The sequence below is a fragment of the Pseudomonas sp. PDM30 genome (assembly GCF_019218985.1).
Classification (GTDB): domain Bacteria; phylum Pseudomonadota; class Gammaproteobacteria; order Pseudomonadales; family Pseudomonadaceae; genus Aquipseudomonas; species Aquipseudomonas jessenii.
Map to the genome: position 1 here is coordinate 1 of NZ_JAHUWM010000019.1, position 55,212 is coordinate 55,212.

Annotated in this window: 61 protein-coding genes and 4 tRNA genes (1 of these 65 only partly in view); 56 read left to right on the plus strand and 9 right to left on the minus strand. The window is 57.4% G+C overall.

Going from position 1 to position 55,212, the window contains the following annotated elements:
* Positions 1–203 precede the first annotated feature (203 nt).
* From birA to bfr, 49 genes are all read left to right on the plus strand, one after another.
* Positions 204–1,163, plus strand: a complete 960-nt coding sequence (gene birA / locus KW840_RS27780) for a bifunctional biotin--[acetyl-CoA-carboxylase] ligase/biotin operon repressor BirA (RefSeq protein WP_057713096.1) — start codon at positions 204–206, stop codon at positions 1,161–1,163.
* Positions 1,153–1,902 carry a pantothenate kinase gene (locus KW840_RS27785; RefSeq protein ID WP_218498434.1) on the plus strand — a complete coding sequence of 250 codons (750 nt, stop codon included), beginning with the start codon at positions 1,153–1,155 and terminating at the stop codon, positions 1,900–1,902. Before birA ends, KW840_RS27785 begins: the two co-directional genes overlap by 11 nt.
* Before the next feature lie 7 nt (positions 1,903–1,909).
* Entirely contained in the window at positions 1,910–2,350 is a 441-nt protein-coding gene (locus KW840_RS27790) for a hypothetical protein (protein ID WP_218498435.1), read from the plus strand.
* 143 nt (positions 2,351–2,493) lie between these two features.
* Positions 2,494–2,578 (plus strand) — tRNA-Tyr (locus tag KW840_RS27795).
* A gap of 24 nt (positions 2,579–2,602) precedes the next feature.
* A tRNA-Gly gene (locus KW840_RS27800) sits at positions 2,603–2,676 on the plus strand.
* 26 nt (positions 2,677–2,702) lie between these two features.
* Positions 2,703–2,778, plus strand: a tRNA-Thr gene (locus tag KW840_RS27805).
* 174 nt (positions 2,779–2,952) lie between these two features.
* A tRNA-Trp gene (locus KW840_RS27810) sits at positions 2,953–3,028 on the plus strand.
* 45 nt (positions 3,029–3,073) lie between these two features.
* The gene (secE, locus tag KW840_RS27815; RefSeq protein WP_007984402.1) at positions 3,074–3,442 is read left to right on the plus strand and encodes a preprotein translocase subunit SecE; all 369 of its coding nucleotides are present in this window, start codon (positions 3,074–3,076) and stop codon (positions 3,440–3,442) included.
* Between the two features lie 9 nt (positions 3,443–3,451).
* The gene (nusG, locus tag KW840_RS27820) at positions 3,452–3,985 is read left to right on the plus strand and encodes a transcription termination/antitermination protein NusG (RefSeq protein WP_007984405.1); all 534 of its coding nucleotides are present in this window, start codon (positions 3,452–3,454) and stop codon (positions 3,983–3,985) included.
* A gap of 117 nt (positions 3,986–4,102) precedes the next feature.
* Entirely contained in the window at positions 4,103–4,534 is a 432-nt protein-coding gene (gene rplK, locus KW840_RS27825; RefSeq protein WP_007933726.1) for a 50S ribosomal protein L11, read from the plus strand.
* Positions 4,534–5,229 carry a 50S ribosomal protein L1 gene (gene rplA, locus KW840_RS27830; protein WP_003186095.1) on the plus strand — a complete coding sequence of 232 codons (696 nt, stop codon included), beginning with the start codon at positions 4,534–4,536 and terminating at the stop codon, positions 5,227–5,229. Before rplK ends, rplA begins: the two co-directional genes overlap by 1 nt.
* 198 nt (positions 5,230–5,427) lie before the next feature.
* A complete protein-coding gene (gene rplJ, locus KW840_RS27835) occupies positions 5,428–5,928 on the plus strand; it encodes a 50S ribosomal protein L10 (RefSeq protein WP_007970413.1) in 501 nt (166 codons plus the stop codon).
* A gap of 75 nt (positions 5,929–6,003) precedes the next feature.
* The gene (rplL, locus tag KW840_RS27840; protein ID WP_007970414.1) at positions 6,004–6,369 is read left to right on the plus strand and encodes a 50S ribosomal protein L7/L12; all 366 of its coding nucleotides are present in this window, start codon (positions 6,004–6,006) and stop codon (positions 6,367–6,369) included.
* 220 nt (positions 6,370–6,589) lie between these two features.
* Entirely contained in the window at positions 6,590–10,663 is a 4,074-nt protein-coding gene (rpoB, locus tag KW840_RS27845; RefSeq protein WP_007984407.1) for a DNA-directed RNA polymerase subunit beta, read from the plus strand.
* A 64-nt stretch (positions 10,664–10,727) separates the two neighbouring features.
* The gene (rpoC, locus tag KW840_RS27850) at positions 10,728–14,927 is read left to right on the plus strand and encodes a DNA-directed RNA polymerase subunit beta' (RefSeq protein ID WP_008053876.1); all 4,200 of its coding nucleotides are present in this window, start codon (positions 10,728–10,730) and stop codon (positions 14,925–14,927) included.
* Between the two features lie 216 nt (positions 14,928–15,143).
* Positions 15,144–15,515 carry a 30S ribosomal protein S12 gene (gene rpsL / locus KW840_RS27855; protein WP_003186084.1) on the plus strand — a complete coding sequence of 124 codons (372 nt, stop codon included), beginning with the start codon at positions 15,144–15,146 and terminating at the stop codon, positions 15,513–15,515.
* Positions 15,516–15,623: 108 nt separating this feature from the next.
* Positions 15,624–16,097 carry a 30S ribosomal protein S7 gene (gene rpsG, locus KW840_RS27860; RefSeq protein ID WP_007994653.1) on the plus strand — a complete coding sequence of 158 codons (474 nt, stop codon included), beginning with the start codon at positions 15,624–15,626 and terminating at the stop codon, positions 16,095–16,097.
* 30 nt (positions 16,098–16,127) lie between these two features.
* Positions 16,128–18,233: an elongation factor G gene (fusA, locus tag KW840_RS27865; RefSeq protein ID WP_057713099.1), complete on the plus strand. Its 2,106-nt coding sequence runs from the start codon at positions 16,128–16,130 to the stop codon at positions 18,231–18,233.
* 30 nt (positions 18,234–18,263) lie between these two features.
* On the plus strand, positions 18,264–19,457 hold the full coding sequence (gene tuf, locus KW840_RS27870) for an elongation factor Tu (protein ID WP_008053875.1): 1,194 nt from the start codon (positions 18,264–18,266) through the stop codon (positions 19,455–19,457).
* A gap of 157 nt (positions 19,458–19,614) precedes the next feature.
* Positions 19,615–19,926 carry a 30S ribosomal protein S10 gene (rpsJ, locus tag KW840_RS27875; RefSeq protein WP_003186070.1) on the plus strand — a complete coding sequence of 104 codons (312 nt, stop codon included), beginning with the start codon at positions 19,615–19,617 and terminating at the stop codon, positions 19,924–19,926.
* An 80-nt stretch (positions 19,927–20,006) separates the two neighbouring features.
* A complete protein-coding gene (rplC, locus tag KW840_RS27880; protein WP_007955641.1) occupies positions 20,007–20,642 on the plus strand; it encodes a 50S ribosomal protein L3 in 636 nt (211 codons plus the stop codon).
* 12 nt (positions 20,643–20,654) lie between these two features.
* Complete coding sequence (rplD, locus tag KW840_RS27885) at positions 20,655–21,257, plus strand: 50S ribosomal protein L4 (protein WP_003228735.1); 603 nt, start codon at positions 20,655–20,657, stop codon at positions 21,255–21,257.
* A complete protein-coding gene (gene rplW, locus KW840_RS27890; RefSeq protein ID WP_002555488.1) occupies positions 21,254–21,553 on the plus strand; it encodes a 50S ribosomal protein L23 in 300 nt (99 codons plus the stop codon). The genes rplD and rplW overlap by 4 nt, the downstream gene beginning before the upstream one ends.
* A 14-nt stretch (positions 21,554–21,567) precedes the next feature.
* Positions 21,568–22,392: a 50S ribosomal protein L2 gene (gene rplB / locus KW840_RS27895; RefSeq protein ID WP_008018194.1), complete on the plus strand. Its 825-nt coding sequence runs from the start codon at positions 21,568–21,570 to the stop codon at positions 22,390–22,392.
* Between the two features lie 16 nt (positions 22,393–22,408).
* Positions 22,409–22,684 carry a 30S ribosomal protein S19 gene (gene rpsS, locus KW840_RS27900; RefSeq protein ID WP_002555486.1) on the plus strand — a complete coding sequence of 92 codons (276 nt, stop codon included), beginning with the start codon at positions 22,409–22,411 and terminating at the stop codon, positions 22,682–22,684.
* An 11-nt stretch (positions 22,685–22,695) separates the two neighbouring features.
* Positions 22,696–23,028, plus strand: coding sequence for a 50S ribosomal protein L22 (gene rplV / locus KW840_RS27905; RefSeq protein ID WP_003103908.1), 333 nt, complete (start codon positions 22,696–22,698; stop codon positions 23,026–23,028).
* A 13-nt stretch (positions 23,029–23,041) separates the two neighbouring features.
* Complete coding sequence (rpsC, locus tag KW840_RS27910) at positions 23,042–23,728, plus strand: 30S ribosomal protein S3 (protein ID WP_007970424.1); 687 nt, start codon at positions 23,042–23,044, stop codon at positions 23,726–23,728.
* 12 nt (positions 23,729–23,740) lie between these two features.
* The gene (gene rplP / locus KW840_RS27915; protein WP_003228729.1) at positions 23,741–24,154 is read left to right on the plus strand and encodes a 50S ribosomal protein L16; all 414 of its coding nucleotides are present in this window, start codon (positions 23,741–23,743) and stop codon (positions 24,152–24,154) included.
* The gene (gene rpmC / locus KW840_RS27920; protein WP_002555481.1) at positions 24,154–24,345 is read left to right on the plus strand and encodes a 50S ribosomal protein L29; all 192 of its coding nucleotides are present in this window, start codon (positions 24,154–24,156) and stop codon (positions 24,343–24,345) included. The genes rplP and rpmC overlap by 1 nt, the downstream gene beginning before the upstream one ends.
* A gap of 2 nt (positions 24,346–24,347) precedes the next feature.
* Complete coding sequence (gene rpsQ, locus KW840_RS27925) at positions 24,348–24,614, plus strand: 30S ribosomal protein S17 (RefSeq protein WP_003176419.1); 267 nt, start codon at positions 24,348–24,350, stop codon at positions 24,612–24,614.
* Positions 24,615–24,637: 23 nt separating this feature from the next.
* Positions 24,638–25,006: a 50S ribosomal protein L14 gene (gene rplN, locus KW840_RS27930; RefSeq protein ID WP_002555479.1), complete on the plus strand. Its 369-nt coding sequence runs from the start codon at positions 24,638–24,640 to the stop codon at positions 25,004–25,006.
* Between the two features lie 11 nt (positions 25,007–25,017).
* Positions 25,018–25,332: a 50S ribosomal protein L24 gene (gene rplX, locus KW840_RS27935; RefSeq protein WP_003176416.1), complete on the plus strand. Its 315-nt coding sequence runs from the start codon at positions 25,018–25,020 to the stop codon at positions 25,330–25,332.
* A gap of 22 nt (positions 25,333–25,354) precedes the next feature.
* Positions 25,355–25,894: a 50S ribosomal protein L5 gene (rplE, locus tag KW840_RS27940; RefSeq protein WP_003210069.1), complete on the plus strand. Its 540-nt coding sequence runs from the start codon at positions 25,355–25,357 to the stop codon at positions 25,892–25,894.
* Positions 25,895–25,907: 13 nt separating this feature from the next.
* Positions 25,908–26,213, plus strand: a complete 306-nt coding sequence (gene rpsN / locus KW840_RS27945; RefSeq protein WP_003176414.1) for a 30S ribosomal protein S14 — start codon at positions 25,908–25,910, stop codon at positions 26,211–26,213.
* A 209-nt stretch (positions 26,214–26,422) separates the two neighbouring features.
* Entirely contained in the window at positions 26,423–26,815 is a 393-nt protein-coding gene (gene rpsH, locus KW840_RS27950) for a 30S ribosomal protein S8 (RefSeq protein ID WP_003186040.1), read from the plus strand.
* A gap of 12 nt (positions 26,816–26,827) precedes the next feature.
* Complete coding sequence (rplF, locus tag KW840_RS27955) at positions 26,828–27,361, plus strand: 50S ribosomal protein L6 (RefSeq protein WP_003176412.1); 534 nt, start codon at positions 26,828–26,830, stop codon at positions 27,359–27,361.
* A gap of 10 nt (positions 27,362–27,371) precedes the next feature.
* Positions 27,372–27,722 (plus strand): 50S ribosomal protein L18, encoded by a 351-nt coding sequence (gene rplR / locus KW840_RS27960; protein WP_003186037.1) that lies wholly within the window; start codon positions 27,372–27,374, stop codon positions 27,720–27,722.
* A gap of 3 nt (positions 27,723–27,725) precedes the next feature.
* Complete coding sequence (gene rpsE, locus KW840_RS27965; protein WP_003186035.1) at positions 27,726–28,226, plus strand: 30S ribosomal protein S5; 501 nt, start codon at positions 27,726–27,728, stop codon at positions 28,224–28,226.
* Between the two features lie 2 nt (positions 28,227–28,228).
* The gene (rpmD, locus tag KW840_RS27970) at positions 28,229–28,405 is read left to right on the plus strand and encodes a 50S ribosomal protein L30 (protein WP_003176408.1); all 177 of its coding nucleotides are present in this window, start codon (positions 28,229–28,231) and stop codon (positions 28,403–28,405) included.
* 3 nt (positions 28,406–28,408) lie between these two features.
* Positions 28,409–28,846: a 50S ribosomal protein L15 gene (rplO, locus tag KW840_RS27975; protein WP_003228720.1), complete on the plus strand. Its 438-nt coding sequence runs from the start codon at positions 28,409–28,411 to the stop codon at positions 28,844–28,846.
* Positions 28,847–30,175: a preprotein translocase subunit SecY gene (gene secY / locus KW840_RS27980; RefSeq protein WP_003210064.1), complete on the plus strand. Its 1,329-nt coding sequence runs from the start codon at positions 28,847–28,849 to the stop codon at positions 30,173–30,175. It begins immediately after the preceding gene.
* Between the two features lie 24 nt (positions 30,176–30,199).
* Positions 30,200–30,316 carry a 50S ribosomal protein L36 gene (rpmJ, locus tag KW840_RS27985; protein WP_002555468.1) on the plus strand — a complete coding sequence of 39 codons (117 nt, stop codon included), beginning with the start codon at positions 30,200–30,202 and terminating at the stop codon, positions 30,314–30,316.
* 130 nt (positions 30,317–30,446) lie between these two features.
* Positions 30,447–30,803: a 30S ribosomal protein S13 gene (gene rpsM, locus KW840_RS27990; protein ID WP_009045849.1), complete on the plus strand. Its 357-nt coding sequence runs from the start codon at positions 30,447–30,449 to the stop codon at positions 30,801–30,803.
* A 30-nt stretch (positions 30,804–30,833) separates the two neighbouring features.
* Entirely contained in the window at positions 30,834–31,223 is a 390-nt protein-coding gene (gene rpsK / locus KW840_RS27995) for a 30S ribosomal protein S11 (protein WP_002555466.1), read from the plus strand.
* A gap of 18 nt (positions 31,224–31,241) precedes the next feature.
* Positions 31,242–31,862 (plus strand): 30S ribosomal protein S4, encoded by a 621-nt coding sequence (rpsD, locus tag KW840_RS28000; protein ID WP_003176404.1) that lies wholly within the window; start codon positions 31,242–31,244, stop codon positions 31,860–31,862.
* 22 nt (positions 31,863–31,884) lie between these two features.
* Entirely contained in the window at positions 31,885–32,886 is a 1,002-nt protein-coding gene (gene rpoA / locus KW840_RS28005; protein ID WP_007970428.1) for a DNA-directed RNA polymerase subunit alpha, read from the plus strand.
* 42 nt (positions 32,887–32,928) lie between these two features.
* Complete coding sequence (rplQ, locus tag KW840_RS28010; protein ID WP_007970429.1) at positions 32,929–33,315, plus strand: 50S ribosomal protein L17; 387 nt, start codon at positions 32,929–32,931, stop codon at positions 33,313–33,315.
* 237 nt (positions 33,316–33,552) lie between these two features.
* A complete protein-coding gene (locus KW840_RS28015) occupies positions 33,553–35,007 on the plus strand; it encodes a catalase (RefSeq protein WP_102672157.1) in 1,455 nt (484 codons plus the stop codon).
* 148 nt (positions 35,008–35,155) lie between these two features.
* The gene (bfr, locus tag KW840_RS28020; protein ID WP_008053867.1) at positions 35,156–35,620 is read left to right on the plus strand and encodes a bacterioferritin; all 465 of its coding nucleotides are present in this window, start codon (positions 35,156–35,158) and stop codon (positions 35,618–35,620) included.
* A gap of 65 nt (positions 35,621–35,685) precedes the next feature.
* Here the strand turns inward: bfr and uvrA are convergent, their stop codons facing one another.
* Complete coding sequence (gene uvrA / locus KW840_RS28025) at positions 35,686–38,520, minus strand: excinuclease ABC subunit UvrA (RefSeq protein WP_057713101.1); 2,835 nt, start codon at positions 38,518–38,520, stop codon at positions 35,686–35,688.
* Between the two features lie 191 nt (positions 38,521–38,711).
* On the opposite strand from uvrA, the gene KW840_RS28030 reads away from it, so the two are divergent.
* The 3 genes from KW840_RS28030 (at position 38,712) to KW840_RS28040 (ending at position 41,671) form a co-directional block, all read left to right on the plus strand.
* Positions 38,712–40,109 (plus strand): MFS transporter, encoded by a 1,398-nt coding sequence (locus KW840_RS28030; RefSeq protein WP_090451697.1) that lies wholly within the window; start codon positions 38,712–38,714, stop codon positions 40,107–40,109.
* Between the two features lie 9 nt (positions 40,110–40,118).
* Positions 40,119–40,637: a single-stranded DNA-binding protein gene (locus KW840_RS28035; protein WP_007984430.1), complete on the plus strand. Its 519-nt coding sequence runs from the start codon at positions 40,119–40,121 to the stop codon at positions 40,635–40,637.
* Between the two features lie 161 nt (positions 40,638–40,798).
* The gene (locus KW840_RS28040; RefSeq protein WP_218498436.1) at positions 40,799–41,671 is read left to right on the plus strand and encodes an AraC family transcriptional regulator; all 873 of its coding nucleotides are present in this window, start codon (positions 40,799–40,801) and stop codon (positions 41,669–41,671) included.
* A 30-nt stretch (positions 41,672–41,701) separates the two neighbouring features.
* Here KW840_RS28040 and KW840_RS28045 read toward each other — a convergent pair whose 3' ends face one another.
* Both KW840_RS28045 and KW840_RS28050 read right to left on the minus strand, forming a co-directional pair.
* Positions 41,702–42,202, minus strand: coding sequence for a YkgB family protein (locus KW840_RS28045; RefSeq protein ID WP_150814483.1), 501 nt, complete (start codon positions 42,200–42,202; stop codon positions 41,702–41,704).
* 221 nt (positions 42,203–42,423) lie between these two features.
* Positions 42,424–42,984 carry a cysteine hydrolase family protein gene (locus KW840_RS28050; RefSeq protein WP_218498437.1) on the minus strand — a complete coding sequence of 187 codons (561 nt, stop codon included), beginning with the start codon at positions 42,982–42,984 and terminating at the stop codon, positions 42,424–42,426.
* A gap of 101 nt (positions 42,985–43,085) precedes the next feature.
* Between KW840_RS28050 and KW840_RS28055 the strand changes: the two genes are divergently transcribed.
* The 3 genes from KW840_RS28055 (at position 43,086) to KW840_RS28065 (ending at position 46,236) form a co-directional block, all read left to right on the plus strand.
* Positions 43,086–44,078 carry a GlxA family transcriptional regulator gene (locus tag KW840_RS28055; protein WP_154862085.1) on the plus strand — a complete coding sequence of 331 codons (993 nt, stop codon included), beginning with the start codon at positions 43,086–43,088 and terminating at the stop codon, positions 44,076–44,078.
* A 300-nt stretch (positions 44,079–44,378) separates the two neighbouring features.
* Entirely contained in the window at positions 44,379–45,488 is a 1,110-nt protein-coding gene (locus tag KW840_RS28060) for a DUF3182 family protein (protein WP_218498438.1), read from the plus strand.
* Entirely contained in the window at positions 45,478–46,236 is a 759-nt protein-coding gene (locus KW840_RS28065) for a S9 family peptidase (RefSeq protein ID WP_057713108.1), read from the plus strand. The genes KW840_RS28060 and KW840_RS28065 overlap by 11 nt, the downstream gene beginning before the upstream one ends.
* Positions 46,237–46,375: 139 nt before the next feature.
* Here KW840_RS28065 and KW840_RS28070 read toward each other — a convergent pair whose 3' ends face one another.
* The 5 genes from KW840_RS28070 to KW840_RS28090 form a co-directional block, all read right to left on the minus strand.
* The gene (locus KW840_RS28070) at positions 46,376–47,362 is read right to left on the minus strand and encodes a lysylphosphatidylglycerol synthase domain-containing protein (RefSeq protein ID WP_218498439.1); all 987 of its coding nucleotides are present in this window, start codon (positions 47,360–47,362) and stop codon (positions 46,376–46,378) included.
* Complete coding sequence (gene clsB, locus KW840_RS28075) at positions 47,349–48,641, minus strand: cardiolipin synthase ClsB (RefSeq protein WP_218498440.1); 1,293 nt, start codon at positions 48,639–48,641, stop codon at positions 47,349–47,351. Before clsB ends, KW840_RS28070 begins: the two co-directional genes overlap by 14 nt.
* Complete coding sequence (locus KW840_RS28080; RefSeq protein ID WP_150814477.1) at positions 48,638–49,435, minus strand: endonuclease/exonuclease/phosphatase family protein; 798 nt, start codon at positions 49,433–49,435, stop codon at positions 48,638–48,640. Before KW840_RS28080 ends, clsB begins: the two co-directional genes overlap by 4 nt.
* A complete protein-coding gene (locus KW840_RS28085) occupies positions 49,432–50,034 on the minus strand; it encodes a DUF72 domain-containing protein (protein WP_218498441.1) in 603 nt (200 codons plus the stop codon). Before KW840_RS28085 ends, KW840_RS28080 begins: the two co-directional genes overlap by 4 nt.
* A 203-nt stretch (positions 50,035–50,237) precedes the next feature.
* Positions 50,238–51,449: an MFS transporter gene (locus KW840_RS28090; RefSeq protein ID WP_218498442.1), complete on the minus strand. Its 1,212-nt coding sequence runs from the start codon at positions 51,447–51,449 to the stop codon at positions 50,238–50,240.
* A gap of 354 nt (positions 51,450–51,803) precedes the next feature.
* On the opposite strand from KW840_RS28090, the gene KW840_RS28095 reads away from it, so the two are divergent.
* Entirely contained in the window at positions 51,804–53,933 is a 2,130-nt protein-coding gene (locus KW840_RS28095; protein ID WP_218498443.1) for a mechanosensitive ion channel family protein, read from the plus strand.
* 152 nt (positions 53,934–54,085) lie between these two features.
* On the opposite strand, the gene KW840_RS28100 is transcribed toward KW840_RS28095, so the two are convergent.
* Positions 54,086–55,212: the final stretch of a DEAD/DEAH box helicase gene (locus KW840_RS28100; protein WP_218498444.1), read on the minus strand. 3,181 nt of this gene lie beyond the right edge of the window; the window shows 1,127 of its 4,308 coding nt (coding positions 3,182–4,308); the start codon falls outside the window, past its right edge — the gene reads right to left on this strand; its stop codon occupies positions 54,086–54,088.

Here is a 55,212-nt window from a genome sequence, read left to right on the forward strand (position 1 = left end):
AGTGAAACGATGCATCGCCGATGGTAGTGTGGGGTTTCCCCATGTGAGAGTAGGTCATCGTCAAGATTAAATTCCGAAACCCCTATCTGCGTATGCAGGTAGGGGTTTTGTTTTTGTCCGCGGGAAAGTCACGGCTACTGGATTTCTATGCAATCGCTCGGTGCGTGGCTATCATGCGGGCCTCATTGTGAGGCGAGACCTGCATGCTGACGTTGTTAAAGCTTCTTAAAGATGGCCGATTCCATTCGGGTCAAGCATTGGGTGCTGCCCTGGGCGTCAGCCGTAGTGCTGTGTGGAAGCAGCTTCAGCATTTGGAAGCTGAGCTGGGTTTGTCTATTCATAAGGTTCGTGGACGCGGCTATCAATTGTCCGCGCCATTGGCGCTGCTCGATCCTGCCGAGATAAGCGCTCAGGCGCTTTCTTGCAACTGGCCCGTCCGGGTTTACGATTCAATCGACTCCACTAATGCCGAGGCGCTGCGCGCTATTGAGCGTGGGCAAGCGGCGCCGTTTGTGGTGCTTTCGGAGCGGCAGACAGCCGGGCGTGGGCGACGTGGTCGCAAGTGGGTTAGTCCATTCGCAGAAAACGTCTATTACAGCCTGGTGCTACGCATTGATGGTGGGATGCGTCAGTTGGAGGGCTTGAGTCTCGTCGTTGGGCTCGCTGTCTTGCAGACGTTGCGTGAACTCGGTATTGCAGCCGCTGGATTGAAATGGCCTAACGATGTCCTTGTAGGTCAGAAAAAAATCGCGGGGATACTGCTCGAGTTGGTTGGTGATCCTGCAGATGTGTGTCACGTGGTCCTGGGAGTGGGAATCAATGTGAACATGCAGTCCGCTGACGAAGTGGACCAGCAATGGACATCCCTGCGGCTCGAGTCAGGCAAATTGTTTGATCGCAACCAATTGGTCGCGGTGTTGGGGGAGATGCTGCAGCGATACCTGGCTCGTCACCAGGCGGGTGGTTTTTTGGCCATCCAGTCGGAGTGGGAGCAAAATCATCTGTGGCAGGGGCGAAGCGTGTCGTTGATTGCCGGTGTCAATCAAATTGATGGTGAGGTACTTGGTATCGATGGCCAAGGCGCCTTGCGCCTGAAGGTGGATGGTGTGGAGAAAGTCTTCAGTGGTGGTGAGTTGAGCCTGAGGTTGCGTGATGATTCTTGAGCTCGATTGTGGGAATAGTTTCATCAAGTGGCGTGTGCTTGCCGTTGATGCCGGGCAGGTGCTTGGTGAGGGAGTCGTCGATTCCAATCTCGCATTGCTGGAGGGGTTGGGGGGGCTCAAAGGGCTTACCCTCACGTTTTGCCGGCTGGTGAGCGTCAGGACCGCGGAGGAAACCGCTGCGCTTACGTCTTTGCTCAGGGATACCTTTGATGTGCCGGTTGTGTGCGCAACGCCAGCGCGCGAAATGTCAGGTGTGCGCAATGGTTATGAGGAGTTTGAGCGGCTGGGGCTGGATCGGTGGCTTGCAATGCTCGGAGGCTTTCATCTGGCTTCGGGTGCGTGCCTGGTGCTCGACTTCGGTACGGCGGTGACTGCTGACTTTATTGCGGCGGATGGAGAGCACCTGGGTGGTTTCATCTGTCCGGGGATGCCGTTGATGCGAAACCAATTGCGCACCCACACTCGCAAAATTCGTTATGGGGATCTGGCGGCCGAGCAGGCTCTGGAAAGTCTTGTCCCGGGGCGCGCGACTGTCGAGGCTGTAGAGCGTGGCTGTCTGTTGATGTTGCGCGGCTTCGTAATGACTCAGCTCGAGTTGGCGCGCAGCTATTGGGGTGAGGACTTTGTCGTATTCCTCACCGGGGGGGATGCGAGCCTGGTTACTGAGGCCGTGCCTCAGGCCAGGGTTGTTCCGGACTTGGTGTTTGTCGGATTGGCCATGGCCTGTCCCTTGTCCTGAGGTTTTTATGCGTTGGTTGTTTCTGCTGCTGCTTGTCCTCAATGGCTTCTACTACATATGGCATCAACAAGAGGCTCCTCTGCGCGCGAAGGATGTCACGCCTTTGAGTCTGTATCGCGGGTCTCAACAGGATATCCGCTTGCTGAGCGAAGCAAGTGATGTATCCAAAGACAAGGGTAAAGCTGTCTCGACAGACAATGGCTGCCTTTATCTGGGCGGCTATACGCGCCAGGAGGCCGCGCAGGCGGTTGAGCGTCGTTTGAGCGGGATGGAGGTCAAGTATCAGTCCCTGCCGAAAGCTGCGACCGAAGGGGCAGGGTATTGGGTGCGTATCGCGCCGGAAAGCCGGCGTTGGCTGGACGATTTGCAGCTGATAAACCTTTCTAAAGAATTCAATGAGTTAAAACATAAAATAATGCCGTGCGAGGGGGTTGCACCCATCGAATAGTTTGCATAGAATGGCGCCCGCTCCACAGCGAACACCGGAAACGGTTAACGGTGTGAAGCGAGGTCAACGCAGCTAAGCTCAGGTTTTTAATGAGAAAAATGCTTGACAGAAGGCTGGCATGATGTAGAATGCCGGCTCGCTTAGGAGGGGTTCCCGAGCGGCCAAAGGGATCAGACTGTAAATCTGACGTCTACGACTTCGAAGGTTCGAATCCTTCCCCCTCCACCATTTTTAGCGAGAGCTGTAAGCCTCGCGGGTATAGTTTAGTGGTAGAACCTCAGCCTTCCAAGCTGATGATGCGGGTTCGATTCCCGCTACCCGCTCCAAGTTTACAGATTTTGCACAGTGTTACGCTCTTGTAGCTCAGTTGGTAGAGCACACCCTTGGTAAGGGTGAGGTCAGCGGTTCAAATCCGCTCAAGAGCTCCATATAACAAGGCAGATATGAAAATATCTGCCTTTGTTTTAGGTGGTAGTGGTTGCGCCTGATTGTGTTTCTGAAGGTTGCCGGTGTCGAGAATGCCGGTGTTGCAATCAGGATTGCCTGGTAAGTGTTGTAAAGTCTTTTTCGGGTCGGCATAATGGTCGGCCTGATTTTGTTTTAGGTCAGTAGCTCAATTGGCAGAGCGACGGTCTCCAAAACCGTAGGTTGGGGGTTCGATTCCCTCCTGACCTGCCAGATTCACTCGGTGTGTCTGGCTTTCTTTTCACAGGATCTTCATAGATGACTCCTAAAGCTGAAGCTCAAGGCTCTCGTTTCGATCTCCTCAAGTGGCTTGTAGTAGTCGCTCTGGTGGTTGTTGGCGTTGTTGGCAATCAGTACTTTTCTGCTTCGCCGATCCTGTACCGCGTACTCGCATTGCTTGCTATTGCTGCTGTAGCTGCCTTTGTAGGCCTGCAGACGGTCAAGGGCAAGTCTTTCTTTGTGCTGGTTAAGGAAGCGCGCACCGAAATTCGTAAAGTCGTTTGGCCAACTCGCCAAGAAACCACGCAGACCACGTTGATCGTTGTGGCTGTTGTCCTGGTTATGGCGTTGCTGTTGTGGGGGCTTGATTCCCTGCTCGGCTGGCTTGTTTCCTTGATCGTCGGCTAAGGGTGTCCCGTGGCTAAGCGTTGGTATGTTGTGCATGCTTACTCCGGTTACGAGAAGCATGTAATGCGCTCGCTGATCGAGCGCGTAAAGCTGGCCGGTATGGAAGATGGCTTCGGCGAGATTCTGGTTCCCACTGAAGAAGTGGTTGAAATGCGCAATGGCCAGAAGCGCAAAAGCGAACGCAAATTCTTCCCTGGCTATGTGCTGGTGCAGATGGATATGAACGAGGGTACTTGGCACTTGGTCAAGGATACTCCTCGGGTGATGGGTTTCATCGGCGGTACTGCTGATAAGCCTGCGCCAATCACCGATAAAGAAGCAGAAGCCATTCTGCGTCGCGTTGCCGATGGTAGCGACAAGCCGAAGCCGAAGACGTTGTTCGAGCCGGGTGAGTCGGTGCGCGTCAACGACGGTCCGTTTGCGGACTTTACCGGTGTTGTTGAAGAAGTTAACTACGAAAAGAGCCGGATTCAGGTCGCAGTGCTCATTTTCGGTCGCTCTACTCCGGTGGAGCTCGAGTTCAGCCAGGTCGAAAAGGTCTAGTTGAACAAAAATCCCAACCCCGCAGCCGTAGGCTGTGGGGTTTTGTCGTCACTGGGATAAACGCGCAAGTAACCGGGGAGCCTCTCGAGGCGTTCGAACCCGTAATTGGAGTGCCTCATGGCCAAGAAGATTACCGCTTACATCAAGCTGCAAGTGAAGGCCGCTCAGGCTAACCCAAGCCCACCTGTTGGTCCTGCTCTGGGTCAGCACGGCGTGAACATCATGGAATTCTGCAAGGCTTTCAACGCCCGTACTCAGGGTCTTGAGCCAGGTCTGCCGACTCCAGTGATCATCACTGTCTACAGCGACCGTAGCTTCACTTTCGAAACCAAATCCACCCCTGCTTCGGTTCTGCTGAAGAAGGCGGCCGGTCTGACCAGCGGTTCCGCTCGTCCGAACACCGTTAAGGTTGGCACCGTGACCCGTGCTCAGCTGGAAGAAATCGCGAAAACCAAAAACGCGGATCTGACTGCAGCTGATATGGAAGCAGCCGTGCGTACCATCGCCGGTTCTGCTCGTAGCATGGGCCTTAACGTGGAGGGTGTGTAATGGCTAAGCTGACCAAGCGTCAAAAGGCTATCGCCGGCAAAATCGAAGCAGGCAAGGCCTACAACTTTGTAGACGCTGCTGCCCTGCTGGCCGAGCTGTCGACTGTCAAGTTCAGCGAGTCGTTCGACGTAGCTGTAAACCTGGGTGTTGACCCGCGTAAATCCGACCAGGTCGTTCGTAGCGCTACTGTGCTGCCACACGGCACTGGCAAGACCGTTCGCGTTGCTGTGTTCACCCAGGGTCCAGCTGCTGAAGCCGCTCTGGCTGCCGGCGCTGACCGCGTAGGCATGGACGACCTGGCTGCCGAAATGAAAGGCGGCGACCTGAACTATGACGTAGTGATCGCATCCCCGGATGCAATGCGCGTTGTAGGTCAGTTGGGGCAGATCCTCGGTCCACGTGGCCTGATGCCTAACCCTAAAGTCGGCACCGTAACCCCAGACGTAGCTACCGCGGTTAAAAACGCCAAGGCTGGTCAGGTTCGTTATCGCACCGACAAAAACGGCATCATCCACACTTCCGTTGGCAAGATTGGCTTCGACGCCGTCAAGCTGAAGGAAAACGTTGAAGCCCTGATCGCTGATCTGAAGCGTATCAAGCCAGCTTCCTCGAAAGGCATTTACGTCAAGCGCGTTACCCTGAGCACCACTATGGGCCCAGGTCTGGTCATCGACCAAAGCTCGCTCGACGCGTAAGACACAGATTGGTGCAAGCGATTGCGCCAATTGAAAAATTGGGGTCCCTGCCTGGCGGGGGCTATCCAAGACCGTAGGCGACGCAAGTCTTAAACCACAAGCCTACGCAGATGGTGCTCCCGGTTCCTTACCGAATCAGACACCAAAACGACATCCGGTTTCGACCAGATGAAACGGTAACAAGCAGGAGTTAAACCCGTGGCAATTAAACTCGAAGACAAGAAGGCCATCGTCGCTGAAGTCAACGAGGCTGCCAAAGTCGCTCTGTCCGCTGTCGTGGCTGATGCCCGTGGCGTAACAGTAGGCGCGATGACCGGACTCCGTAAAGAGGCTCGTGAAGCTGGCGTTTACGTACGTGTTGTACGTAACACCCTGCTCAAGCGCGCTGTTGCTGACACTGAATTCAGTGTCCTCAACGACGTGTTCACTGGCCCTACCCTGATTGCGTTCTCCAAAGAACATCCAGGCGCTGCTGCCCGGATCTTCAAGGAATTTGCAAAGGGTCAGGACAAGTTCGAGATCAAGGCAGCTGCGTTCGAGGGCAAGTTCCTCGCAGCTAACCAAATCGACGTACTGGCAACTCTGCCGACCCGTGACGAAGCAATTTCTCAGCTGATGAGCGTGATTCAAGGCGCTACCAGCAAGTTGGCTCGTACTCTGGCGGCAATTCGCGACCAGAAAGAAGCTGCTGCGGCCTAAGGCTCGTCAACTTCTCGCGTTTTTTGTTTTTTTCGATGGTCGCGTAGGCCGTCCCCAATATCAGGAATTAGATTCATGTCTATCTCTCAGAACGATATCCTTGAAGCAGTTGGCAACATGTCCGTAATGGAAGTTGTTGAGCTGATCAAAGCTTTCGAAGAAAAATTCGGCGTTACCGCTGCTGCTGCATCGGCTGGTCCAGCTGTTGCTGCTGCCGTTGCTGAAGAGCAAACCGAATTCAACGTCATGCTGACCGAAGCTGGCGAGAAGAAAGTTAACGTGATCAAGGCTGTACGTGAACTGACCGGTCTGGGCTTGAAAGAAGCCAAGGCTGTAGTTGACGGCGCACCTGCCATGGTTCTGGAAGCTGTTGCCAAAGACGCAGCTGACAAAGCCAAAGCAGCTCTGGAAGAAGCAGGCGCTAAAGTCGAGCTGAAGTAAGCATCGACTTTGCTCCTCCAGCCCGAGCGTTAAGCGACAGGCTGATGGCTGGTGGCTCTTGCCACCGGCCTTTTTCCGTTATTGGCAGCCGACTGGGTCGGTGCTGATAACGTGCTGTAACCACCCGATGCGGTGGCGCAAACCATGGGGTTTGCACGATTTTCTGGCTGCTCCCGTCGGGAGGGGCCAAACAAGCAGGTGACCAAGCTGGGGAACGCTGATGGCTTACTCATATACTGAGAAAAAACGTATCCGCAAGGACTTTAGCAAGTTGCCGGACGTCATGGATGTGCCGTACCTCCTGGCCATCCAGCTGGATTCGTATCGTGAATTCTTGCAAGCGGGAGCGACTAAAGATCAGTTCCGCGACGTGGGCCTGCATGCGGCCTTCAAATCCGTTTTCCCGATCATCAGCTACTCCGGCAATGCTGCGCTGGAGTACGTCGGTTATCGCCTGGGCGAACCGGCATTTGATGTCAAAGAATGCGTATTGCGCGGTGTAACTTACGCCGTACCTTTGCGGGTAAAAGTGCGCCTGATCATTTTCGACAAAGAGTCGTCGAACAAAGCGATCAAGGACATCAAAGAGCAAGAAGTCTACATGGGTGAAATCCCCCTGATGACTGAGAACGGTACCTTCGTAATCAACGGTACCGAGCGTGTAATCGTTTCCCAGCTGCACCGTTCCCCGGGCGTGTTCTTCGACCACGACCGTGGCAAGACGCACAGCTCCGGTAAACTGCTGTACTCCGCGCGCATCATCCCTTACCGCGGTTCGTGGCTGGACTTCGAGTTCGACCCGAAAGACTGCGTATTCGTGCGTATCGACCGTCGTCGCAAGCTGCCTGCCTCGGTACTGCTGCGCGCGCTGGGCTATACCACTGAAGAAGTGCTGGACGCGTTCTATACCACCAACGTATTCCACGTGAAGGGCGAGACCCTGAGCCTGGAGCTGGTGCCTCAGCGCCTGCGCGGTGAAATCGCTGTCCTCGATATTCAGGATGACAAAGGCAAGGTTATTGTCGAGCAGGGTCGTCGTATCACCGCTCGCCACATCAACCAGCTGGAAAAAGCCGGGATCAAAGAGCTGGATGTGCCTCTGGACTACGTCCTGGGTCGTACAACCGCCAAGGTCATCGTGCACCCGGCAACCGGCGAAATCCTGGCAGAGTGCAACACCGAGCTGAACACCGAGATCCTGGCCAAAATCGCCAAGGCTCAGGTTGTTCGCATCGAAACTCTGTACACCAACGATATCGACTGCGGTCCGTTCGTCTCCGACACCCTGAAGATCGACTCCACCAGCAACCAACTGGAAGCGCTGGTCGAGATCTATCGCATGATGCGTCCTGGCGAGCCGCCAACCAAGGACGCTGCCGAGACCCTGTTCAACAACCTGTTCTTCAGCCCTGAGCGCTATGACCTGTCTGCGGTCGGCCGGATGAAGTTCAACCGTCGTATCGGTCGTACCGAGATCGAAGGTTCGGGCGTGCTGTGCAAGGAAGACATCGTCGCGGTACTGAAGACCCTGGTCGACATCCGTAACGGTAAAGGCATCGTCGATGACATCGACCACCTGGGTAACCGTCGTGTTCGCTGCGTAGGCGAAATGGCCGAGAACCAGTTCCGCGTTGGCCTGGTACGTGTTGAGCGTGCGGTCAAAGAGCGTCTGTCGATGGCTGAAAGCGAAGGCCTGATGCCGCAAGACCTGATCAACGCCAAGCCAGTGGCTGCGGCGGTGAAGGAGTTCTTCGGTTCCAGCCAGCTGTCCCAGTTCATGGACCAGAACAACCCGCTGTCCGAGATCACCCACAAGCGTCGTGTTTCTGCACTCGGCCCTGGCGGTCTGACTCGTGAGCGTGCCGGCTTTGAAGTGCGTGACGTACACCCGACTCACTACGGTCGTGTATGCCCGATTGAAACGCCGGAAGGTCCGAACATCGGTCTGATCAACTCCCTGGCCGCTTATGCGCGCACCAACCAGTACGGCTTCCTCGAGAGCCCGTACCGTGTGGTGAAAGACGCTCTGGTCACCGACGAGATCGTGTTCCTGTCCGCCATCGAAGAAGCCGATCACGTGATCGCTCAGGCCTCGGCCACGATGAACGACAAGAAAGTCCTGATCGATGAGCTGGTAGCTGTTCGTCACTTGAACGAATTCACCGTCAAGGCGCCGGAAGACGTCACCTTGATGGACGTATCGCCGAAGCAGGTAGTTTCGGTTGCTGCGTCGCTGATTCCGTTCCTCGAGCACGACGACGCCAACCGTGCGTTGATGGGTTCGAACATGCAGCGTCAAGCTGTACCAACCCTGCGCGCTGACAAGCCGCTGGTAGGTACCGGCATGGAGCGTAACGTAGCCCGTGACTCCGGCGTTTGCGTCGTGGCTCGTCGTGGCGGCGTGATCGACTCCGTCGACGCCAGCCGTATCGTGGTTCGTGTTGCCGATGACGAAGTTGAAACCGGTGAAGCCGGTGTCGACATCTACAACCTGACCAAGTACACCCGCTCCAACCAGAACACCTGCATCAACCAGCGTCCGCTGGTGCGTAAGGGTGATCGGGTTCAGCGTAGCGACATCATGGCCGACGGCCCGTCCACCGACATGGGTGAACTGGCACTGGGTCAGAACATGCGCATCGCGTTCATGGCATGGAACGGCTTCAACTTCGAAGACTCCATCTGCCTGTCCGAGCGTGTTGTTCAGGAAGACCGTTTCACCACGATCCACATCCAGGAACTGACCTGTGTGGCCCGTGACACCAAGCTTGGTCCAGAGGAAATCACTGCCGACATCCCGAACGTGGGTGAAGCGGCTCTGAACAAGCTGGACGAAGCCGGTATCGTTTACGTAGGTGCTGAAGTTGGCGCAGGCGACATCCTGGTCGGTAAGGTCACTCCGAAAGGCGAGACCCAGCTGACTCCGGAAGAAAAACTGCTGCGTGCGATCTTCGGTGAAAAAGCCAGCGACGTTAAAGACACTTCCCTGCGTGTACCTACCGGTACCAAAGGTACTGTCATCGACGTACAGGTCTTCACCCGCGACGGCGTTGAGCGTGATGCTCGTGCCCTGTCGATCGAGAAGTCCCAGCTGGACGAGATCCGCAAGGACCTGAACGAAGAGTTCCGCATCGTTGAAGGTGCTACTTTCGAACGTCTGCGCTCCGCTCTGGTCGGCCACAAAGCCGAAGGCGGCGCCGGTCTGAAGAAAGGCCAGGACATCACCGACGAAGTTCTCGACGGTCTTGAGCACGGCCAGTGGTTCAAACTGCGCATGGCTGAAGATGCTCTGAACGAGCAGCTCGAGAAGGCCCAGGCCTACATCGTTGATCGTCGCCGTCTGCTGGACGACAAGTTCGAAGACAAGAAGCGCAAACTGCAGCAGGGCGATGACCTGGCTCCAGGCGTGCTGAAAATCGTCAAGGTTTACCTGGCAATCCGTCGTCGCATCCAGCCGGGCGACAAGATGGCCGGTCGTCACGGTAACAAGGGTGTGGTCTCCGTGATCATGCCGGTTGAAGACATGCCGCACGATGCCAATGGCACCCCGGTCGACGTCGTCCTCAACCCGTTGGGCGTACCTTCGCGTATGAACGTCGGTCAGATCCTTGAAACCCACCTGGGCCTCGCGGCCAAAGGTCTGGGCGAGAAGATCAACCGCATGGTTGAAGAGCAGCGCAAGGTCGCCGAGCTTCGCAAGTTCCTGCACGAGATCTATAACGAGATCGGCGGTCGTCAGGAAAGCCTTGATGACTTCTCGGACCAGGAAATCCTGGATCTGGCTCAAAACCTGCGTGGCGGCGTTCCAATGGCCACTCCAGTGTTCGACGGTGCCAAGGAAAGCGAAATCAAGGCCATGCTGAAACTGGCGGACCTGCCAGAAAGCGGCCAGATGCAGCTGACCGACGGCCGTACCGGCAACAAGTTCGAGCGCCCGGTTACCGTTGGCTACATGTACATGCTGAAGCTGAACCACTTGGTAGACGACAAGATGCACGCTCGTTCTACCGGTTCGTACAGCCTGGTTACCCAGCAGCCGCTGGGTGGTAAGGCGCAGTTCGGTGGTCAGCGTTTCGGGGAGATGGAGGTCTGGGCACTGGAAGCATACGGTGCCGCTTACACTCTGCAAGAAATGCTCACAGTGAAGTCGGACGATGTGAACGGCCGTACCAAGATGTACAAGAACATCGTGGATGGCGATCACCGTATGGAGCCGGGCATGCCCGAGTCCTTCAACGTGTTGATCAAGGAAATTCGTTCCCTCGGCATCGATATCGATCTGGAAACCGAATAACACGTGACGCGAATCGAGAGCGGGGCAGGATTGCCCGCTCTCTGCTCCGCCAGGAGGAAAGGCCTTGAAAGACCTACTGAATTTGCTGAAAAACCAGGGTCAAGTCGAAGAGTTCGACGCCATCCGTATCGGATTGGCATCGCCTGAGATGATCCGTTCGTGGTCGTTCGGTGAAGTTAAAAAGCCGGAAACCATCAACTACCGTACGTTCAAACCTGAGCGTGACGGCCTGTTCTGCGCCAAGATCTTTGGCCCGGTAAAGGATTACGAGTGCCTGTGCGGTAAGTACAAGCGCTTGAAGCACCGTGGTGTGATCTGCGAGAAGTGCGGCGTTGAAGTCGCGCTGGCAAAAGTTCGTCGTGAGCGCATGGCGCACATCGAACTGGCCTCGCCAGTTGCCCACATCTGGTTCCTGAAATCGCTGCCGTCCCGTATCGGCTTGCTGATGGACATGACCCTGCGTGATATCGAACGCGTTCTCTACTTCGAGAGCTATGTCGTTATCGATCCAGGCATGACCACCCTTGAAAAAGGTCAGCTGCTGAACGACGAGCAGTACTTCGAAGCGCTGGAAGAGTTCGGTGACGATTTCGATGCCCGCATGGGTGCCGAAGCTGTCCGCGAACTGCTGCACGCTATCGACCTGGAGCACGAGATTGGCCGTCTGCGTGAAGAGATTCCGCAAACCAACTCCGAAACCAAGATCAAGAAGCTGTCCAAGCGTCTGAAGTTGATGGAAGCCTTCCAGGGTTCCGGCAACCTGCCAGAGTGGATGGTGCTGACCGTTCTGCCGGTTCTGCCGCCAGATCTGCGTCCACTGGTCCCGCTGGATGGCGGTCGCTTCGCGACTTCCGACCTCAACGATCTGTATCGTCGAGTGATCAACCGTAACAACCGTTTGAAGCGCCTGCTGGATCTGTCCGCTCCGGACATCATCGTGCGCAACGAAAAGCGTATGTTGCAGGAAGCCGTCGACGCACTGCTCGACAACGGTCGTCGTGGCCGCGCTATCACCGGTTCCAACAAGCGTCCTCTGAAATCCCTGGCTGACATGATCAAGGGTAAGCAGGGTCGTTTCCGTCAGAACTTGCTCGGTAAGCGTGTTGACTACTCCGGTCGTTCGGTAATTACCGTAGGTCCGACCCTGCGTCTGCACCAGTGCGGTCTGCCGAAAAAAATGGCTCTCGAGCTGTTCAAGCCGTTCATTTTCGGCAAGCTTGAAATGCGTGGTCTCGCTACCACCATCAAGGCTGCCAAGAAGATGGTCGAGCGCGAACTGCCAGAGGTTTGGGACGTTCTCGCTGAAGTGATTCGCGAACACCCGGTTCTTCTCAACCGTGCACCGACCCTTCACCGTCTGGGTATCCAGGCGTTTGAACCGGTACTGATCGAAGGTAAGGCTATCCAGCTGCACCCTCTGGTCTGCGCCGCGTACAACGCCGACTTCGACGGCGACCAAATGGCCGTGCACGTACCGCTGACGCTGGAAGCCCAGCTCGAAGCGCGTGCGTTGATGATGTCGACCAACAACATTCTGTCGCCAGCCAACGGTGAGCCAATCATCGTTCCGTCGCAGGACGTTGTATTGGGTCTGTACTACATGACTCGTGAAGCGATCAACGCCAAGGGCGAAGGTCGTGTGTTCGCGGATCTGCAGGAAGTTGACCGTGTGTTCCGTGCCGGCGAAGCTGCACTGCACGCCAAGGTCAAGGTGCGGATCAACGAAACCGTCAACGACCGTGATGGCGGCAGCGTGACCAACACCCGTATCGTCGACACCACTGTCGGCCGTGCGCTGTTGTTCCAGGTTGTGCCAAAAGGTCTGTCGTACGACGTCGTCAACCTGCCGATGAAGAAAAAGGCGATCTCCAAGCTGATCAACCAGTGCTACCGCGTGGTTGGTCTGAAAGAGACCGTGATCTTCGCTGACCAGTTGATGTACACCGGTTTTGCCTATTCGACCATTTCCGGCGTTTCCATCGGTGTTAACGACTTCGTTATCCCGGATGAAAAAGCCCGCATCATCGGTGCAGCCACCGACGAAGTGAAAGAGATCGAAAGTCAGTACGCCTCCGGCCTGGTAACCCAGGGCGAGAAGTACAACAAAGTGATCGACCTTTGGTCCAAGGCGAACGACGAAGTTTCCAAGGCGATGATGGCCAACCTCTCGAAAGAGAAAGTCATCGACCGTCATGGCGTCGAAGTCGACCAAGAGTCTTTCAACTCGATGTACATGATGGCCGACTCGGGTGCGCGGGGTTCCGCAGCACAGATTCGTCAGCTGGCCGGTATGCGTGGTCTGATGGCCAAGCCGGACGGTTCCATCATTGAAACGCCGATTACCGCGAACTTCCGTGAAGGTTTGAGCGTACTCCAGTACTTCATCTCCACTCACGGTGCTCGTAAAGGTCTGGCGGATACCGCGTTGAAAACGGCGAACTCGGGTTATCTGACTCGTCGTCTGGTAGACGTGGCGCAGGATCTGGTTGTAACCGAGATCGATTGCGGCACCGAACACGGTCTGCTGATGACTCCGCACATTGAAGGCGGTGACGTTGTAGAGCCGCTGGGTGAGCGCGTATTGGGTCGAGTTATCGCCCGTGACGTATTCAAGCCAGGTACCGAGGACGTCATCGTTCCTGCCGGCACCCTGGTAGACGAGAAGTGGGTCGAGTTCATCGAGCTGAACAGCATCGACGAAGTGATCGTGCGTTCGCCGATCAGCTGCGAAACCCGTTTCGGTATTTGCGCCAAGTGCTACGGTCGCGATCTGGCTCGTGGTCACCAGGTGAACATCGGTGAAGCGGTCGGCGTTATCGCCGCCCAGTCCATCGGTGAGCCGGGTACCCAGCTGACGATGCGTACGTTCCACATCGGTGGTGCGGCAAGCCGGACCTCCGCAGCCGACAGCGTTCAGGTGAAGAATGGCGGTACCGTCCGTCTGCACAACCTGAAGCATGTTGAGCGAGTGGATGGTCACCTGGTTGCCGTGTCCCGTTCCGGTGAGCTGGCCATCGCTGATGACTTCGGTCGTGAGCGTGAGCGTTACAAGCTGCCGTACGGTGCCGTGATTTCGGTTAAAGAAGGTGACAAGGTCGAAGCTGGCGCCATCGTGGCCAAGTGGGATCCGCACACTCACCCGATCGTTACCGAAATGAAAGGTACCGTGACCTACGTGGGCATGGAAGAAGGCATCACGATCAAGCGTCAGACCGACGAATTGACCGGTATGACCAACATTGAAGTACTCGACGCCAAAGATCGTCCAGCTGCCGGTAAAGACATCCGTCCTGCCGTGAAGATGGTCGACGACAACGGCAAGGATCTGTTGCTGCCAGGCACTGACGTTATCGCTCAGTACTTCCTGCCAGCCAACGCCCTGGTCGGTGTAGCGGATGGTGCGAAGATCGCGATCGGTGATGTTATCGCTCGTATCCCGCAAGAGACTTCGAAAACTCGAGACATCACCGGTGGTCTGCCGCGTGTTGCCGACTTGTTCGAAGCCCGTCGTCCGAAAGAAGCGTCGATTCTGGCTGAAGTCAGCGGCACCATCGCGTTCGGTAAAGAGACCAAGGGCAAGCGCCGTCTGGTTATCACCCCGAACGACGGTAGCGATCCGTACGAAGAGCTGATTCCGAAGTGGCGTCACCTGAACGTGTTCGAAGGCGAACAGGTAAACCGCGGCGAAGTTATCTCCGATGGTCCGAGCGATCCACACGACATCCTGCGTCTGCTGGGTGTGAGTGCGCTGGCCAAGTACATCGTCAACGAGATCCAGGACGTTTACCGTCTGCAAGGCGTGAAGATCAACGACAAGCACATCGAGACCATCCTGCGTCAGATGCTGCGTAAAGTTGAGATCGCTGAATCCGGCGATTCCAGTTTCATCAAGGGCGACCAGATGGAATTGACTCACGTACTGGTAGAGAACGAGCGTCTGAGCGGCGAAGACAAGTTTGTCTCCAAGTTCACTCGTGTTCTGCTGGGTATCACCAAGGCGTCGTTGTCCACCGAATCGTTCATCTCGGCGGCTTCCTTCCAGGAAACCACTCGCGTACTGACCGAAGCGGCGGTAACCGGCAAGCGCGATTACCTGCGCGGCCTGAAAGAAAACGTGGTCGTGGGTCGTCTGATCCCGGCCGGTACCGGCCTGGCTTATCACAGCGAGCGTAAGCGCCGCCGTGATGCAGACAAGCCGTTGCGCGTCAGCGCCAGTGAAGTGGAAGCTGCACTGACCGAAGCGCTGAACTCGAGCGGTAACTGAGTTCTGCGGTAAATGAGTGTGAGGCCCTGGTCACTCCGTTCATCGAATCGAGACAAATTGTCGAGATTGGATGAGCGGGGAGGGCGGGGCCTTGCCTTGACTGGGGACAAGATCCTCTTTAGACTCTTGTACCCCTAAATTTGGCGGGAACTCGTTCCTGCCATTTTGCTTTTCTTGCAAGACAATAGCGTCGCAAGACAACAGTGGAGCTAGTAGATGGCAACTATCAACCAGCTGGTACGTCAGCCGCGTAAGCGTATCGTCGAGAAATCCGACGTGCCTGCGCTGCAGAACTGCCCGCAACGCCGTGGCGTGTGCACCCGTGTGTACACCACCACGCCGAAAAAACCTAACTCGGCACTGCGTAAAGTATGCCGTGTGCGCCTGACCAACGGTTTCGAGGTTTCCTCGTACATCGGCGGTGAAGGCCACAACCTGCAAGAGCACAGCGTGGTACTGATCCGCGGCGGTCGTGTAAAAGACTTGCCAGGTGTTCGTTACCACACCGTTCGCGGTTCGTTGGATACTTCCGGTGTTAAAGGTCGTAACCAGGGTCGTTCGAAGTACGGTACCAAGCGTCCGAAGTAATCGGCCGTTTTGCAGTTTTTCATTTTATTGAGTCGATAAGAGTAAGGTCGGGCACGCATCCATAGGAGCTGTCCCGGGCTAACCTGAAGACCGTTTGAGGGCTTATCAATGCCAAGACGTCGCGTAGCAGCCAAGCGTGAGATTCTGGACGATCCGAAATACGGAAGCCAAATCCTCGCCAAATTCATGAACCACGTAATGGAAAGCGGCAAGAAAGCCGTTGCCGAGCGTATCGTTTATGGTGCCCTGGATACCGTGAAGGCTCGTAAGGCCGGCACCGATCCCCTGGAACTCTTCGAAAAAGCACTCGACGCCATCGCTCCGCTGGTCGAAGTGAAGTCGCGCCGCGTTGGTGGTGCTACTTACCAGGTTCCGGTCGAGGTTCGTCCTTCCCGTCGTAACGCTCTGGCAATGCGCTGGTTGGTAGACTACGCCCGCAAGCGCGGCGAGAAGTCTATGGCTCTGCGTTTGGCTGGCGAACTGTTGGACGCTGCCGAAGGTAAAGGTGCTGCAGTTAAGAAGCGTGAAGACGTTCACCGTATGGCTGAAGCCAACAAGGCTTTCTCGCACTACCGCTTCTAATTTTAGCGTCACTAATTTTGCGAGGGCTTTATGGCTCGTACAACACCGATTAATCGCTACCGTAACATTGGTATCGTTGCACACGTGGATGCTGGTAAAACCACCACCACTGAGCGCGTCCTTTTTTACACTGGCAAAAGTCACAAAATGGGCGAGGTGCATGACGGCGCCGCGACCACAGACTGGATGGTGCAGGAGCAGGAGCGTGGTATTACCATTACTTCTGCTGCCATTACCGCCTTCTGGCAGGGTTCTGCCAAGCAGCACAAAGACCAGTACCGTTTCAACGTCATCGATACCCCGGGCCACGTAGACTTCACCATTGAAGTTGAACGTTCCCTGCGTGTACTCGACGGCGCGGTCGTTGTGTTCTGCGGTACTTCCGGCGTTGAGCCTCAGTCCGAAACCGTATGGCGTCAAGCCAACAAGTACGGTGTTCCACGTATCGTTTACGTGAACAAGATGGACCGTGCCGGTGCGAACTTCCTGCGCGTGATCGCTCAGATCAAGCAGCGTCTGGGTCACACTCCGGTGCCTATCCAGCTGGCTATCGGTTCCGAAGACAACTTCCAGGGTCAGATCGATCTGATGACCATGGAAGCCGTTTACTGGAACGATGCCGACAAGGGTATGACCCCGCGTCGTGAAGCCATCCCTGCTGAATTGCAGGAACTGGCTGAAGAGTGGCGCAACAACATGGTTGAGGCTGCGGCCGAAGCCAGCGAAGAACTGATGAACAAGTACCTTGAAGGTGAAGAGCTCACCGTCGAGGAAATCAAGGGTGCTCTGCGTCAGCGTACTATCGCTGGTGAGATCGTTCTGGCTGTTTGCGGTTCTTCCTTCAAGAACAAGGGTGTTCCCCTGGTTCTCGACGCCGTTATCGACTACCTGCCGGCTCCAACCGACATTCCTGCCATCAAGGGTACTGACCCGGATGACGAGGAAAAGCAGATGGAGCGTCATGCAGACGACAACGAGCCGTTCTCGGCTCTGGCGTTCAAGATCGCTACCGACCCATTCGTGGGTACCTTGACTTTCGTCCGTGTTTACTCGGGCGTGTTGGCCTCCGGCGACGGCGTGATCAACTCGGTCAAAGGCAAGAAAGAGCGCGTGGGTCGTATGGTGCAAATGCACGCAAACGCCCGTGAAGAGATCAAGGAAGTACGCGCTGGTGACATCGCGGCCCTGATCGGCATGAAGGACGTCACCACTGGTGAAACCTTGTGCAACGCTGACAAGCCAATCATCCTGGTTCGCATGGACTTCCCGGAGCCGGTTATTTCGGTTGCCGTAGAGCCTAAGACCAAGGATGACCAGGAAAAAATGGGTATCGCTCTGGGCAAACTTGCTCAGGAAGACCCGTCTTTCCGCGTCAAGACTGATGAAGAGACTGGTCAAACGATCATCTCTGGCATGGGCGAGTTGCACCTGGACATCCTGGTTGACCGGATGCGCCGTGAGTTCAACGTCGAAGCCAACATCGGTAAGCCTCAGGTTTCGTATCGTGAGCGCATCACGAAGAATTGCGAAATCGAAGGCAAGTTCGTTCGTCAGTCCGGCGGTCGTGGCCAGTTCGGCCATTGCTGGATCCGTTTTGCTCCTGCTGACGAAGGTCAGGAAGGTCTGCAATTCGTGAACGAAGTAGTGGGTGGTGTGGTTCCTAAGGAATACATCCCGGCTATCCAGAAGGGTATCGAAGAGCAGATGAAGAACGGCGTAGTTGCCGGCTATCCGCTGATCGGCCTGAAGGCTACCGTGTTTGATGGTTCTTACCACGACGTCGACTCGAACGAGATGGCGTTTAAGGTGGCTGCTTCCATGGCGACCAAGCAACTGGCCCAGAAGGGCGGTGGTGAGTTGCTCGAGCCGATCATGGCGGTAGAGGTTGTTACGCCTGAAGACTATATGGGTGACGTGATGGGCGACCTTAACCGTCGTCGCGGCATGATTCTGGGTATGGAAGACACGGTCTCCGGTAAGGTGATCCGTGCTGAAGTTCCGTTGGGCGAGATGTTCGGTTATGCGACCGACGTTCGTTCGATGTCCCAGGGTCGCGCAAGCTACTCTATGGAATTCAAAAAATACAATACAGCTCCGTCGCACATCGTCGAAACTGTAACCAAAAAACAAGGCTGATTCAGTCCTTTAGGCAAGGAGTTAATTGTCGTGGCTAAAGAAAAATTTGATCGTTCCCTACCGCACGTCAACGTTGGCACCATCGGTCACGTTGACCACGGTAAAACCACTCTGACCGCAGCTCTGACTCGCGTTTGCTCCGAAGTTTTCGGTTCCGCAATCGTTGATTTCGATAAAATCGACAGCGCGCCAGAAGAAAAAGCTCGTGGTATCACCATCAACACCGCGCACGTCGAGTACAACTCGAAGATCCGTCACTACGCTCACGTTGACTGCCCAGGTCACGCTGACTATGTGAAGAACATGATCACCGGTGCTGCCCAGATGGACGGCGCGATCCTGGTTTGCTCGGCCGCTGATGGTCCGATGCCACAAACCCGTGAGCACATCCTGCTGTCCCGTCAGGTAGGCGTTCCGTACATCGTGGTTTTCCTGAACAAGGCTGACCTGGTAGACGACGCTGAGCTGCTGGAACTGGTCGAGATGGAAGTTCGCGACCTGCTGTCCACCTACGACTTCCCGGGCGATGACACTCCAATCATCATCGGTTCGGCTCGTATGGCGCTGGAAGGCAAAGACGACAACGAAATGGGCACCACTGCCGTTCGTAAACTGGTTGAAACCCTGGACAGCTACATCCCAGAACCAGAGCGTGCTATCGACAAGCCATTCCTGATGCCAATCGAAGACGTATTCTCGATCTCGGGTCGTGGTACTGTTGTGACTGGTCGTATCGAGCGCGGTATCGTTCGCGTTCAAGATGCACTGGAAATCGTTGGTCTGCGTGACACCACCACCACCACCTGCACCGGTGTTGAAATGTTCCGCAAGCTGCTCGACGAAGGTCGTGCTGGCGAGAACTGCGGCGTTCTGCTGCGTGGTACCAAGCGTGACGACGTTGAGCGTGGCCAGGTTCTGGTTAAGCCAGGTTCGGTTAAGCCGCACACCAAGTTCACCGCAGAAGTTTACGTTCTGAGCAAGGAAGAAGGCGGTCGTCACACTCCGTTCTTCAAAGGCTACCGTCCACAGTTCTACTTCCGTACTACTGACGTGACTGGTAACTGCCAGCTGCCAGAAGGCGTTGAAATGGTAATGCCAGGTGACAACATCCAGATGGAAGTTACCCTGATCAAGACCATCGCAATGGAAGACGGCCTGCGTTTCGCTATCCGTGAAGGCGGTCGTACCGTCGGCGCTGGCGTCGTAGCCAAAATCATCGAGTAAGCATCTCTTTTGAGATAGCTTCGATGCTTTGAAAGGCCCCCGCTCAGCGGGGGCTTTTTTATTGGGTTGACACCCATCTGGGGCGTCTATAGAATTGCGCCTCCTTTTAACGGGCGTATTGCGCCCGGTGGGAATAGCAGCCGGAGTCTGAAATCCAATGCAAAATCAGCAAATCCGTATCAGGTTGAAGGCTTTCGACCATCGCCTGATCGACCAATCAACCCAGGAAATCGTGGAAACCGCGAAACGTACTGGTGCTCAAGTGCGTGGTCCAATTCCACTGCCTACCCGTAAAGAGCGGTTCACCGTTCTGGTCTCCCCGCACGTCAACAAAGACGCGCGTGACCAGTACGAGATCCGTACTCATAAGCGTGTTCTGGACATCGTCCAGCCAACGGATAAAACCGTTGATGCTCTTATGAAGCTTGATCTTGCGGCCGGTGTGGAAGTGCAGATCAGCCTCGGCTAAGACTCGGTCTTAGTCGTGTAACGCTCTGAAATGGGCGGCCATAGCGGGTGAAAGCCCCGTACACTCATGAGGTTTACAACATGACTATTGGTGTAGTCGGTCGTAAAGCGGGTATGACCCGTATTTTCACCGAAGAAGGTGTCTCCATTCCGGTCACGGTCATTGAGATCGAACCGAATCGCGTCACCCAGTTCAAAACTGAAGAGACCGATGGCTATCGTGCAGTGCAAGTCACTGTCGGCGAGCGTCGTGCTTCGCGTGTAACAGCAGCTCAGGCTGGCCACTTCGCTAAAGCGAACGTTGCCGCTGGTCGTACCGTAATGGAATTCCGCCTTGAAGAAGGCGAGTACCAGGCCGGCGATCTGATCAACGCTGAAATCTTCGCCGCTGGTCAACTGGTTGATGTAACCGGTCAGTCCAAGGGTAAAGGCTTCCAGGGTACGATCAAGCGTTGGAATTTCCGCGGGCAAGATAACACCCACGGTAACTCCGTATCCCACCGCGTTCCAGGCTCTATCGGCCAGTGCCAGACTCCTGGTCGTGTATTCAAGGGCAAAAAAATGTCCGGTCATATGGGCGCTGAGCGCGTGACCGTGCAGTCCCTCGAAGTAGTGCGCGTGGACGCTGAACGCAATCTGTTGTTGGTCAAGGGCGCTGTTCCTGGCGCTACTGGCGGCAACTTGGTTGTACGTCCAGCAGCCAAGGCTCGCGGTTAAGGGGAAGCTGACATGCAATTAAATGTAAATGACGCTCAAGCGATCGAAGTTTCCGAACTGACATTTGGCGGCGAATTCAACGAGACGCTGGTTCACCAAGCAGTCGTAGCCTACATGGCTGGCGGTCGTCAGGGTTCCAAGCAGCAAAAGACCCGTTCCGACGTTCGTGGTGGCGGTAAGCGCCCATGGCGTCAGAAAGGTACTGGCCGTGCTCGTGCCGGTACTATCCGTAGCCCAATCTGGCGTGGCGGCGGTACCACTTTCGCAGCTCGTCCTCAGGATCACTCCCAGAAGCTGAACAAGAAGATGTACCGCGCAGCAATGCGTTCCATCCTTGCTGAGCTGGTGCGTACTGATCGTCTGGTCGTGGTTCAGGATTTCGCCGTTGAAACGCCGAAAACCAAAGACCTGCTGGGCAAACTGAACAACATGAGCCTGACCGACGTTCTGATCGTGTCCGACGCTGTTGATCAGAACCTGTACCTGGCTGCTCGTAACCTGCCACACGTAGATGTACGTGACGTGCAAGGTTCCGATCCAGTTAGTCTGATCGCATACGACAAGGTGTTGATCACCGTGTCGGCCGTGAAGAAATTCGAGGAGCTGCTGGGATGAACCAGGAACGCGTATTTAAAGTTCTGCTTGGCCCGCACGTTTCCGAGAAGGCTACGGTTCTGGCAGACAAGAAAGGCCAGTTCGTTTTCAAGGTTGCTACCGACGCAACCAAGCTGGAAATCAAGAAGGCCGTCGAAAGCCTGTTCAGCGTGAAAGTAGAGCGTGTTACTACCCTGAATGTTCTGGGTAAGAGCAAGCGCACTGCTCGCGGTCTGGGCAAGCGTAATGACTGGAAGAAGGCAGTTATCTCCCTTCAGCCAGGCCAAGATCTCGATTTCAGCAGCAGTGCTGAGTAAGGAAGGGGTGCATCATGGCAATCGTTAAATGCAAACCGACTTCCCCTGGCCGCCGTTTTGTGGTCAAGGTGGTCAACCAGGAGCTGCATAAAGGCGCTCCTCACGCACCGCTGCTCGAGAAGAAATCGAAGACTGGTGGTCGTAACAACAATGGCCGTATTACCACTCGTCACATCGGTGGTGGTCATAAGCAGCATTACCGTATGGTCGATTTCCGTCGCAACGACAAAGATGGCATCGTCGCCACTGTCGAGCGTATCGAATACGATCCAAACCGTACTGCTCACATCGCACTGCTCTGCTATGCAGACGGCGAGCGCCGCTACATCATCGCCCCTAAAGGCGTGAGTGCTGGCGACACGCTGATCGCAGGCGCTCTGGCTCCAATCAAGCCAGGTAACGCTCTGCAACTGCGCAACATTCCAGTCGGTTCTACCGTACACGGCATCGAACTGAAGCCAGGTAAAGGCGCACAGATCGCTCGTTCCGCTGGTGCTTCGGCTCAGCTGATCGCTCGTGAAGGCGTGTACGTTACCCTGCGTCTGCGTTCCGGTGAAATGCGTAAAGTCCTGGCTGAATGCCGTGCGACCCTGGGCGAAGTCTCGAACTCCGAGCACAGCCTGCGTTCGCTGGGTAAAGCTGGTGCCAAACGCTGGCGTGGCGTTCGCCCAACCGTTCGTGGTGTTGCCATGAACCCGGTTGACCACCCACATGGTGGTGGTGAAGGTCGTACCTCTGGTGGTCGTCATCCGGTATCGCCATGGGGCTTCCCGACTAAGGGCGCGAAGACTCGTGGTAATAAGCGTACCGACAAAATGATCGTCCGTCGTCGCAAGTAAATAGAGGGATACGACAGTGCCACGTTCTCTGAAAAAAGGTCCTTTTATCGATCTTCACCTACTGAAGAAGATCGAAGTGGCGGCGGAAAAGAACGATCGCAAACCGGTGAAAACCTGGTCGCGTCGTTCGATGATCCTGCCACAAATGGTCGGTCTGACCATCGCAGTACACAACGGTCGTCAGCACGTCCCAGTTCTCGTGAACGAAGACATGGTCGGCCACAAACTGGGCGAGTTCGCCGGTACCCGCACTTATCGCGGGCACGTGGCTGACAAGAAAGCCAAGCGCTAAGGGGTTAGGAAATGGAAGTAGCCGCTAAGTTGTCGGGCGCTCGAATCTCCGCCCAGAAAGCCCGCTTGGTCGCCGACCAGATCCGCGGGAAGAAGGTGGGCGAAGCGCTCAACCTGTTGGCTTTCAGCAGTAAGAAAGCCGCCGAGATCATGAAGAAAGTGCTGGAGTCGGCCGTAGCCAACGCCGAGCATAACGAAGGCGCAGACGTTGATGACCTGAAGGTCAGCACTGTTTTCGTCAACGAAGGGCGTTCGCTGAAGCGCATCATGCCACGTGCCAAAGGCCGTGCTGATCGCATCGTCAAGCGGTCTTGCCATATCACTGTCAAGGTTGCTGACAAGTAACGGAGTCGAAGAGATGGGTCAGAAAGTACATCCCATTGGCATTCGCCTGGGAATCGTCAAGGAGCACACCTCCGTCTGGTACGCAGACGGTCGGACTTATGCGGACTATTTGCTCGCAGATCTGAATGTGCGTGAGTACCTCCAAGACAAACTAAAAAGCGCGTCCGTAAGCCGTATCGATATCCATCGTCCGGCCCAAACTGCACGCATCACCATCCACACCGCTCGTCCAGGTATCGTTATCGGGAAGAAAGGTGAAGATGTTGAGAAACTGCGTCAGGACCTGACCAAGCAAATGGGTGTGCCTGTGCACATCAATATCGAAGAGATCCGCAAGCCGGAGCTCGACGGTATGCTGGTTGCGCAGAGCGTAGCTCAGCAGCTGGAGCGTCGCGTAATGTTCCGTCGCGCTATGAAGCGCGCAGTACAGAACGCCATGCGCATTGGTGCCAAAGGCATCAAAATCCAAGTGAGCGGTCGTCTCGGCGGTGCTGAAATCGCACGTACTGAATGGTATCGCGAAGGTCGTGTGCCATTGCACACCCTGCGTGCCGACATCGACTATGCCAACTACGAAGCTCACACCACTTACGGTGTGATCGGTGTAAAGGTTTGGATCTTCAAAGGCGAAGTAATTGGTGGTCGCCAAGAAGAACTGAAACCACAAGCACCAGCGCCTCGTAAAAAAGCTGCTAAGTAAGGGGTACGCCAAATGTTGCAACCAAAGCGTACGAAGTTCCGCAAGCAGATGACTGGTCACAACCGTGGCCTGGCATTGCGCGGTAGCAAAGTCAGCTTCGGCGAGTTCGCGCTGAAGTCTGTTGCTCGTGGTCGTCTCACCGCTCGTCAGATCGAGTCAGCGCGTCGTGCTCTGACCCGTCACGTAAAACGTGGCGGCAAGATCTGGATCCGTGTATTCCCGGACAAGCCGATCTCCAAAAAACCTCTCGAGGTTCGGATGGGTAAAGGTAAGGGTAACGTGGAATACTGGGTTGCCCAGATTCAGCCAGGCAAAGTCCTGTATGAAATCGAGGGTGTTTCTGAAGAGCTGGCGCGTGAGGCTTTCGCCCTGGCTGCTGCAAAGCTGCCGCTCGCCACCTCCTTTGTTAAACGGACGGTGATGTGATGAAAGCGAATGAACTTCGTGAAAAATCCGCACAGCAGCTGAACGAGCAACTGCTCGGCCTGCTGCGCGACCAGTTCAATCTGCGTATGCAGAAAGCAACTGGCCAGTTGGGGCAGTCTCATCTGCTCTCGCAAGTTAAGCGTGACATCGCTCGCGTGAAGACTGTGCTCAACCAGCAGGCAGGTAAGTAATCATGGCTGAAGCCGAAAAAACTGTCCGTACGCTGACTGGCCGTGTTGTCAGCGACAAGATGGACAAAACCATCACCGTTCTGATCGAGCGTCGCGTTAAGCACCCGATCTACGGTAAATACGTTAAGCGTTCGACTAAGCTGCACGCGCACGACGAAACCAATCAGTGCCACATCGGCGACAAAGTCACTATTCGTGAAACTCGTCCTTTGGCCAAGACCAAGTCTTGGGCGCTGGTTGATGTTCTCGAACGCGCTGTGGAAGTCTAAGGACTAGGGGTCGGAGAAATTATATGATTCAGACTCAATCCATGCTCGATGTGGCCGATAACAGCGGCGCTCGCCGCGTTATGTGCATCAAGGTGCTGGGTGGCTCCCATCGTCGTTACGCTGGTATCGGTGACATCATCAAAGTTACCGTGAAGGAAGCAATTCCTCGCGGTAAAGTGAAAAAAGGCCAAGTGATGACTGCTGTAGTAGTCCGCACTCGTCACGGCGTACGTCGTGCTGATGGCTCCATTATCCGCTTTGATGGCAACGCTGCTGTTCTGTTGAACAACAAGCAAGAGCCGATCGGCACCCGTATCTTTGGGCCAGTGACCCGTGAACTTCGTACTGAGAAGTTCATGAAGATCGTCTCGCTCGCCCCAGAAGTGCTGTAAGGAGATCCGACATGCAAAAGATTCGTCGTGACGACGAGATCATCGTGATCGCCGGCAAAGACAAAGGTAAGCGCGGTAAGGTGCTTAAGGTTCTCGCTAACAACCGTTTGGTTATTGGTGGTCTGAACCTGGTCAAGCGTCATACCAAGCCTAACCCGATGTCGGGCGTGCAGGGCGGTATCGTCGAAAAAGAAGCTCCACTGGATGCTTCTAACGTCGCCATTTTCAACGGCGAAACCAACAAGGCTGACCGCGTTGGTTTCAAAGTAGAAGACGGCAAGAAAATTCGTGTCTTCAAGTCGACCCAAAAAGCGGTTGATGCTTGAACACTGCTAGGTAGATGAGACCATGGCACGACTAAAAGAGATTTACCGGAAGGAAATTGCTCCGAAACTTAAGGAAGAACTTAAGCTTTCGAACGTGATGGAAGTTCCGCGCGTTACCAAAATCACCCTGAACATGGGTCTGGGCGAAGCGATCGGCGACAAAAAAGTCATCGAGCACGCTGTTGCTGACCTGGAAAAGATCACCGGCCAGAAAGTCGTTGTGACCTACGCTCGCAAATCCATCGCTGGCTTTAAAGTCCGTGAAGGTTGGCCGATCGGCGTCAAAGTGACCCTGCGCCGTGAGCGTATGTACGAGTTCCTGGATCGTCTGCTGTCGATCTCCCTGCCTCGGGTTCGCGACTTCCGCGGCCTGAATGCCAAGTCCTTCGATGGTCGTGGCAACTACAGCATGGGCGTGAAAGAGCAGATCATCTTCCCGGAAATCGACTACGACAAGATCGATGCTCTCCGCGGTCTGGACATCACCCTGACCACCACTGCCAAGAACGATGATGAAGGCCGCGCTCTGCTGCGTGCGTTCAAATTCCCGTTCCGCAACTGATTGGAGTAGGACCATGGCCAAGATGAGCATGAAAAACCGCGAGCTGAAACGTCAGCTCACGGTTGCCAAGTACGCCAAGAAGCGTGCAGCACTGAAAGCTATCATCGTTGATCTGAACGCAAGTCCAGAAGCGCGTTGGGAAGCTACAGTAGCCCTGCAGAAGCAGCCACGTGACGCAAGCGCTTCGCGCATGCGTAACCGCTGCCGCCTGACCGGTCGTCCACACGGCGTTTACCGCAAGTTCGGCCTCGGCCGTAACAAGCTGCGTGAAGCTGCCATGCGTGGTGACGTACCGGGTCTGGTTAAAGCCAGCTGGTAAGTACTGTCAAAGTCTCGGTGTCCAGGATCGCAAGATCCTGACCACCGGTGGCCTTGAATTTGGATCAAGCCCCTTTTGGGGCTTGATTCATTTCCGGGGTGTGTCTAGAATACCCGGCTCGCCTGAGCCCGTGTTTTTCATGCTCGGAGATTCTCGGCGACACGTAATAGCCGCAAGGCTAATTTTTTTGTATTAGGAGCGTCTAGCCCATGAGTATGCAGGACCCGTTAGCGGACATGCTAACTCGTATCCGTAATGCCCAGATGGCTGAAAAGTCCGTCGTAAGCATGCCATCTTCCACGTTGAAGGTAGCTGTTGCCAAAGTCCTGAAGGACGAAGGTTACATTGCGGGTTATCAGATCAGCAGCGAAATCAAACCACTGCTGTCCATCGAGCTGAAGTACTTCGAAGGCCGTCCGGTTATCGAAGAAGTGAAGCGCGTTAGCCGTCCAGGCCTGCGTCAGTACAAGTCCGTCGATGATCTGCCAAAAGTTCGTGGCGGTCTCGGTGTGTCTATCGTCTCCACCAACAAGGGTGTGATGACTGATCGTGCTGCGCGCGCTGCCGGTGTCGGCGGCGAAGTTCTTTGCACTGTGTTCTAAGGGGGGATAAGCATGTCTCGCGTCGCTAAGAACCCCGTTAAGCTGCCAGCCGGTGTCGAAGTAAAATTCGCAGGCCAACAGCTTTCGGTGAAGGGTGCCAAGGGCACTCTCGAACTGAACATCCACTCGTCCGTTGAGATCGTTGAAGAAGCTGGTGAGCTGCGTTTCGCTGCTCGCAATGGCGATCAACAGACTCGCGCGATGGCTGGTACCACTCGTGCGTTGGTAAACAACATGGTCCAGGGCGTAAGCCAAGGCTTCGAGCGCAAGCTCCAGCTGGTCGGTGTTGGTTACAAAGCGCAAGCAAAAGGCACAGTGCTGAACCTGGCTCTTGGCTTCTCGCACCCAGTGGATTACGAACTGCCGGAAGGCATCACCGCTGAGACTCCTAGCCAGACCGATATCCTGATCAAGGGCATCGACAAGCAGCTGGTAGGTCAAGTGGCCGCCGAGATCCGCGACTTCCGTCCACCAGAGCCGTACAAAGGCAAAGGTGTGCGCTACGCGGACGAAGTCGTCCGTCGTAAAGAAGCCAAGAAGAAGTAGGGCATAGCAAATGACCGACAAAAAAGTTACTCGACTGCGTCGCGCTCGCAAAGCACGCCTGAAAATGCACGAACTCGAAGTCGTGCGTCTCTGCGTGTTCCGCTCTTCGCAGCACATCTACGCCCAGGTCATTTCGGCCGACGGCAACAAAGTCCTGGCAAGCGCCTCGACTTTGGATAAAGAACTGCGTGATGGTGCCACCGGCAACATCGACGCGGCCACTAAGGTTGGCCAGCTGGTCGCTACGCGTGCTAAGGCCGCTGGCGTCTCGCAAGTGGCTTTCGACCGCTCTGGCTTCAAGTACCACGGCCGCGTTAAAGCGCTGGCTGATGCTGCTCGTGAAGCTGGGCTGGAGTTCTAAGTTATGTCAAATAACGACCAAAAGCGCGACGAAGGCTACATCGAGAAGCTGGTTCAAGTTAACCGCGTAGCCAAAACCGTTAAAGGCGGCCGTATCTTCACCTTCACCGCGTTGACCGTGGTTGGTGATGGTAAGGGCCGTGTTGGCTTCGGCCGTGGCAAGTCGCGTGAAGTGCCTGCTGCGATCCAGAAGGCAATGGAAGCTGCTCGCCGCAACATGATCCAGGTTGATCTGAACGGCACCACTCTGCAGTACGCAATGAAGTCCGCTCACGGCGCTTCGAAGGTGTACATGCAGCCTGCTTCTGAAGGTACCGGTATCATCGCTGGCGGCGCTATGCGTGCTGTCCTCGAAGTTGCTGGCGTTCAGAACGTTCTGGCCAAGTGCTACGGCTCGACTAACCCTGTAAACGTGGTTCACGCCACTTTCAAGGGTTTGAAAGCAATGCAGTCTCCTGAATCCATTGCCGCCAAGCGTGGCAAAAGCGTCAAGGAGATCTTCTGATCATGGCTACCGTAAAAGTAACGCTGATCAAAAGCATGACCGGCCGCATCCCTAACCACAAACTGTGCGTTAAGGGTCTGGGTCTGCGTCGCATCGGTCACACTGTAGAAGTCCAGGATACTCCCGAGAATCGCGGGATGATCAACAAGGCTTACTACATGCTGCGTGTCGAGGGTTAATCGATGAAACTCAATGATCTGAGTCCAGCGCCGGGTTCCCGTCGCGAAAAGCATCGTCCGGGCCGTGGTATCGGTAGCGGTTTGGGTAAGACTGGTGGCCGTGGTCACAAAGGTCAGACCTCCCGCTCCGGTGGCACCATTGCTCCAGGCTTTGAAGGCGGTCAACAGCCGCTGCATCGTCGCCTGCCGAAGTTCGGTTTCGTTTCCCTGAAAGCCATGGATCGCGCAGAAGTGCGTTTGTCCGAGCTGGCTAAAGTGGAAGGCGACATCGTCACCGTGCAGTCCCTGAAAGATGCCAACGTGATCAATGTCAACGTACAGCGTGTGAAAATCATGCTGTCCGGTGAAGTGACTCGCGCTGTCACTATCGGCAAGGGAATCGGCGCCACCAAGGGTGCGCGTGCGGCTATCGAAGCAGCTGGCGGCAAGTTCGAGGAATAAATGGCTAAGCAAGGTGCTCTCTCTGCGCTCGGCAAAGGCGGTATGTCTGAACTCTGGGCTCGTCTGCGTTTTCTGTTCCTGGCGATTATCGTCTACCGAATAGGCGCACACATCCCGGTTCCAGGTATCAACCCGGACCGACTCGCGGACCTGTTTCGACAGAATGAGGGGACCATTCTTAGCTTGTTCAACATGTTTTCCGGCGGCGCGCTGGAGCGGATGAGCATCTTTGCACTGGGGATCATGCCGTACATCTCGGCATCGATCATCATGCAACTGATGACCGCCGTCAGCCCGCAGCTGGAGCAGTTGAAGAAGGAAGGTGAAGCTGGCCGTCGCAAGATCAGCCAGTACACCCGCTACGGCACTGTCATCCTCGCCCTGGTTCAGGCTATCGGCATGTCCGTTGGCCTGGCGGGGCAGGGTGTTGCGTTCACTGGTGACTTTGGCTTCCATTTCGTCGCGGTATCCACGTTTGTGGCTGGTGCGATGTTCATGATGTGGCTGGGTGAGCAGATTACTGAGCGTGGTGTTGGCAACGGTATCTCGATGTTGATTTTCGCAGGTATCGTCGCCGGTCTTCCGAGAGCGATCGGGCAGTCTTTCGAGTCTGCACGTCAGGGTGATATCAACATCTTCGCCCTGGTTGCCATCGGTTTGCTGGCAGTAGCGATTATCGGTTTCGTGGTGTTCATTGAGCGTGGTCAGCGTCGTATTGCTGTTCACTACGCCAAGCGTCAGCAGGGCCGCAAGGTCTTCGCTGCGCAGACCAGCCACTTGCCGCTGAAGGTGAACATGGCCGGTGTTATTCCGGCTATTTTCGCGAGCAGCATTTTGCTGTTCCCGGCTTCGTTGGGTGCCTGGTTCGGTCAGTCTGAAGGTATGGGCTGGTTGCAGGACATCTCGCAGTCGATCGCTCCTGGTCAGCCGTTGAATATTCTGCTGTTTAGTGCAGGGATTATTTTCTTCTGCTTCTTCTATACGGCGTTGATGTTCAATCCGAAAGACGTAGCGGAAAACCTGAAGAAGTCCGGTGCCTTTATTCCGGGCATCCGTCCAGGTGAGCAGTCTGCGCGCTACATTGATGGCGTTCTGACTCGCTTGACCATGTTCGGTGCTCTTTACATGACGGCCGTCTGCCTGTTGCCCCAGTTCCTGGTGGTTGCAGCCAACGTACCGTTCTACCTTGGCGGGACCTCGTTGCTGATCGTCGTCGTGGTTGTGATGGACTTCATGTCCCAAGTACAATCGCACCTCGTTTCGCACCAGTACGAATCCCTGATGAAGAAAGCCAACCTGAAGGGTTACGGCAGCGGCATGCTGCGCTGACCCATAAGGTTCGAGGAGTTGGTGATGAAAGTTCGTGCATCGGTGAAAAAGCTGTGCCGTAACTGCAAGATTATTCGCCGCGAAGGTGTTGTTCGAGTAATTTGCAGCGCGGAACCGCGTCACAAACAGCGCCAAGGCTGAGTGTGATTGTGCTTCAAGCCCGGCAGCTAGTGCGCTGCCGGGTTGATTATTTGTTATTACAGCGATATTATCTCGCGCCCTATTTCTTGGCTTCCGGGGCGTAGGTAGCTGTCAATTGGAGTCCCACTGAATGGCCCGTATTGCAGGCGTTAACATTCCAGATAACAAGCATACTGTTATCTCGCTGACCTACATCTATGGTGTTGGTCGCACTACTGCACAAAAAATTTGTGCAGAGACTGGGGTAAACCCAGCAGCAAAGATCAAAGATCTGAGCGACGAGCAAATTGAACAGCTGCGTGGCGAAGTGGCGAAGTTCACCACTGAAGGTGACCTGCGTCGCGAAATCAACATGAAAATCAAGCGCTTGATGGACCTCGGTTGCTATCGCGGTCTGCGTCATCGTCGCGGTCTTCCAGTACGCGGTCAGCGTACCAAGACCAACGCGCGTACCCGTAAAGGTCCGCGTAAGCCGATCCGCAAGTAATCGCCCCAGCGAATCGACAGGAATTTAATCATGGCAAAACCTGCTGCTCGTCCTCGTAAAAAAGTTAAAAAGACAGTGGTTGATGGCATCGCCCACATCCATGCATCTTTTAACAACACCATCGTGACCATCACCGACCGTCAAGGTAACGCTCTTTCCTGGGCTACCTCCGGTGGTTCGGGTTTCCGCGGTTCCCGCAAGTCCACCCCGTTTGCTGCTCAAGTAGCTGCTGAACGTGCTGGTCAAGCTGCGCTGGAATACGGCCTGAAAAACCTCGACGTCAACGTCAAAGGTCCAGGTCCAGGTCGTGAATCCGCAGTCCGCGCTTTGAACGGCTGTGGCTACAAGATCGCCAGCATCACCGACGTGACGCCAATCCCGCACAACGGGTGCCGTCCGCCGAAGAAGCGCCGCGTGTAATCCAGGAGATTGTAAAGAATGGCTCGTTACATTGGTCCAAAATGCAAACTCGCTCGTCGCGAAGGCACCGATCTCTTCCTGAAGAGCGGCGTGCGCGCGATCGAATCGAAGTGCAACATTGAAGCAGCACCTGGTATCCACGGCCAACGCCGCGGTCGCCAGTCCGACTACGGCACCCAACTGCGTGAAAAGCAGAAGGTCCGTCGTATCTACGGCGTTCTCGAGCGTCAATTCAGCGGCTACTACAAAGAAGCTGCTGGCAAGAAAGGTGCAACCGGTGAAAACCTGCTGCAACTGCTCGAATGCCGTCTGGACAACGTTGTATACCGTATGGGCTTTGGTTCGACTCGTGCCGAATCCCGTCAGCTGGTATCGCACAAGTCGATCAGCGTAAACGGTCAGACCGTTAACGTTCCGTCCTACCAGGTTCGTGCTGGTGACGTGGTTGCTGTTCGCGAGAAAGCAAAAAATCAACTTCGCATTGTCCAAGCTCTCGATCTGTGTGCCCAACGTGGCCGCGTAGAATGGGTAGAAGTAGACACTGAGAAGAAGTCGGGCGTTTTCAAGAACGTTCCAGCTCGCAGTGATCTGTCCGCCGACATCAACGAAAGCCTGATTGTCGAGCTCTACTCCAAGTAAGGGCTAGAAAATAGGTGCATCCATGCAGATTTCGGTAAATGAGTTCCTGACACCCCGCCACATTGATGTGCAGGTTGTCAGTCCAACCCGCGCCAAGATCACTCTCGAGCCTCTCGAGCGTGGCTTTGGCCATACCCTGGGCAACGCGCTGCGCCGCATCCTGTTGTCCTCAATGCCCGGCTGTGCAGTAGTCGAGGCCGAGATTGACGGTGTGCTCCACGAGTACAGCGCCATCGAAGGTGTACAGGAAGACGTAATTGAAATCCTGTTGAACCTTAAAGGTCTGGCTATCAAGCTGCACGGTCGTGACGAAGTTACGCTGACCTTGTCGAAGAAGGGTTCGGGGGTGGTTACCGCTGCCGATATTCAGCTGGATCATGATGTCGAGATCGTTAATCCCGATCACGTAATCGCTAACCTGGCGTCTAACGGCGCCCTGAACATGAAGCTCGTAGTAGCTCGTGGTCGTGGTTATGAACCGGCAGACTCGCGTCAGAGCGATGAAGACGAAAGCCGCAGCATCGGTCGCTTGCAGCTTGACTCTTCGTTCAGCCCGGTTCGCCGTATCGCATACGTGGTGGAAAACGCCCGTGTCGAGCAGCGTACTAACCTGGACAAGCTGGTTATTGATCTGGAAACCAACGGTACTCTGGATCCTGAAGAGGCAATTCGCCGTGCTGCAACCATCCTGCAACAGCAGTTGGCTGCGTTCGTCGACCTCAAGGGTGACAGTGAGCCAGTGGTTGTCGAGCAGGAAGACGAGATCGATCCGATCCTGCTTCGCCCGGTTGACGATCTGGAACTGACTGTACGTTCGGCTAACTGCCTTAAGGCGGAAAACATCTACTACATCGGTGACCTGATTCAGCGTACCGAAGTAGAGCTGTTGAAGACTCCGAACCTGGGCAAGAAATCCTTGACTGAAATCAAGGACGTTCTGGCCTCCCGCGGTCTGTCCCTCGGCATGCGCCTCGACAACTGGCCGCCTGCAAGTCTTAAGAAGGACGACAAGGCGACTGCCTGATCGTCGTAATCACCGAACGTAGTGTTTGGTAAGGAATGAACCATGCGTCATCGTAAAAGTGGTCGTCACCTGAGCCGCACCAGCTCGCACCGCAAGGCCATGTTCCAAAACATGGCGGTGTCGCTGTTCGAGCACGAGCTGATCAAAACTACTCTGCCAAAAGCTAAAGAACTGCGCCGCGTTGCCGAGCCGCTGATCACTTTGGCCAAGACAGATAGCGTTGCTAACCGCCGTCTGGCTTTCGACCGTACTCGTTCGAAAGCTATCGTTGGTAAGCTCTTCAACGACCTGGGCAAGCGTTACGCTACCCGTGAGGGTGGCTACCTGCGCATCCTCAAGTGCGGTTTCCGCGCTGGCGACAACGCGCCTATGGCGTACGTCGAGTTGGTTGATCGTGCTACTGCTGGCGAAGCTGTATCTGCCGAGTAAGACGTCAGTCTGAAACAAAGAACCGGGCCTAGTGCCCGGTTTTTTGTGCCTGTAAGAAACGCGCCCTCTGTACAAGCGTTTCCCGCGTCCTCGTCGTCATTATGTGATGGGGATGATCATTAGTTTTTATCTATCGATGTCTGCAAGTTAATGAATTTGTAGCTGTCATATTGATGATCAATACTCCCTCTCAGCCGATAGCCGGCAGTTCAAGACCGACAGAGGAAGGAAGATCGCATGAGCCAAAACAAAACGCTTACCACCGCCAGTGGCGCTCCTGTTGCCGATAACCAGAATTCCCGTTCCGCCGGCCCTCGTGGCCCGCTGCTGCTCGACGACTTTCACCTGATCGAGAAGCTTGCCCACTTCAACCGTGAAAACATCCCTGAGCGCCGTGTACACGCCAAAGGCTCGGGTGCCTACGGTACGTTCACCGTGACGCGCGATATCACTCAATACACCAGCGCGAAGCTGTTTGAGACAGTCGGCAAGCAAACCCCGACTTTCCTGCGGTTTTCCACCGTGGGTGGTGAGCGGGGTTCGGCTGATACCGAGCGTGATCCGCGCGGGTTCGCCTTGAAGTTTTATACCGAGGAAGGTAACTGGGACATCGTCGGCAACAACACCCCCGTGTTCTTCATTCGCGATCCACTGAAGTTCCCGGACTTTATCCACACCCAGAAGCGTTTGCCGCAAAGCAACCTGAAGAGTGCCCAGGCGATGTGGGACTTCTGGTCGCATTCGCCCGAGGCGCTGCACCAGGTCACCATCCTGTTCTCCGACCGGGGTATCCCTGATGGATACCGTCACATGCATGGTTTTGGCAGCCACACTTACAGCCTCATCAACGCTCAAGGTGAGCGTCACTGGGTGAAGTGGCACTACAAGACCAAGCAGGGGATCAAGAACCTTGCTCCAGCGGAGGCTGCGCGCCTGGCGGGCACTGATCCGGATTACGCCCAACGCGACCTGTTCAATGCCATCGAGCAGGGTGATTTCCCGAAATGGCGCGTATGCATCCAGATCATGAGCGAAGCTCAGGCAGCGGCGCACTACGAGAACCCCTTTGATGTCACCAAGACCTGGTCGCAGAAAGAGTTTCCACTGATTGAAGTCGGAGAGCTGGAGCTCAATCGCAATCCGCTGAACTACTTTGCTGAAGTCGAGCAAGCGGCATTCGGTCCCAGCAACATGGTCCCAGGTGTTGGCTTATCGCCTGACCGCATGCTGCAAGGTCGAGTATTCGCTTACGCGGATGCTCACCGCTACCGTGTTGGCACCAATCACCAGCAATTGCCGGTTAATGCGCCTCGCAGTCCGGTGAACAGCTACCAGCGTGATGGTTCGATGGCGTTTGGCAGTAACGGCGGTGCGGCACCAAACTACGAGCCGAACAGCTACGTTGAGTCGCCGAAGCAAGCGCCTCGCTATGCGGAGCCGCCATTGGCACTGAGCGGTGCGGCTGATCGCTACGATCACCGCGAGGATACCGACTACTACAGCCACGCCGGCGCGTTGTTCCGCTTGATGACTGGGGAGCAGCAATCATTGCTGGTTAGCAACATCGCCGGTGCGATGGCGGGTGTATCGAGTGATGTGGTTGATCGCCAGTTGCAGCATTTCTACAAGGCTGACCCGGCGTATGGAGAAGCAATCGCAAAGCTGCTCAACGTACAGCTTAACGAAGTCTAAATGAGAAGCAGAACCGCCCTTATTTGGGCGGTTTTTGCGTTATTTCAGCCGGTTTTCTCAGAATATCTTCGCTTTTATTGCGTCTTGCGAGTGACGATAAGGGCATGTTGGTTCAAACTACAACTTTAAAGCAGGGAGATGTAGGGCGATGCAAGGCCACCCAGATGTGATCGATTACCTCAACACGTTGCTGACCGGCGAACTGGCCGCGCGTGATCAATATTTCGTCCACTCGCGGATGTATGAGGACTGGGGTTTCACCAAGCTCTACGAAAGAATCAACCACGAGATGGAAGAGGAAGCAGGGCACGCTGACGCCCTGATGCGCCGGATTCTGATGCTCGAGGGCACGCCGCGCATGCGTCCGGACGATCTCGACGTCGGCACCACGGTGACAGAGATGCTCGAAGCGGATTTGCGCCTGGAATACAAGGTACGGGCTGCGTTGTGCAAGGGCATCAAGCTCTGCGAACAACACAAGGACTACGTCAGCCGCGAAATGCTGCGGGTTCAATTGCATGACACCGAAGAAGATCACACCTACTGGCTCGAGAAGCAGTTGGGTCTGATCAAGTTGATCGGGCTAGAGAACTACCTGCAATCCCACACCTGATTGCTGCGAATACAAAAAAGCCCCTGTCACTGATGAAGTGACAGGGGCTTTTTCATGGGGGGCGGTCAAGCCCGATCGCGCTCCAGCAGCGGCTTGAGGTAATAACCGGTATGGGATTGCTTCATCTCTGACACTTCTTCCGGGGTGCCGACGGCAATGATCTGCCCGCCCTTGGAACCACCCTCCGGCCCCAGGTCCACCAGCCAGTCAGCGGTCTTGATCACGTCCAGGTTGTGTTCGATCACCACCACGGTGTTGCCGTGGTCGCGCAGGCGATGCAACACGTCCAGCAGTTGCTGGATATCCGCGAAGTGCAGACCGGTGGTGGGTTCGTCGAGGATGTACAGGGTCTTGCCGGTATCGCGCTTGGACAGCTCGCGGGACAGTTTCACCCGTTGGGCTTCACCGCCGGACAGCGTGGTCGCCGATTGCCCCAGCTTGATGTACGACAGGCCGACGTCCATCAATGTTTGCAGCTTGCGCGCCAGGGCCGGTACGGCATCGAAGAACACCCGTGCTTCCTCGATCGTCATCTCGAGGGTTTCGTGGATGCTCTTGCCCTTGTACTTGATCTCAAGGGTTTCGCGGTTGTATCGCTTGCTCTTGCACACGTCGCAGGGCACGTAGATGTCCGGCAGGAAGTGCATCTCGACCTTGATCAGGCCGTCGCCCTGACAAGCTTCGCAGCGGCCACCCTTGACGTTGAAGGAGAAACGCCCCGGACCATAGCCCCGGGAGCGGGACTCCGGTACGCCAGCGAACAACTCGCGGATCGGCGTGAACAAACCGGTGTAGGTCGCCGGGTTGGAGCGCGGTGTACGGCCGATCGGGCTCTGGTCGATGTCGACGACCTTGTCCAGGTGCTCCAGGCCCTTGATGCTGTCGTGTACGGCCGCCTCGAGGGTAGTGGCGCCATTCAGCGCCGTGGCGCTCAAAGGGAACAGGGTGTTGTTGATCAGCGTCGACTTGCCGGAGCCGGACACGCCGGTCACACAGGTCAGCAGGCCGATCGGAATCTCCAGGTCGACATTGCGCAGGTTGTTGCCGCGCGCGCCCTTGAGCGACAGCGTCAGCTTCTTGTTGCGCGGTGTACGTTTGGCCGGGACTTCGATCTTCACCCGGCCCGACAGGTATTTACCCGTCAGCGAGTCCGGGTGAGCCATGACCTCGGCCGGTGTGCCTTCGGCGACGATATGCCCGCCGTGCACGCCAGCGCCCGGGCCGATGTCCACCACGTAGTCGGCCAGGCGGATCGCGTCTTCGTCGTGCTCGACCACGATCACCGTGTTACCGATATCGCGCAGGTGCTTGAGGGTGCCCAGCAGCCGGTCGTTATCGCGCTGATGCAGACCGATGGAGGGTTCGTCGAGGATGTACAGGACGCCCACCAGGCCGGCGCCAATCTGGCTGGCCAGGCGAATACGCTGGGCCTCGCCGCCGGACAGGGTATCTGCGCTGCGATCCAGCGACAGATAGTCGAGGCCGACGTTGACCAGGAACTGCAGGCGCTCGCGGATTTCCTTGAGGATCTTGTCGGCAATTTCGCCACGTCGTCCGGTGAGCTTGAGCCCGCCAAAATAATCGGACGCATCGCCGATCGGCAGGTTGGTCACTGCCGGCAGGGTTTTTTCGCCGACCCACACATGCCGCGCTTCACGCCGCAGGCGGGTGCCACGGCAATCCGGGCACGACTGGGTGCTGAGGAACTTGGCCAGTTCTTCGCGCACCGATGCCGATTCGGTTTCGCGGTAACGGCGTTCCAGGTTCGGCACGATGCCTTCGAACGGGTGCGAGCGTTTGACGATATCGCCACGGTCGTTCAGGTATTTGAAGTCGACGTTTTGCGAACCACTGCCGTGCAGGATAAATTTCTGCTGATCGGCCGGCAATTCGTTGAACGGAACTTCCAGACTGAACTTGTAGTGCGAGGCCAGCGAGCCGAGCATCTGGAAGTAATAGACGTTACGCCTGTCCCAGCCACGAATCGCCCCTTCGGCCAGGGTCAGTTCGCCATTGACCAGGCGCTTGATGTCAAAGAACTGCTTCACCCCCAGACCATCGCAGGTCGGGCAAGCGCCGGCCGGGTTGTTGAAGGAGAACAGCTTGGGTTCCAGTTCGCTGATCGCGTGGCCGCAGATCGGGCAGGCGAAGCGTGCGGAGAAGATCATCTCTTCACCCGGCTCGTCGTCCATCGGCGCCACCAGGGCGATGCCGTCCGCCAGTTTCAGCGCGGTCTCGAAGGATTCGGCCAGGCGTTGTTGCAGGTCGGCGCGAACCTTGAAGCGGTCGACCACGACATCGATGGTATGTTTTTTCTGCTTGTCGAGCTTGGGAGCTTCGTCCAGCTCATAGAGCTTTCCATTGATTCTGGCGCGGACAAAACCCTGCGCGCGCAGCTCTTCGAAAACCGACAGGTGCTCGCCTTTGCGCTCGCGGATGACCGGCGCCAACAGCATCAGCTTGCTGCCCTCCGGTTCGGCGAGGACCAGGTCGACCATCTGGCTGACGGTCTGCGCTTCAAGCGGGATGTCGTGATCCGGGCAACGGGGAATACCCACACGTGCATAAAGCAGGCGCAGGTAGTCGTAGATTTCGGTGATAGTGCCGACCGTCGAGCGCGGGTTGTGCGAGGTCGACTTCTGTTCGATGGAGATCGCCGGCGACAGGCCTTCGATGGTGTCGACGTCGGGCTTTTCCATCATCGACAGGAACTGCCGGGCGTAGGCCGATAGCGATTCGACGTAGCGGCGCTGACCTTCGGCGTACAGGGTATCGAAAGCCAGGGACGACTTGCCGGAGCCGGACAGGCCGGTGATGACGATCAGCTTGTCCCGTGGCAGGGTCAGGTCGATGTTCTTCAGGTTGTGGGTTCGAGCCCCACGAATCAGGATCTTGTCCAAGGTGGCCTCGCTCGGCGGGCGTCGAAAACGTAGGAGTATACGGCCAAATACTGGATGGATGCACACTATCGAATGCTGCTATTGCTGCCTTGCATGAAAGCTCTGTCATCTACACGCGTCAAAGCGTCGCGATATACCCTGCCAATCGATGGGACTGGTAGAATCGCCGCCGGTTCACATGAGGTTTTTCCATGCACGATCCCCACAGCGAGCGCATGAGCGGCAGCGAGACCCGCGCGGCAAGCGGTCTGGCCCTGGTGTTCGCCTTCCGTATGCTTGGCATGTTCATGGTGTTGCCGGTTTTGGCGACCTATGGGATGGACCTGGCCGGAGCCACGCCGGCCCTGATCGGTCTGGCGATTGGCGCTTATGGCCTGACCCAGGCAGTTTTCCAGATTCCTTTCGGTTTCATTTCCGACAGGATCGGTCGCCGCCCGGTGATTTACCTGGGCCTGATCGTGTTTGCCCTCGGCAGTCTGCTGGCGGCCAATGCCGATTCGATCTGGGGCGTGATCGCCGGGCGAATCCTGCAAGGTGCCGGGGCGATTTCAGCCGCGGTCATGGCCTTGTTGTCAGACCTGACCCGGGAGCAGCATCGGACCAAAGCCATGGCCATGATCGGCATGACCATCGGTCTGTCGTTCGCCGTCGCCATGGTGGTCGGCCCGTTGCTGACCCGCGCTTTTGGTCTGTCCGGGTTGTTCCTCGCCACGGGCGGCATGGCGCTGCTCGGCATTGTGATCGTCATGTTCATGGTGCCGCGCTCTACCGGGACATTGCAGCATCGCGAGTCCGGTGTTGCGCGCCAGGCATTGATGCCGACGCTCAAGCACCCGGACCTGCTACGGCTGGACCTGGGTATTTTTGTGTTGCACGCGATGTTGATGTCCAGCTTCGTCGCCTTGCCGCTGGCGCTGGTCGAGAAAGCCGGGCTGCCCAAAGAGCAGCACTGGTGGGTGTACCTGACCGCGTTGCTGATTTCTTTCTTCGCCATGATCCCGTTCATTATCTACGGCGAGAAGAAACGCAAAATGAAACGAGTTTTACTCGGTGCCGTCGTGACGCTGATGTTCACTGAGCTATTCTTCTGGCAGTTCGGCGACAGCTTGCGGGCTCTGGTGATCGGTACGGTGGTGTTCTTCACCGCGTTCAATCTGCTGGAAGCTTCGTTGCCATCGCTGATCAGCAAGGTTTCACCGGCCGGCGGCAAGGGCACGGCGATGGGGGTTTATTCCACCAGCCAGTTCCTCGGGTCGGCATTGGGCGGCATTCTTGGCGGTTGGCTGTTCCAGCATGGCGGTCTGTCGGTTGTGTTCCTCGGATGCGCCGGTCTGGCTGCCCTCTGGCTGGCCTTTGCTGTTACCATGCGCGAACCTCCCTACGTCACGAGCCTGCGCTTGCCGTTGTCGCCCGAGGCGATCCGCGAAGCGGGTCTGGTCGAGCGCCTGAAGGCGGTCGTAGGGGTAACAGATGCAGTCATCGTCGCAGAAGAGGCGGCGATTTACATCAAACTGGACACCGAACTATTGGATCGCACCACCCTTGAGCGCCTGGTGAACAACCCGGCCGGGGCAGCGTGCGTAGCCTAGGAGAACGTTATGGCCCGTGGGGTTAACAAAGTCATATTGGTCGGCACTTGCGGCCAGGATCCCGAAGTTCGCTACTTGCCTAACGGTAACGCCGTGACCAACCTGAGTCTGGCGACCAGCGAACAGTGGACCGACAAGCAAACCGGTCAGAAAGTTGAAAAGACCGAATGGCACCGTGTGTCGATGTTCGGCAAGGTTGCAGAAATCGCTGGCGAATACCTGCGTAAAGGTTCTCAGGTCTACATCGAAGGCAAGCTGCAGACCCGCGAGTGGGAAAAAGACGGTATCAAGCGTTACACCACCGAAATCGTGGTCGACATGCAAGGCACCATGCAACTGCTGGGCGGCCGTCCACAGGGCGACCAGCAGGGCCAGGGCGGTGGTAACAACTACCAGCAGTCCGCGCCACGCCAGCAGGCTCCACGTCCACAGCAGTCGGCGCCGCAACAGTCGCGCCCGGCTCCACAGCAGGCCGCTCCTCAGCCGGCTCCGGATTTCGACAGCTTTGATGACGATATCCCGTTCTGATTCTTTCACCAAAGAATAGAACCTGAAAAAGCCCGGCCTCCCTATGGATGCCGGGCTTTTTGCATTTTACCTGGGCATTCCTCGCCGGGATCGAGGACCGTCCAGCCGCCAGCGCGCGGTGATACTCTGCTACTGGTCCAGACCTTGTGCAGAGTTGCCCTATGGATCGCCTGTCTACGTTGTTGTCACAGTTCGGCGTGCGCGCGAACCTGTTTTACAGCGGCATGCTTTGCGGCGTGGCGTCCTACGATGGCGCCGACCAGCGCGGTCATATTCACCTGTTGCAGGCTGGCTCTGTCACTTTGAAAGGCCCAGGGAGGAGTGAGTTGTTGATCACTCGGCCCAGCCTGATTTTCCTGCCACGCCCCAGTCGACATCAGCTCATCTCCAGTGAGACTGAAGGTGCTCAGCTGTTATGTGCGTCGATGCTGTTCGATGGCGGCGCCAGTAATCCGATATCTGCTTCGCTCCCCGATCTTCTGGTGTTGCCCCTGGATGAGCTGCCGTTGCTGGCCGACACCCTGAGATGGCTGTTCGGTGAAGCTGGCGCTGGCCATTGCGGCAGGGAGGCCGTGCTTGATCGTTTGTTCGAACTGTTGATCATCCTGCTGTTCCGGCATTTGCTCGACCACCATCAGTTGAGCACCGGCATGATGGCCGGGTTGGCCGATGTGCGGCTGTCGCGCTCGCTGATACAGATGCACAACCAACCTCAGCGGGCCTGGTCAGTGGCCGAGTTGGCAAATGAATCGAACATGTCCCGCGCCGCTTTTGCGGTGCATTTCCGCGCGGTCCTGGGGCAAACACCGTTGGATTATCTTCTGAGCTGGCGGATCAGTCTGGCGCAGAAGCGCCTGCGGGAGGGGCGGCCGATTACGCTGATCGCCGATGAGGTGGGCTATGAAAGTCCGTCGGCCCTTGCCCGTGCGTTTCGCCGCAAGACCGGCTGCAGTCCACGGGACTGGATGAAATCCCTGGCCCTTGAGGGCCGCGTACTGGCGGGTGATGGCGATGACCTGAATGCATCGAGCTGATTCAGGCCATCGGCGGGTGAAGTTGTCAGCTCAAGGGGTTTCCAGTCGGGTCAGCGAATGGCCCGCCACGAACAGGGAGGCGGCAAGCAAGCCGATGTCCTTGAGCAGGAACTGGCCTGGCGCGACCGAAATGGCCGGGAAACCAAGGCCGGGCTCAATCACGCCGGGGGTCGAGAACATAAAGCTCAAGGTGGTGAAAAACAGCCCGGCCGACAAGGCGCCCCCGATCAAGGAAAGCTTTGGCGACAGCAGGCGACCCGCAATCAGTACACCGATGGAGATCTCCAGAACGCCAAGCAAACTGGAAAACAGATCGACACTGAAAATGTTATAGACCCATCCCAGGAAGGGGCTGTTGCTTACCAGTGGCACCAGTCCCTCTGCTTCATAGTGGGTGAATTTCATTCCCCCGAACCAGAAGTAGATAACGGCGAGGGCGAAGTAAATGCCGTAGGTCCCTAGCGTCATGGTGGTGAGTCCGAGGGATGTTTTTTTCGACAGGCTGTCAGTGCTGATATTCATGCTGTTCATTGTTCAGGCTTCCAGTGAGTTATCCAGAAAGTGGCATGGGTGAAAGCAACATCCCCCGCGTATGCGTTGGGAGTGGAGTGATTGTTGGCTTCGGCATGACTTTTCAGGATTCTGGCGGTATTGCGTTTGATGCAGATCGTCCAGACTCACCGGCAATTAAAAGCCCATGGCAGGTGAGGCCATGGGCTTTTTCATTTTTGCTGTCTTGTCCCGAATAAGGTTTACAGCTTCCGGCTTCTTGTCAGGTACTCGTTGGTCGAGACCACGCTGGCATAGGCAAACGCCAGGGCCGCCATGAACGCCGCATGAACTTGCGCCGCCGGAACCGTCACGCCATTGAACTCCAGGTCACGGGTGGCGCAGGCGTCGTGGATCACGGTGACCGTATAACCAAAATCCGCCGCCGCCCGGGTGATGCCGTCGACGCACATGTGGCTCATGCTGCCCACGACCACCAGTTCCTTGATGCCTTGTTCGTCGAGGATCGATTTCAGTTCGGTTTCGCGGAACGAGTTGACGAAGTGTTTGAGCACCACCGGTTCGTCGGCACGGTTGAGCACTTTCGGGTGCAACTTCGCGCCCTCGGAGTTCGGGGTGAAAAACGGCGCATCTTCAGAGGTGAATTCGTGGCGAATGTGCACCACTGAATCCCCAGCGTCGCGGAAGGCCTTGATCAGGCGGACGGCGTTGTCGGCGGCGGCGTCGGCACCGACCAGCGGCCACTTGCCTTGGGGGAAGTAGTCGTTCTGGATATCGACTAGGATGAGCGCTTGCTTGGCCATGACTGTTTCCTCGAAGTGTGTATTGGTGTGGAATGAAGTATTGGCTCTGGCAGGCGATCCGAGGATTGGCCGCACCGACAATAGAAGGGGGAAAACTGACAATGGACGCAGAAAGGGCAATCGCCGAACTCGGTGTACTGATCTATCCCGGCGCGCAGATGGCGGCGGTGCATGGTTTGACGGATTTGTTCGGGGTGGCCAACCGGATCGCCGCCGAACATCAGTCTGCGCAGTTGCCGCTGTTGCGGGTCAGCCATTGGCAGGTCGAGGGTGATCAGGCGCCGGTTCGGGTCTTCGACAGCCATCCTGGCCCGGAGCGCGCCCTGGTGGCCGTGTTGATTCCGCCATCGATCGGCGGTTTTTCCGAGGGCCAGGCGCCACAGGGATTGATTCGCTGGTTGCGTGAGCAACATGCCAGCGGCGCGACACTGGGCGGGGTTTGCGTGGGCTCTATCCTGTTGGCCGAAAGCGGTCTGCTCGACGGTCGTAGCGCCACCACTCACTGGACCTCGGCCAAAGCTTTCGCCGAACGTTATCCGGCGATCCGGCTCAAGGCCGATACGCCGATCGTCGATGACGGCGACCTGATTACCACCGCCGGGCTGATGGCCTGGTCGGAACTGGGTCTGCGCCTGGTCAACCGGTTGCTGGGGCCGAGCATCGCCACCAACACCGCGCGTTTTCTGGTGGTGGAACACAGCGATAGCGCCAGTGAGTGCGGCAGTAACTTTGCGCCGATCCTCAGTCATGGCGATGCGACGATCCTCAAGGTGCAACACTGGCTGCAAAGCACCGGAGCGACCGATGTGTCGCTGGCGGCGATGGCCGAAAAGGCAGGGCTGGAAGAACGCACCTTCCTGCGACGCTTTCGCGCGGCCACCGGGCTCAAACCCACCGAATACTGCCAGCACCTGCGAGTTGGCAAGGCCCGGGAAATGCTTGAGTTCACCAACGGCACCATCGACCACATCGCCTGGACCGTGGGTTATCAGGACCCCGGGGCGTTTCGCGCAACGTTCAGGAAAATCACCGGGTTGGCGCCGAGTGATTATCGGACACGGTTTGGGGTGAACTCTGGATCGGTCGCACGGTAGTCGCATCACCTCGATTCCCTGTGGGAGCGAGCTTGCTCGCGATAGCTGTGTGTCTGCTACATAAATGTTGAATGTCATTCCCTCATCGCGAGCAAGCTCGCTCCCACAGGGTCGGGCGTGTGGGCTGGAATCGTGCAAAATGCCGGAGTATCAAAGGGTGTCGTGCAGAATAAAACAGGCCACATGCCATCACTTCCTGCGCAACGGGCTGATTTAAAACCCCTTTTCCCTCAACGGGCCTTGGCCTGATCTCTGCACCCCTTCAGCTACATTCATCAAACGTCGATTGAAGGGGGATGCATGACCCCGGCAAACTGCAGGAAACTGGTGGTCGCCCATTCAGTGCTCGCCGACGCGCCAGTGCACGAAGTTGAAACCAACCGCGCACTGGCCCGCTGGCTGGCGCAGATACTGGGGCTCAAGTACGGCGGCAGCTACGACCCGCAACTGCATGCAGGGCGAGACCTCTACCTGTTGCCGACCCAGACCCTTGTGGGCGCTGCGGCTGCCCGGCAACTGGGGGTCAAGGGGCCTGAGGATTTGTGGGGCGGTTATGTCGACCACGACTTCATCTGCACCAAAGCCATCAGTCACGGATTGCTCAACCACCATGCCCATGCGCCGCGAGGCTGGGCTCCGTTGTTTTCCGAGCGGGTGCGCAGCGTGGTGCTCGACGGTCTCAGCGTGTTCTCCCTGAAGGATGCGCGCCCGGCGGCGGAGCATTTGCTGTACACCGGGCCGATCCGCCTGAAACCGATTCATGCCTGTGCCGGACGTGGTCAGGAAGTGATCAAAAGCCTCGACGAGTTCGATGAGCTGCTTGCCCAGCCCGAGGCCGAGGCGATGTTCACCGAAGGCGTGGTGCTCGAACAGGACCTGGACCAGGTGATCACCCACAGCGTCGGCCAGAGTTTTATCGGCGCAAAGGTACTCAGTTACTGCGGTGATCAATACTTGACCGAGGACGCTCAGGGTGAACAGGTTTATGGCGGGTCCAACCTGCTGGTGGTGCCAGGCGGCTATGACGAATTGTTGAAGCTGGATCTGCCGGAAGACGTGCAACTGGCGATCCGCCAGGCACAGGTGTTCGACAGCGCGGCGGATGAAGCCTACCCAGGTTTCTATGCCTCACGGCGCAACTACGACATCGCCCAGGGCGTCGGCAGCGATGGCCGGCCACGCAGCGGTGTGCTCGAACAGTCCTGGCGCATGGGCGGTGCCAGCAGCGCCGAGGTCGCGGCCTTGCAGAGTTTCGTCAACGATCCGGGGATCTGCGCGATTCGTGTGTCTTCGGTGGAAACCTACATCGACCAGCCGCTGCCGGCGGACGCCATCGAGGTGTACCGCGGGCCGGCGCAGGCCAGTGACTTTCTCCTCAAGTACGTGACGGTTAAACCCTATGACGGCTAGAAGCGAATCCATTCAGATCGACATCGACGACGAACAGATGAGCGGGACCTTCCTGAGTCCCAAATCGAAAGTCCCCGGCGTGCTCTTTGTGCACGGTTGGGGCGGCAGCCAGGAGCGGGATCTGGAACGCGCCAAAGGTATCGCCGGGTTGGGGTGCGTGTGCCTGACCTTTGACCTGCGCGGGCACACCGGTGGCACCGGCATTCCATTGTCCCGGGTGACCCGGGAAGACAATTTGCGCGACCTGCTGGCGGCCTATGACCGCTTGCTCGCGCACCCGGCCCTCGATACCTCGGCGATTGCCGTGGTTGGCACCAGTTACGGGGGGTATCTGGCCTCGATTCTGACCTCGCTGAGGCCCGTGCGCTGGCTGGCGCTGCGGGTGCCGGCGCTGTATCGAGACGAGCAATGGCACGCGCCGAAACGCGACCTGGACAAGCTGGATCTGCGTGATTACCGAAGCACCCTGGTGCGTGCCGACAGCAATCGTGCCTTGCACGCCTGCTCGCAATTCACCGGGGATGTCCTGTTGGTGCAGTCCGAGACCGACGACTACGTGCCCCATTCAACGATCATGAGTTACCGCGCAGCGTGCCAGCAGACTCACTCGCTGACCCACCGAATTATCGATGGCGCCGACCATGCGCTGAGCGACCCGGTTTCGCAGCAGGCCTACACCTCGATCCTTGTCGGCTGGATTACCGAGATGGTAGTGGGGGAGCGTTTGAGCATTATTCAATCATCCTGATATTGGGGTGTTTTTGCGGGCCCCTTCGCGGGCAAGCCCGCTCCCACAAGGATCGAGGGTGTACATGGAATCTGCATCCACCAACAGACACTCTGGGAGCGGGCTTGCCCGCGAAGGCGTCCTCACAACCAGTACAAAATCACTTGGGTTTCTTCGCAATCCGCAATGACTTGGCCTTGGCTTCCACCAGCAGGTACATCACCAGGGCAATCAACAACGGCAGGATGAAATAAATCGCCCGATAGGCCAGCAGTCCCGCCACCAGGCTGCCCCGCGAAGCCTCGTGTTGCAGCAGCGCCACAAACACGGCTTCCAGCACGCCGAGCCCGGCCGGGATGTGAGTGATGACCCCGGCGATGGCACTGATCAACAGCACACCCAGCACCAGTGGATAGTCCAGTTTGTTCGGTAGCAAGGTGAAGATCACCGCTGCCATCAGCGACCAGTTCAGGGCACCGAGGGCCAGTTGCAGCACGGCCATGCGCGGCGACGGCAGGTCAATCTCCACACCACGAATCACCCACTCCCGACGTTTGGCAAACCGGCACGCCACCAGGTATCCGGCGCTCAGCAGCAATAACAAAACCCCCACGCCTTGCAGCGCGCTACTGCTGAGCTTCCACCCCGGCGGCATGCGCACCAGCCCGCTGCTGAACATGGCGCCGGCAATGACCATGTAACCGAACCAGTTGGTCGCCAGGCTCAGACCGAGGATTTTCGCGATGTTGCTCTTGCTGACCCCGAGCCGCGAATACAACCGGTATCGCATGGCGATGCCACCGACCCAGGCGCTCAGGTTCAGGTTGAAGGCGTAGCTGATGATCCCCACGGGCAGAATCTGCTTCCAGGTCAGGTTCTGGCGGATGTAGGTGCGGCCGATCAGGTCGAAGCAGGCGTACACCAGAAAACTCACCAGGGTCAGCCCCGAGGCAATGATCAGTGTGCGCACCTTGAAATCGGCCAGGGTATCGAACACTTCGTTCCATTCGATGCGCTGGGCGAGCATCGTGAACAGCACGATCAGCATCAGGAAAAACAGCATCGTCAGCGGTCGTTTCCAGCGGTTCCAGTGCGTCTTCCCAGGGCTTTTGGCGTGAGTTGCCGTGTGGGGCTCAGTGCGGTTCATGGTCAGCGGCCCCGGTCGGAGGAGGAATGTGTTTCAGGCGAGGTTTATGCGCCGGCAACCAACCGGCCCACGCCGGGAAATGCCGCAGGCAGTGAAACACCAGAAAACCGACGGTCATGTGCCAGACACGCCCGCGTGGCGCGATGTCGTGAGACATGACCTTGCAATGGTTGTCGCTGAGGTCTTCCAGGCGATCGAACAGAACTCGATTGAAGCCACGGTCGCGGATCAGCACGTTGGCTTCCAGGTTCATCGACAGGCTCAACGGGTCGAGGTTGCTGGAGCCTACGGTGCTCCAGTCTTCATCCACCAGTGCGACCTTGCCGTGCAGCGGACGGTCGCAATATTCGTAGATCTTCACACCGGATTTGAGCAGATAATCGTAGGTCATGCGCGCCGCAAGCCTGGCCACCCGCATGTCTGGCTGGCCCTGCAGGATCAGCCGCACATCCACCCCTCGGCGGGCCGCGTTGCGGATCTCGCGCAGCAAGCGGAACCCGGGAAAGAAGTAGGCGTTGGCGATCACCACCCGGCGCTGCGCCTGGCGCAATACCTGGCGATAAACCTCCTCGATGTCGGTCTGGTGTTCCCCGTTGTCGCGGTACACCAGCCGCACCTGGCCATCGTGATCGCTGAAGGCCAGTTCCGAACGCCGCTGCCGACGGCGGTGCCACCAGTATTTGGCGTGCGCCGGGCGACCGCATTGCAGCAGGGCAAAGTGATGGATGTCGGCAACGGCCGGACCCTGAACTTCTACGGAATAATCCTGTTTGGCCTCGGGGCCGAAGTCGGCCAGATGATCGGCGGAAAAGTTGATCCCGCCAACGAACGCGACGGTGCCATCGACCACCACGATCTTGCGGTGCAGGCGCCGGAACCAGTTGGTGCGGATGCCCAGGCGTTTCGGTGCCGGATCGAACATTTGCAGGTGCACGCCGGCCGCGGTCAGGGCGTTCAGGAACCCGGTACTCAGTTCGCCGCAGCCGAAGCCGTCGAGGCTCACGGTGATGCGCACGCCACGCTGGGCGGCTTCGATCAGAATCTGTTGCAGCTCATTGCCGACCTTGTCCTCGAACAGAATGAAGGTCTCCAACAGGATTTCATTTTGCGCCCGGCGCAGGGCTTCAAACACCCGGGGAAAATACGCCTCGCCATTTTCCAGCAACTCGACCCGATTGCTGCCTTGCCAGCCGTATTCGACATCGACCGCTGTCGGCTCGCGGGTGGGCGGAGCGGGGATGTGTTCCAGCGTGTTTTTTTCCATCAACTGGCTGCTCATAGCTCGATCTCCACCGACAGCGGGGCGTGGTCGGAAAGGTGCGACCAGGGCCGGGAGGTCAGCACTTGCGGATGGCTGGCCTTGAGGTTGCGTACGTAGATGCGGTCCAGGCGCAATGCCGGCAAGCGCGCGGGGAAACTGCGCGCCGGTTTGCCATGGTGCTCGGCGAAGACTTCGCGCAAACCGCTGGGTGTGAGCAATGCATCGGCGCGCTGGCGCCAATCGTTGAAGTCCCCGGCGACAATCACCGGGGCGTTGCCGGGCAGGGCGTCCAGGCGCTGGGCGAGCAGCTTCAGTTGCGCGGTGCGATGGGTTTCGCGCAGCCCCAGATGCACGCAAATCGCATGCACCTCCTGGCCGTCGCCGGGCAAGCGCAACACACAATGCAAGAGCCCGCGGTTCTCGTGGCCGCTGATGGACACGTCGAGGTTGTCGTGGCGGATGATCTGGAACTTCGACAACAGCGCATTGCCGTGATCGCCCGCCGGATACACCGCATTTCGGCCATAGGCGAACTGCGGCCACAGGCTGTCGGCAAGGAATTCGTATTGCGGCATCGCCGGCCAGTTGGTGTAGCGCCTGGGATGCTGTTCGTGGGTGCCGTGGACTTCCTGCAAAAACACCACATCGGCAGACACGCTGCGCACCGCTTCACGCAGTTCCGGCAGGATGAAACGCCGGTTGAGCGCGGTGAAACCTTTATGGGTGTTGACCGTCAGCACGGTGAAGCGCTGCACTGTCGTGTTGATGGGGGTCTGCTCGTCCGTGACGCCGACCGGCTCTGGAATGCTCATGGCAACACGCTCTCGGCCGCAGGCTCACCGGGGACGGTGGCGAGGTTTTTTTCGAGGTGCAGGCGTTGCAGCAAGTGGCGTGCATCAAAGGGGGCGCGGACTTTGATGTCGTTATCGAAATAGCAGAACACCTCCCGGGATTTGCACGCCTTTGGCTTCTGCCGGGGTGCGATCAATTGTGGATTATCCGGTTGTTGGCCGTGATGCCAGGCTTCGATTCGTTCGCCCCAGCGTTTTAGTGCCTGCGGGGTGTAACCGCTGGCATAGAGTGCTTCGGCGCCATGCAGACGCAGGTAGACGAAATCGCTGGTGATGTCTTCGCGATACGGCCATTTACCTGAGGTGTCGGCGATGACCAGGGCCGTGTTATAGCGCTTGAGCAAGCGGACGAACAGCGGATCGACAAAGCTGTCATGGCGGATTTCCACGGCATAGCGTTCGGGGTGCTGCAGTGCGTAGAACGATCCATTGATTTCGATGCTGTTGACCGCCCGCGAGGCGAATTGCAATTCGCGCTTGTGGGTCAGGCCAATGGGGTAGAAGTCTCCCCGCCAGGGCGTGTAGCGCCAGCCTGAAATACCGATATGAATCGCCGCCATGTCGCCTCCGGACTACCTACCCATGTCTTTGGGTGACTGCGCTGCGGCGGCAAAAGTTTCGATGGGGCTACGGACGGTAAGTTTTCTACAGAACAACACCGAACAAGTGTGGGAGCGAGCTTGCTCGCGATGGCGGTTTATCAGTCACATTCATGTTGAATGGACCGCTGTCATCGCGAGCAAGCTCGCTCCCACAGGGGTTATCAGTGGGCAGTAATAACGCGGGCAGAGTCCTCAGCCGGTTCGGCGAACACTGGGCCGAGGCGATCAAGACGTCCACTCCACGCGGTCAATGCCAGCGCCACCAACACCACCAGGCCACCGATCCATGCGGTGTGAATCAACCCCATGTGGGAGACGATCAGGCCACCGCCCCACGCGCCACCGGCAATGCCGAGGTTGAACGCTGCGATGTTCAGGCCGGACGCCACGTCCACCGCCTGCGGGGTGTGATGCTCAGCCTGACGCACCACATACACCTGCAACCCCGGCACGTTGCCGAATGCCACGGCGCCCCAGACCAGCACGGTGGCCAGCGCGAGCCAAGGATTACCGGCGGTGAAAGTCAGCAGGAACAACACGGCGGCGAGCAGGGCAAAGATGATTTTCAGGGCGCTGATCGGGCCGCGCTTGTCCGCCAGTTTGCCGCCCCAGATGTTGCCGACGGCCACGGAGATGCCGTAGACCAGCAACACCAGGCTGACGGTGCTGGCGCTGAAGCCGGAGAGGTCCTGAAGAATCGGCGCGAGGAAGGTAAAGGCAATGAACGAGCCGCCGTAGCCGACGGCCGTCATCGCATACACCAGCAGCAGGCGTGGTTGCTTGAGCACCTGCAATTGCTGCAACAGCGATGCGGGTTTGCTGTGGGCGATGTTTTTCGGCACGTAGATCAAGCTGCCGATGAAGGCGATCACGCCCAGGGCCGAAACGGCGAGGAAGGTTTCACGCCAGCCGAAATGCTGGCCGATGAATGTCCCCAGCGGCACGCCGGTGACCAGCGCTACGGTCAGGCCGGTGAACATGATGGCAATCGCGCTGGCGGCTTTTTCCTTCGGCACTAGACTGGTGGCGATGGTCGAGCCGATCGAGAAAAACACCCCATGGGCCAGGCCGGTGACGATCCGTGCGAGGATCAACGACTCGTAACTCGGTGCTTGCCACGCCAGCAGGTTGCCGAGGGTGAACAGCACCATCAGCGACAACAGCAGCAATTTGCGCGGAACCTTGCCGGTGAGGGCGGTCAGCACCGGGGCGCCGACGGCAACGCCAAGGGCATACAGGCTGACCAGCAGGCCGGCGGATGGCAGACTGACGCCGAGGTCGGCGCCGATGGTGGGTAACAGGCCAACGATGACGAACTCGGTCGTCCCGATGGCAAAGGCGCTGAGGGTCAGCGCGAGCAAGGCAATGGGCATGGCTGCAACTCCGGTGCAATGATGTGATGGAGCGCAGTGTCGGGATTTGGCTCGGTCAGAAAAATACAGGGATGGACATTTGATATTTGCGTGCAGATCAAATATCGCGAGGACGGATGCATACTTGTGGCGAGGGGGCTTGCCCCCGTTCGGCTGCGAAGCAGTCGTAAACCCATTGAATGCGGCGCATCAGATGAATTCGAACGGTAGGTTTTGGGGGCGCTTCGCCCCCCAACGGGGGCAAGCCCCCTCGCCACAGGAGAAATCACTGTCCTGCTATCTGCGGGCAATATCCGAACTTGCCCGACATTTCTCGATCAGTTCCTTACCGACACAGCCAAAGGAGCGGGTGTTTTGATCAGGCTCAAGACCGCGATACTGCTGGGAGCGTTGCTGTTTGTGGGTAGCGAGCAACTGGAAGCCGCCGCGATACCGGGGCTGCCGACCACCGCGACCGCCGCGACTCCGCCGGCCCATCCCGAACCGCTGGTGCAAGGCGGATTACTGGGAGCCATCAGTTCAAGCATCGATGAGGTCCAGACCAAACTCGATCTCAACGAAAACCTCTTTGACGTCTGGCGCCTGCGTGCCGACCTCGCAGCCGATGAAGTGGATCAGTTGGTCAATAAGCCATCGGCCCGTTCGCCCTGGCGCGTCGCCGGCGATTTCCTGCTGCTGACCTGCGTGTGGGCGGCCGTGTTTGCCTGTCTTTGGCTGCTTGGGCGGATGACCGCCAGGCGCCTGTGCGAGCACCGTCTGCTGCTCAGTCGCGAACGGGGCCAGGCGTTGCTCGGTTACGTGCTGCCCTACACCCTTCCGGCGGTGATCAGTCTGCCGTTGACGATTTATGCCAGCCAGTTTTTGCCGATATCGGCGGGACGGGCGCTGGCGTTGTGTTTTGCCTATGCCACCAGTGCCGGGATCTTTGCCGCGTCATTGGTGCTGTCGCTGGTGGTGATGTTCAATGCCGGACACAAGCGGCGGGCAGTGCAGATTATTCGACAACACAGCCCACGACCGCTGTTCGGCATCGGTTTTCTAGTGGCCCTGAGCGATGCCCTGACCAGCCCGCAGATCGCCCATCAACTGGGCAGTAATCTCACCAGCAGCATCGCCGTGTTCACTGGATTGGCAGCGTCGATTTCCTTCGGCTTGCTGGTGATCCGCATGCGTCGCCCGGTCGCCCATGTGATCCGCATCCTGCCGCTGGCCCAGCGCCTCAGCCAGCCGGCGTTGCGTGAAACCCTGCGGATATTTTCCGGGCTCTGGTATTGGCCGATTCTGTTGATGGTCCTGGTTTCGATCATCAACCTGATCGGCGCCGGGGTGGACAACCAGAGAGTGCTGCGCAGCGCCTTGTTCACCACGGTGCTGCTGATCGCCACGGTGTTTCTCAGCACCACGCTGCATCATCTGTTCAAGACGCGCAGCGAAGCGGACCTGCGCCGCGGCAGCGCCTACAAGGAGCGCTTTCTCAATTTGTCACATGCCTTGTTGCGCATCGCCATGGCCATCGTGTTCATCGATATCCTCGGGCGGATCTGGGGCGTGTCGCTGTTCGAATTCGCGGTGACCAATGCCGTGGGCCGGGCGATCAGTGATTCCCTGGGCCACATCGGTCTGATCCTGCTGGTGACCTGGATGGTCTGGGTGGTGCTCGACACGGCGATTCAGGAAGCCCTGAAACCGCCAACCAACAAGCGCTCGGCGCGCCAGCCGAGTACGCGGGTGAAAACCATCCTGCCGCTGCTGCGCAACGCGATCAAAATCATCCTGGTGGTGATTTGCGCGATCACCACCATGGCCAACCTGGGGATCAACGTCGCACCGTTCCTGGCTGGTGCCGGGGTCATCGGCCTGGCGATCGGTTTCGGCTCCCAGCAACTGGTGCAGGACGTGATCACCGGGCTGTTCATCATCATCGAAGACACCCTGTCCATCGGTGACTGGGTGGTGCTCGATTCCGGGCATGCCGGCACCGTCGAAGGCCTGACCATCCGTACCTTGCGCCTGCGCGATGGCAAGGGCTTCGTGCACTCGGTGCCGTTCGGGCAGATCAAGGCCGTGACTAACCAATCGCGGCAATTCGCCTATGCGTTTTTCTCGGTGCAATTCACCTACGACACCGATGTCGACAAGGCCATCGAACTGATCCGCGAGGCCGGGCACTCCATCAGCAACGACCCGTTCCTGCGCTACAACCTGCAAGGGCCGCTGGATGTGTTTGGCGTCGACAAGATGGACCTCAACGGTGTGGTGCTGACCGCGCAATTCCGTACGGTGTCCGGTGGTCAATACGCGGTGAGCCGGGCTTTCAACCAGCGTTTGAAAAAGCTTGTGGATAACTGCCCGTGGGTGAACTTCGCGCAAACTTATCCACAGCAGGCATTGGTGCCCAGGCATGCTGTCGAGCCACTGAAGGAGGGAGATGCCGCACCGGAGCATTCGGCGGTGTTGATGCCGGAGCGGCCGCGGTCTCAATAGTCAGTTTTGTACTTGAGGCTTTCAGTGGCTGGACCGGCCCCATCGCGAGCAAGCTCGCTCCCACAGGGGATCTTCTGTGATTACAAATTTTCGGCACAACAGAGATCACTGTGGGAGCGAGCTTGCTCGCGATGGGGCCGGTCCAGACGACATTAATGCCGGATAAGCTTACTACGCACTTCAGCCATCGCCCGTTCATCCAGCTCCAGCCAGATCTGCTGTTTGCCGGCAATCTCGGCAGCAACCGGCAACCCGTCGCGATACACCAGCCGATTGCTCGCCAGTGCCGGGACTTTCGCGCCGGGCAATAGCGTGCCGGCGAGGTTCAGCGGATCGACCCCGCACACCGCGACCAGGCCCCCGTCATGAGGCCGACGCCGTACCTCCCGCAACAATGGAATCGCCTCAGGCAAGGCGAATTGCTCGCCCGCCAGGCCACTGACAAAACGCCCGCCACGAATCTCGCCGCGAGCCTCCAGGCGATGGAAAGTACGCAGCAGTTCGCGCCAGCTCGGCAGCCAGTCCGCCTCACGCTCCAGCAAACGCCAGAACACCACGCCGTAACGGCGCAGCAAGGTCATGGCGATGTGCTCAAGGGTATCGGCAGGCGTCCGCTGGTTTTGCACCACCGGCGCGACAGGCGTGCGTCGCAACAGGGCCCAGCGCCCGGCGTCGTCCATACCACCGATAAATGCCCCGCGCCCGCGTCGACTGTTGCGTGGCTGGCGCTTGCTGGCCGGGGTGATCAGTGCACGCAACCCGGCGAAGCTGTCGGCATTCACCAGCCCCGCGCCCACCAGTTCCTGCAAGGCGATTTCCAGCTCCGAACGCAGCAGGTGGGCCTCATGGATCAGTTCATCGAAAAACAGCGCGCCATGCTGGTTGAGGGCGGCGTGGACCTTTTGTGTTTTCGGCGACAGTTCGCTGACCGGCGTCTGTTCGGTCAAGCCGCTCCAGAGGCCGACCCGGTTGCGCGGCAGCAACAAAATCGGCGTGCTGCGCAGCGCGGTGCTGGCGCTTTTGTTGTGCGCAGTCAGGCGCGTCCACACGAGTCTGCCGCTGCGGCACAGCTCATCGAGCCAGGTCGCTGAGTAGTCCTTGATCCGCGCCGGCAGGATGTCGCTGTCCCAGGCTGAAGCGGCAGCAGGGTAGCCTTCGAATTGCGCGACGACGGCTGGCAGTACCGCGGCCCCCTGACCCTGGCTTGCGCTCGACACATGCTGCCAGTCGAACAGGAATCGCATGAAATCCTGCAACGCCACCGGTTCGATTTCCCGGC

What these genes read in the sequence shown, in the direction of transcription:
- birA (WP_057713096.1), top strand. Translation starts at nt 204, where the DNA reads ATGCTGACGTTGTTAAAGCTTCTTAAAGATGGCCGATTCCATTCGGGT.
- KW840_RS27785 (WP_218498434.1), top strand. Translation starts at nt 1,153, where the DNA reads ATGATTCTTGAGCTCGATTGTGGGAATAGTTTCATCAAGTGGCGTGTG.
- KW840_RS27790 (WP_218498435.1), top strand. Translation starts at nt 1,910, where the DNA reads ATGCGTTGGTTGTTTCTGCTGCTGCTTGTCCTCAATGGCTTCTACTAC.
- secE (WP_007984402.1), top strand. Translation starts at nt 3,074, where the DNA reads ATGACTCCTAAAGCTGAAGCTCAAGGCTCTCGTTTCGATCTCCTCAAG.
- rplK (WP_007933726.1), top strand. Translation starts at nt 4,103, where the DNA reads ATGGCCAAGAAGATTACCGCTTACATCAAGCTGCAAGTGAAGGCCGCT.
- rplA (WP_003186095.1), top strand. Translation starts at nt 4,534, where the DNA reads ATGGCTAAGCTGACCAAGCGTCAAAAGGCTATCGCCGGCAAAATCGAA.
- rplL (WP_007970414.1), top strand. Translation starts at nt 6,004, where the DNA reads ATGTCTATCTCTCAGAACGATATCCTTGAAGCAGTTGGCAACATGTCC.
- rpoB (WP_007984407.1), top strand. Translation starts at nt 6,590, where the DNA reads ATGGCTTACTCATATACTGAGAAAAAACGTATCCGCAAGGACTTTAGC.
- rpsL (WP_003186084.1), top strand. Translation starts at nt 15,144, where the DNA reads ATGGCAACTATCAACCAGCTGGTACGTCAGCCGCGTAAGCGTATCGTC.
- rpsG (WP_007994653.1), top strand. Translation starts at nt 15,624, where the DNA reads ATGCCAAGACGTCGCGTAGCAGCCAAGCGTGAGATTCTGGACGATCCG.
- fusA (WP_057713099.1), top strand. Translation starts at nt 16,128, where the DNA reads ATGGCTCGTACAACACCGATTAATCGCTACCGTAACATTGGTATCGTT.
- rpsJ (WP_003186070.1), top strand. Translation starts at nt 19,615, where the DNA reads ATGCAAAATCAGCAAATCCGTATCAGGTTGAAGGCTTTCGACCATCGC.
- rplC (WP_007955641.1), top strand. Translation starts at nt 20,007, where the DNA reads ATGACTATTGGTGTAGTCGGTCGTAAAGCGGGTATGACCCGTATTTTC.
- rplD (WP_003228735.1), top strand. Translation starts at nt 20,655, where the DNA reads ATGCAATTAAATGTAAATGACGCTCAAGCGATCGAAGTTTCCGAACTG.
- rplW (WP_002555488.1), top strand. Translation starts at nt 21,254, where the DNA reads ATGAACCAGGAACGCGTATTTAAAGTTCTGCTTGGCCCGCACGTTTCC.
- rplB (WP_008018194.1), top strand. Translation starts at nt 21,568, where the DNA reads ATGGCAATCGTTAAATGCAAACCGACTTCCCCTGGCCGCCGTTTTGTG.
- rplV (WP_003103908.1), top strand. Translation starts at nt 22,696, where the DNA reads ATGGAAGTAGCCGCTAAGTTGTCGGGCGCTCGAATCTCCGCCCAGAAA.
- rpsC (WP_007970424.1), top strand. Translation starts at nt 23,042, where the DNA reads ATGGGTCAGAAAGTACATCCCATTGGCATTCGCCTGGGAATCGTCAAG.
- rplP (WP_003228729.1), top strand. Translation starts at nt 23,741, where the DNA reads ATGTTGCAACCAAAGCGTACGAAGTTCCGCAAGCAGATGACTGGTCAC.
- rpmC (WP_002555481.1), top strand. Translation starts at nt 24,154, where the DNA reads ATGAAAGCGAATGAACTTCGTGAAAAATCCGCACAGCAGCTGAACGAG.
- rpsQ (WP_003176419.1), top strand. Translation starts at nt 24,348, where the DNA reads ATGGCTGAAGCCGAAAAAACTGTCCGTACGCTGACTGGCCGTGTTGTC.
- rplN (WP_002555479.1), top strand. Translation starts at nt 24,638, where the DNA reads ATGATTCAGACTCAATCCATGCTCGATGTGGCCGATAACAGCGGCGCT.
- rplX (WP_003176416.1), top strand. Translation starts at nt 25,018, where the DNA reads ATGCAAAAGATTCGTCGTGACGACGAGATCATCGTGATCGCCGGCAAA.
- rplE (WP_003210069.1), top strand. Translation starts at nt 25,355, where the DNA reads ATGGCACGACTAAAAGAGATTTACCGGAAGGAAATTGCTCCGAAACTT.
- rpsN (WP_003176414.1), top strand. Translation starts at nt 25,908, where the DNA reads ATGGCCAAGATGAGCATGAAAAACCGCGAGCTGAAACGTCAGCTCACG.
- rpsH (WP_003186040.1), top strand. Translation starts at nt 26,423, where the DNA reads ATGAGTATGCAGGACCCGTTAGCGGACATGCTAACTCGTATCCGTAAT.
- rplF (WP_003176412.1), top strand. Translation starts at nt 26,828, where the DNA reads ATGTCTCGCGTCGCTAAGAACCCCGTTAAGCTGCCAGCCGGTGTCGAA.
- rplR (WP_003186037.1), top strand. Translation starts at nt 27,372, where the DNA reads ATGACCGACAAAAAAGTTACTCGACTGCGTCGCGCTCGCAAAGCACGC.
- rpsE (WP_003186035.1), top strand. Translation starts at nt 27,726, where the DNA reads ATGTCAAATAACGACCAAAAGCGCGACGAAGGCTACATCGAGAAGCTG.
- rpmD (WP_003176408.1), top strand. Translation starts at nt 28,229, where the DNA reads ATGGCTACCGTAAAAGTAACGCTGATCAAAAGCATGACCGGCCGCATC.
- rplO (WP_003228720.1), top strand. Translation starts at nt 28,409, where the DNA reads ATGAAACTCAATGATCTGAGTCCAGCGCCGGGTTCCCGTCGCGAAAAG.
- secY (WP_003210064.1), top strand. Translation starts at nt 28,847, where the DNA reads ATGGCTAAGCAAGGTGCTCTCTCTGCGCTCGGCAAAGGCGGTATGTCT.
- rpmJ (WP_002555468.1), top strand. Translation starts at nt 30,200, where the DNA reads ATGAAAGTTCGTGCATCGGTGAAAAAGCTGTGCCGTAACTGCAAGATT.
- rpsM (WP_009045849.1), top strand. Translation starts at nt 30,447, where the DNA reads ATGGCCCGTATTGCAGGCGTTAACATTCCAGATAACAAGCATACTGTT.
- rpsK (WP_002555466.1), top strand. Translation starts at nt 30,834, where the DNA reads ATGGCAAAACCTGCTGCTCGTCCTCGTAAAAAAGTTAAAAAGACAGTG.
- rpsD (WP_003176404.1), top strand. Translation starts at nt 31,242, where the DNA reads ATGGCTCGTTACATTGGTCCAAAATGCAAACTCGCTCGTCGCGAAGGC.
- rpoA (WP_007970428.1), top strand. Translation starts at nt 31,885, where the DNA reads ATGCAGATTTCGGTAAATGAGTTCCTGACACCCCGCCACATTGATGTG.
- rplQ (WP_007970429.1), top strand. Translation starts at nt 32,929, where the DNA reads ATGCGTCATCGTAAAAGTGGTCGTCACCTGAGCCGCACCAGCTCGCAC.
- KW840_RS28015 (WP_102672157.1), top strand. Translation starts at nt 33,553, where the DNA reads ATGAGCCAAAACAAAACGCTTACCACCGCCAGTGGCGCTCCTGTTGCC.
- bfr (WP_008053867.1), top strand. Translation starts at nt 35,156, where the DNA reads ATGCAAGGCCACCCAGATGTGATCGATTACCTCAACACGTTGCTGACC.
- KW840_RS28030 (WP_090451697.1), top strand. Translation starts at nt 38,712, where the DNA reads ATGCACGATCCCCACAGCGAGCGCATGAGCGGCAGCGAGACCCGCGCG.
- KW840_RS28035 (WP_007984430.1), top strand. Translation starts at nt 40,119, where the DNA reads ATGGCCCGTGGGGTTAACAAAGTCATATTGGTCGGCACTTGCGGCCAG.
- KW840_RS28040 (WP_218498436.1), top strand. Translation starts at nt 40,799, where the DNA reads ATGGATCGCCTGTCTACGTTGTTGTCACAGTTCGGCGTGCGCGCGAAC.
- KW840_RS28045 (WP_150814483.1), bottom strand. Translation starts at nt 42,202, where the DNA reads ATGAACAGCATGAATATCAGCACTGACAGCCTGTCGAAAAAAACATCC.
- KW840_RS28050 (WP_218498437.1), bottom strand. Translation starts at nt 42,984, where the DNA reads ATGGCCAAGCAAGCGCTCATCCTAGTCGATATCCAGAACGACTACTTC.
- KW840_RS28055 (WP_154862085.1), top strand. Translation starts at nt 43,086, where the DNA reads ATGGACGCAGAAAGGGCAATCGCCGAACTCGGTGTACTGATCTATCCC.
- KW840_RS28060 (WP_218498438.1), top strand. Translation starts at nt 44,379, where the DNA reads ATGACCCCGGCAAACTGCAGGAAACTGGTGGTCGCCCATTCAGTGCTC.
- KW840_RS28065 (WP_057713108.1), top strand. Translation starts at nt 45,478, where the DNA reads ATGACGGCTAGAAGCGAATCCATTCAGATCGACATCGACGACGAACAG.
- KW840_RS28070 (WP_218498439.1), bottom strand. Translation starts at nt 47,362, where the DNA reads ATGAACCGCACTGAGCCCCACACGGCAACTCACGCCAAAAGCCCTGGG.
- clsB (WP_218498440.1), bottom strand. Translation starts at nt 48,641, where the DNA reads ATGAGCAGCCAGTTGATGGAAAAAAACACGCTGGAACACATCCCCGCT.
- KW840_RS28080 (WP_150814477.1), bottom strand. Translation starts at nt 49,435, where the DNA reads ATGAGCATTCCAGAGCCGGTCGGCGTCACGGACGAGCAGACCCCCATC.
- KW840_RS28085 (WP_218498441.1), bottom strand. Translation starts at nt 50,034, where the DNA reads ATGGCGGCGATTCATATCGGTATTTCAGGCTGGCGCTACACGCCCTGG.
- KW840_RS28090 (WP_218498442.1), bottom strand. Translation starts at nt 51,449, where the DNA reads ATGCCCATTGCCTTGCTCGCGCTGACCCTCAGCGCCTTTGCCATCGGG.